56 protein-coding genes are annotated in these 53962 nt (G+C 69.3%); 28 read left to right on the plus strand and 28 right to left on the minus strand.

The genetic code is table 11. The features are described 5' to 3' along the window. Window positions 1-179: 179 nt before the first annotated feature. The 3 genes from EAT49_RS18735 to EAT49_RS18745 form a co-directional block, all read right to left on the minus strand. The gene (locus EAT49_RS18735; protein WP_123643841.1) at window positions 180-650 is read right to left on the minus strand and encodes an SRPBCC family protein; all 471 of its coding nucleotides are present in this window, start codon (window positions 648-650) and stop codon (window positions 180-182) included. 66 nt (window positions 651-716) lie between these two features. Further along, window positions 717-2120, minus strand: a complete 1404-nt coding sequence (locus EAT49_RS18740) for a helix-turn-helix domain-containing protein (protein ID WP_123643842.1) — start codon at window positions 2118-2120, stop codon at window positions 717-719. 57 nt (window positions 2121-2177) lie between these two features. After that, a complete protein-coding gene (locus EAT49_RS18745) occupies window positions 2178-3398 on the minus strand; it encodes a multidrug effflux MFS transporter (protein WP_123643843.1) in 1221 nt (406 codons plus the stop codon). A gap of 212 nt (window positions 3399-3610) precedes the next feature. On the opposite strand from EAT49_RS18745, the gene EAT49_RS18750 reads away from it, so the two are divergent. The 8 genes from EAT49_RS18750 (at window position 3611) to EAT49_RS18785 (ending at window position 9972) form a co-directional block, all read left to right on the plus strand. Further along, window positions 3611-5143, plus strand: coding sequence for an acyl-CoA carboxylase subunit beta (locus tag EAT49_RS18750; protein ID WP_123643844.1), 1533 nt, complete (start codon window positions 3611-3613; stop codon window positions 5141-5143). Between the two features lie 75 nt (window positions 5144-5218). Further along, complete coding sequence (locus EAT49_RS18755) at window positions 5219-5578, plus strand: hypothetical protein (protein WP_246003909.1); 360 nt, start codon at window positions 5219-5221, stop codon at window positions 5576-5578. Next, entirely contained in the window at window positions 5575-5973 is a 399-nt protein-coding gene (locus EAT49_RS18760; protein WP_221181480.1) for a RidA family protein, read from the plus strand. The genes EAT49_RS18755 and EAT49_RS18760 overlap by 4 nt, the downstream gene beginning before the upstream one ends. Beyond that, window positions 5970-6359 carry a DUF6497 family protein gene (locus EAT49_RS18765; protein ID WP_123643845.1) on the plus strand — a complete coding sequence of 130 codons (390 nt, stop codon included), beginning with the start codon at window positions 5970-5972 and terminating at the stop codon, window positions 6357-6359. Before EAT49_RS18760 ends, EAT49_RS18765 begins: the two co-directional genes overlap by 4 nt. Further along, window positions 6359-6721: a hypothetical protein gene (locus tag EAT49_RS18770; protein ID WP_123643846.1), complete on the plus strand. Its 363-nt coding sequence runs from the start codon at window positions 6359-6361 to the stop codon at window positions 6719-6721. Before EAT49_RS18765 ends, EAT49_RS18770 begins: the two co-directional genes overlap by 1 nt. 322 nt (window positions 6722-7043) lie before the next feature. Next, window positions 7044-7271, plus strand: a complete 228-nt coding sequence (locus EAT49_RS18775; RefSeq protein WP_123643847.1) for a hypothetical protein — start codon at window positions 7044-7046, stop codon at window positions 7269-7271. Window positions 7272-7400: 129 nt separating this feature from the next. After that, window positions 7401-9401: an acetyl-CoA carboxylase biotin carboxylase subunit gene (locus tag EAT49_RS18780; RefSeq protein ID WP_123643848.1), complete on the plus strand. Its 2001-nt coding sequence runs from the start codon at window positions 7401-7403 to the stop codon at window positions 9399-9401. 79 nt (window positions 9402-9480) lie between these two features. Beyond that, on the plus strand, window positions 9481-9972 hold the full coding sequence (locus tag EAT49_RS18785) for a hypothetical protein (RefSeq protein ID WP_123643849.1): 492 nt from the start codon (window positions 9481-9483) through the stop codon (window positions 9970-9972). 16 nt (window positions 9973-9988) lie between these two features. Here EAT49_RS18785 and EAT49_RS18790 read toward each other — a convergent pair whose 3' ends face one another. Beyond that, entirely contained in the window at window positions 9989-10495 is a 507-nt protein-coding gene (locus tag EAT49_RS18790) for a DUF4174 domain-containing protein (protein ID WP_246003910.1), read from the minus strand. A gap of 149 nt (window positions 10496-10644) precedes the next feature. Here EAT49_RS18790 and scpA point away from each other — a divergent pair, with 149 nt between their 5' ends. The 5 genes from scpA to EAT49_RS18815 all read left to right on the plus strand — a co-directional run bounded on the left by scpA (window position 10645) and on the right by EAT49_RS18815 (window position 15741). After that, window positions 10645-12780, plus strand: coding sequence for a methylmalonyl-CoA mutase (gene scpA, locus EAT49_RS18795; RefSeq protein WP_281274747.1), 2136 nt, complete (start codon window positions 10645-10647; stop codon window positions 12778-12780). Between the two features lie 157 nt (window positions 12781-12937). Continuing rightward, window positions 12938-13528, plus strand: a complete 591-nt coding sequence (locus EAT49_RS18800) for a VOC family protein (RefSeq protein ID WP_123643850.1) — start codon at window positions 12938-12940, stop codon at window positions 13526-13528. 90 nt (window positions 13529-13618) lie between these two features. Next, window positions 13619-14299, plus strand: a complete 681-nt coding sequence (locus EAT49_RS18805) for a molecular chaperone DjiA (protein WP_123643851.1) — start codon at window positions 13619-13621, stop codon at window positions 14297-14299. 7 nt (window positions 14300-14306) lie between these two features. Next, window positions 14307-15308 (plus strand): endonuclease/exonuclease/phosphatase family protein, encoded by a 1002-nt coding sequence (locus EAT49_RS18810; protein WP_123643852.1) that lies wholly within the window; start codon window positions 14307-14309, stop codon window positions 15306-15308. Window positions 15309-15348: 40 nt separating this feature from the next. After that, window positions 15349-15741 carry a hypothetical protein gene (locus EAT49_RS18815; RefSeq protein WP_123643853.1) on the plus strand — a complete coding sequence of 131 codons (393 nt, stop codon included), beginning with the start codon at window positions 15349-15351 and terminating at the stop codon, window positions 15739-15741. Between the two features lie 28 nt (window positions 15742-15769). On the opposite strand, the gene EAT49_RS18820 is transcribed toward EAT49_RS18815, so the two are convergent. From EAT49_RS18820 to EAT49_RS18845, 6 genes are all read right to left on the minus strand, one after another. Continuing rightward, entirely contained in the window at window positions 15770-17317 is a 1548-nt protein-coding gene (locus tag EAT49_RS18820; protein ID WP_123643854.1) for a Ppx/GppA family phosphatase, read from the minus strand. Window positions 17318-17606: 289 nt separating this feature from the next. Continuing rightward, window positions 17607-19775 (minus strand): RNA degradosome polyphosphate kinase, encoded by a 2169-nt coding sequence (locus tag EAT49_RS18825; RefSeq protein WP_123643960.1) that lies wholly within the window; start codon window positions 19773-19775, stop codon window positions 17607-17609. 42 nt (window positions 19776-19817) lie between these two features. After that, complete coding sequence (locus tag EAT49_RS18830; RefSeq protein ID WP_123643855.1) at window positions 19818-20489, minus strand: P-loop NTPase family protein; 672 nt, start codon at window positions 20487-20489, stop codon at window positions 19818-19820. Then, window positions 20486-21601, minus strand: coding sequence for an AI-2E family transporter (locus EAT49_RS18835; RefSeq protein ID WP_123643856.1), 1116 nt, complete (start codon window positions 21599-21601; stop codon window positions 20486-20488). Before EAT49_RS18835 ends, EAT49_RS18830 begins: the two co-directional genes overlap by 4 nt. Window positions 21602-21701: 100 nt before the next feature. Continuing rightward, window positions 21702-22214: a fasciclin domain-containing protein gene (locus tag EAT49_RS18840; protein ID WP_123643857.1), complete on the minus strand. Its 513-nt coding sequence runs from the start codon at window positions 22212-22214 to the stop codon at window positions 21702-21704. Between the two features lie 241 nt (window positions 22215-22455). Beyond that, window positions 22456-22818: a hypothetical protein gene (locus tag EAT49_RS18845; RefSeq protein WP_123643858.1), complete on the minus strand. Its 363-nt coding sequence runs from the start codon at window positions 22816-22818 to the stop codon at window positions 22456-22458. A 145-nt stretch (window positions 22819-22963) separates the two neighbouring features. Here EAT49_RS18845 and proS point away from each other — a divergent pair, with 145 nt between their 5' ends. After that, window positions 22964-24364, plus strand: coding sequence for a proline--tRNA ligase (gene proS, locus EAT49_RS18850; RefSeq protein ID WP_123643859.1), 1401 nt, complete (start codon window positions 22964-22966; stop codon window positions 24362-24364). Between the two features lie 137 nt (window positions 24365-24501). Further along, on the plus strand, window positions 24502-25035 hold the full coding sequence (locus EAT49_RS18855) for a DUF2937 family protein (RefSeq protein WP_123643860.1): 534 nt from the start codon (window positions 24502-24504) through the stop codon (window positions 25033-25035). Window positions 25036-25078: 43 nt separating this feature from the next. On the opposite strand, the gene EAT49_RS18860 is transcribed toward EAT49_RS18855, so the two are convergent. Both EAT49_RS18860 and EAT49_RS18865 read right to left on the minus strand, forming a co-directional pair. Beyond that, a complete protein-coding gene (locus tag EAT49_RS18860; protein ID WP_123643861.1) occupies window positions 25079-26446 on the minus strand; it encodes a hypothetical protein in 1368 nt (455 codons plus the stop codon). Window positions 26447-26617: 171 nt separating this feature from the next. Then, a complete protein-coding gene (locus EAT49_RS18865) occupies window positions 26618-28222 on the minus strand; it encodes an ABC transporter substrate-binding protein (protein WP_123643862.1) in 1605 nt (534 codons plus the stop codon). A 302-nt stretch (window positions 28223-28524) separates the two neighbouring features. On the opposite strand from EAT49_RS18865, the gene EAT49_RS18870 reads away from it, so the two are divergent. The 5 genes from EAT49_RS18870 (at window position 28525) to EAT49_RS18890 (ending at window position 32102) form a co-directional block, all read left to right on the plus strand. Beyond that, on the plus strand, window positions 28525-29850 hold the full coding sequence (locus EAT49_RS18870) for an ABC transporter permease (protein WP_123643863.1): 1326 nt from the start codon (window positions 28525-28527) through the stop codon (window positions 29848-29850). Beyond that, on the plus strand, window positions 29843-30517 hold the full coding sequence (locus EAT49_RS18875) for an ABC transporter ATP-binding protein (RefSeq protein WP_123643864.1): 675 nt from the start codon (window positions 29843-29845) through the stop codon (window positions 30515-30517). Before EAT49_RS18870 ends, EAT49_RS18875 begins: the two co-directional genes overlap by 8 nt. Before the next feature lie 71 nt (window positions 30518-30588). Further along, window positions 30589-31191 (plus strand): MliC family protein, encoded by a 603-nt coding sequence (locus tag EAT49_RS18880; RefSeq protein WP_123643865.1) that lies wholly within the window; start codon window positions 30589-30591, stop codon window positions 31189-31191. Between the two features lie 94 nt (window positions 31192-31285). Next, a complete protein-coding gene (locus EAT49_RS18885; RefSeq protein WP_123643866.1) occupies window positions 31286-31693 on the plus strand; it encodes a c-type cytochrome in 408 nt (135 codons plus the stop codon). A 16-nt stretch (window positions 31694-31709) separates the two neighbouring features. Next, window positions 31710-32102: a c-type cytochrome gene (locus tag EAT49_RS18890; RefSeq protein ID WP_123643867.1), complete on the plus strand. Its 393-nt coding sequence runs from the start codon at window positions 31710-31712 to the stop codon at window positions 32100-32102. Here EAT49_RS18890 and EAT49_RS18895 read toward each other — a convergent pair. The 5 genes from EAT49_RS18895 to parE all read right to left on the minus strand — a co-directional run bounded on the left by EAT49_RS18895 (window position 32071) and on the right by parE (window position 36696). Beyond that, entirely contained in the window at window positions 32071-32769 is a 699-nt protein-coding gene (locus EAT49_RS18895) for a DUF1194 domain-containing protein (protein WP_123643868.1), read from the minus strand. The genes EAT49_RS18890 and EAT49_RS18895 overlap by 32 nt on opposite strands. Window positions 32770-32793: 24 nt before the next feature. Beyond that, window positions 32794-33465: a hypothetical protein gene (locus tag EAT49_RS18900; protein ID WP_123643869.1), complete on the minus strand. Its 672-nt coding sequence runs from the start codon at window positions 33463-33465 to the stop codon at window positions 32794-32796. A gap of 189 nt (window positions 33466-33654) precedes the next feature. Further along, complete coding sequence (locus tag EAT49_RS18905) at window positions 33655-33942, minus strand: putative quinol monooxygenase (RefSeq protein WP_123643870.1); 288 nt, start codon at window positions 33940-33942, stop codon at window positions 33655-33657. A 144-nt stretch (window positions 33943-34086) separates the two neighbouring features. Further along, window positions 34087-34731, minus strand: a complete 645-nt coding sequence (locus tag EAT49_RS18910) for a HEPN domain-containing protein (RefSeq protein ID WP_123643871.1) — start codon at window positions 34729-34731, stop codon at window positions 34087-34089. Between the two features lie 9 nt (window positions 34732-34740). Beyond that, on the minus strand, window positions 34741-36696 hold the full coding sequence (gene parE / locus EAT49_RS18915) for a DNA topoisomerase IV subunit B (RefSeq protein WP_123643872.1): 1956 nt from the start codon (window positions 36694-36696) through the stop codon (window positions 34741-34743). Window positions 36697-36839: 143 nt separating this feature from the next. On the opposite strand from parE, the gene EAT49_RS18920 reads away from it, so the two are divergent. The 3 genes from EAT49_RS18920 (at window position 36840) to EAT49_RS18930 (ending at window position 39679) form a co-directional block, all read left to right on the plus strand. Further along, window positions 36840-37766, plus strand: a complete 927-nt coding sequence (locus EAT49_RS18920) for an isopenicillin N synthase family dioxygenase (RefSeq protein ID WP_123643873.1) — start codon at window positions 36840-36842, stop codon at window positions 37764-37766. Between the two features lie 205 nt (window positions 37767-37971). Continuing rightward, window positions 37972-38673, plus strand: a complete 702-nt coding sequence (locus EAT49_RS18925) for a redoxin domain-containing protein (protein ID WP_123643874.1) — start codon at window positions 37972-37974, stop codon at window positions 38671-38673. Between the two features lie 106 nt (window positions 38674-38779). After that, window positions 38780-39679 (plus strand): NAD-dependent epimerase/dehydratase family protein, encoded by a 900-nt coding sequence (locus tag EAT49_RS18930; protein ID WP_123643875.1) that lies wholly within the window; start codon window positions 38780-38782, stop codon window positions 39677-39679. A gap of 187 nt (window positions 39680-39866) precedes the next feature. Here EAT49_RS18930 and EAT49_RS18935 read toward each other — a convergent pair whose 3' ends face one another. Further along, entirely contained in the window at window positions 39867-41129 is a 1263-nt protein-coding gene (locus EAT49_RS18935; RefSeq protein WP_123643876.1) for a lytic murein transglycosylase, read from the minus strand. 171 nt (window positions 41130-41300) lie between these two features. Here EAT49_RS18935 and EAT49_RS18940 point away from each other — a divergent pair, with 171 nt between their 5' ends. Beyond that, window positions 41301-42683 (plus strand): MATE family efflux transporter, encoded by a 1383-nt coding sequence (locus EAT49_RS18940; protein WP_123643877.1) that lies wholly within the window; start codon window positions 41301-41303, stop codon window positions 42681-42683. A 37-nt stretch (window positions 42684-42720) separates the two neighbouring features. Here EAT49_RS18940 and EAT49_RS18945 read toward each other — a convergent pair whose 3' ends face one another. After that, window positions 42721-43416, minus strand: coding sequence for a fused DSP-PTPase phosphatase/NAD kinase-like protein (locus EAT49_RS18945; protein WP_123643878.1), 696 nt, complete (start codon window positions 43414-43416; stop codon window positions 42721-42723). Between the two features lie 160 nt (window positions 43417-43576). Here EAT49_RS18945 and EAT49_RS18950 point away from each other — a divergent pair, with 160 nt between their 5' ends. Continuing rightward, window positions 43577-43819 (plus strand): hypothetical protein, encoded by a 243-nt coding sequence (locus tag EAT49_RS18950; protein ID WP_123643879.1) that lies wholly within the window; start codon window positions 43577-43579, stop codon window positions 43817-43819. 119 nt (window positions 43820-43938) lie between these two features. On the opposite strand, the gene EAT49_RS18955 is transcribed toward EAT49_RS18950, so the two are convergent. Together EAT49_RS18955 and EAT49_RS18960 are read right to left on the minus strand one after the other, a co-directional pair. Then, window positions 43939-44352: a hypothetical protein gene (locus EAT49_RS18955; protein WP_123643880.1), complete on the minus strand. Its 414-nt coding sequence runs from the start codon at window positions 44350-44352 to the stop codon at window positions 43939-43941. 24 nt (window positions 44353-44376) lie between these two features. Then, a complete protein-coding gene (locus EAT49_RS18960; RefSeq protein WP_123643881.1) occupies window positions 44377-45576 on the minus strand; it encodes a pyridoxal phosphate-dependent aminotransferase in 1200 nt (399 codons plus the stop codon). Window positions 45577-45659: 83 nt separating this feature from the next. Here EAT49_RS18960 and EAT49_RS18965 point away from each other — a divergent pair, with 83 nt between their 5' ends. The 3 genes from EAT49_RS18965 to EAT49_RS18975 all read left to right on the plus strand — a co-directional run bounded on the left by EAT49_RS18965 (window position 45660) and on the right by EAT49_RS18975 (window position 47266). Further along, on the plus strand, window positions 45660-46055 hold the full coding sequence (locus EAT49_RS18965) for a helix-turn-helix domain-containing protein (RefSeq protein WP_123643882.1): 396 nt from the start codon (window positions 45660-45662) through the stop codon (window positions 46053-46055). Then, window positions 46052-46312 carry an FAD assembly factor SdhE gene (locus EAT49_RS18970; protein WP_123643883.1) on the plus strand — a complete coding sequence of 87 codons (261 nt, stop codon included), beginning with the start codon at window positions 46052-46054 and terminating at the stop codon, window positions 46310-46312. The genes EAT49_RS18965 and EAT49_RS18970 overlap by 4 nt, the downstream gene beginning before the upstream one ends. 165 nt (window positions 46313-46477) lie before the next feature. Then, window positions 46478-47266 carry an SH3 domain-containing protein gene (locus EAT49_RS18975; RefSeq protein ID WP_123643884.1) on the plus strand — a complete coding sequence of 263 codons (789 nt, stop codon included), beginning with the start codon at window positions 46478-46480 and terminating at the stop codon, window positions 47264-47266. 8 nt (window positions 47267-47274) lie between these two features. Here EAT49_RS18975 and EAT49_RS18980 read toward each other — a convergent pair whose 3' ends face one another. From EAT49_RS18980 to EAT49_RS19010, 7 genes are all read right to left on the minus strand, one after another. Next, window positions 47275-47589: an L-rhamnose mutarotase gene (locus tag EAT49_RS18980; protein ID WP_123643885.1), complete on the minus strand. Its 315-nt coding sequence runs from the start codon at window positions 47587-47589 to the stop codon at window positions 47275-47277. Next, entirely contained in the window at window positions 47589-48407 is an 819-nt protein-coding gene (locus EAT49_RS18985) for a sugar phosphate isomerase/epimerase family protein (RefSeq protein ID WP_123643886.1), read from the minus strand. The genes EAT49_RS18980 and EAT49_RS18985 overlap by 1 nt, the downstream gene beginning before the upstream one ends. After that, complete coding sequence (locus tag EAT49_RS18990) at window positions 48404-49444, minus strand: Gfo/Idh/MocA family protein (RefSeq protein ID WP_185020842.1); 1041 nt, start codon at window positions 49442-49444, stop codon at window positions 48404-48406. The genes EAT49_RS18985 and EAT49_RS18990 overlap by 4 nt, the downstream gene beginning before the upstream one ends. 73 nt (window positions 49445-49517) lie before the next feature. After that, on the minus strand, window positions 49518-50231 hold the full coding sequence (locus tag EAT49_RS18995; protein WP_123643888.1) for a FadR/GntR family transcriptional regulator: 714 nt from the start codon (window positions 50229-50231) through the stop codon (window positions 49518-49520). Beyond that, window positions 50228-51190, minus strand: a complete 963-nt coding sequence (locus EAT49_RS19000) for an ABC transporter permease (protein WP_123643889.1) — start codon at window positions 51188-51190, stop codon at window positions 50228-50230. The genes EAT49_RS18995 and EAT49_RS19000 overlap by 4 nt, the downstream gene beginning before the upstream one ends. Further along, complete coding sequence (locus tag EAT49_RS19005; protein WP_123643890.1) at window positions 51187-52359, minus strand: ABC transporter permease; 1173 nt, start codon at window positions 52357-52359, stop codon at window positions 51187-51189. The genes EAT49_RS19000 and EAT49_RS19005 overlap by 4 nt, the downstream gene beginning before the upstream one ends. Window position 52360: 1 nt before the next feature. After that, the gene (locus tag EAT49_RS19010) at window positions 52361-53869 is read right to left on the minus strand and encodes a sugar ABC transporter ATP-binding protein (protein WP_123643891.1); all 1509 of its coding nucleotides are present in this window, start codon (window positions 53867-53869) and stop codon (window positions 52361-52363) included. Window positions 53870-53962 lie beyond the last annotated feature (93 nt).

The raw sequence follows: 53962 nt of genomic DNA on the forward strand, positions 1-53962 counted from the left end.
GGGGCTGCGCCCGGCGACCCGCCGGGGGGCTGAGCCCCCCGGACCCCCCGCGTCTTGCCTGGCCGGGCGCGCGGGGAGAGGGGGCTCCCGAAGGGAGTATTTCCGGCCAGATGAGTGGGGGTGTGCGGTCCCGGCGGCCTGGGGTCGCGCCCGAGTGGCGGACAGAGGCGGCGCGCCGGTCAGGCTTCGGCGCTGTCGGGCGAGGCGGCGGGGCCTTCGACCTCGGCCTGGAAGCGTTCGAAGAACTCGTCCGCCATCTTTCGGGCGAAGCCGCCGACGATGCGGTTGCCGAGCTGGGCGAGCTTGCCGCCGACCTGAGCCTCCACGTCGTAGACGAGTTCGGTGCCCTCGGGCACCTCGTTGAGCTGCACCGCGGCCGCGCCCTTGGCGAAGCCCGCGACGCCGCCCTTGCCCTCGCCCACGAGGCGGTAGCTGTGCGGCGGGTTCGCGTCCTCGATCCGGACTCCGCCCTTGAAGGTGGCCTTCACCGGGCCGACCTTCTGTTTCACCACCGCCTCGAAACCGTCCTCGGCCGAGCCCGTGAGCTCCTCGCAGCCGGGCACGCAGGCCTTCAGCGTTTCGGGATCGTTGAGCTTCTCCCAGACCGTCTGGCGGTCGGCGGCGATGATGCGCGAGCCCTGCAGTTCCATGTCCGTCCTCCTGTGCGGAGCGCACATTCGCCCAAGGCCGGGGCGGGGGCAATGGCCCGCGGGCGGTTATTCCACGCGGTAGGGCAGGACGTCCCGTCGGTCGGGGTCCACGGTCAGGCGCCGCTCGAGGGGCGGAACCGAGCGCTGGGCGCAGCCGCGACGCTCGCAGATGCGGCAGGAGATGCCGATGGGCTCGAACCCGCCCGCGCGGGCGGTGTCGAGATCGTCGGCATAGACGAGGTCCCCCGCGTGGCGCACCTCGCATCCGAGGCCGATGGCGTAGCGCTGCACCGGCGCGCCCCAGGCGCCGCCGGTCTTGGTGATCGCGCGGGCGAGCAGCATATAGCGCGCGCCGTCGGGGGTTTCCGCCAGTTGCCTGAGCCAGCGGCCCGGCGTCTCGAAGGCGCGGTGCACGCACCAGAGCGGGCAGGCGCCGCCGAAGCGGGCGAACTGCAAGGATGTGGCGGAATGGCGCTTGGTGATCGTGCCGGCCTGGTCGACGCGCACGAAGAAGACCGGCAGGCCCTTGGCGCCGGGGCGCTGGAGCGTGGAGAGCCGGTGCGCCACCTGTTCCAGAGAGGCGCCGAAGCGGGCGGCAAGGCGTTCGAGGTCGTGGCGCGTCTCGCGGGCGGCCTCGAGAAAGCGGGTATAGGGCATGAGCGCCGCGCCGGCGAAGTAGTTGGCAAGGCCCACCCGGGCGATGGCGCGGCTTTCGGGGGTCTGGAAGCGGCCGAGGTCGAGCGTGGCCTCGATGAGATCGGCCTGGGTCAGGAGCGCGAGCTGCACGAGGAGCTGGAAGGACCGGGTGGCCTGGGGGCTGAGCCGCGACAGGGTCAGCGTGCGGGTCTCGGCGTCGTAGACGCGGGTCGGGCCCTCGGCGGTCAGGCTCACGCGGATGCCGCGGTCGGCGAGGGCGGCCATGGCGGCCTCGGCGGGCGTGAGGCCCGCGGCCTCGGCGAGGGCGGCCGCCCGCTCGGCGGCGCGGTCCACCGCGTCGAGGTAATTGTCGCAATAGTGAAAGAAGTCGCGGACCTCCTCCCAGGGGGAGGGCTGCAGGCGGCCTTCCTCCCGGCCCAGGGCCGCATCCAGAGAGGCAAGGCGTTCGTGGCTCTGGCGATAGGCGCGGTGCAGGTCGAGGAAGGCGCGGGCCAGGCTCGGGGCGTTCGAGGCGGCAAGTCGCAAATCCGCAAGCGGAGGTTCGGGGCCGGTGAACACGGGATCGGCCAGCGCCTCGCGCATGTCGGAGACCAGACGCGCCTCGTCACCGCCTGTCAGTTCGGTCACGTCGAAGGCGAATTCCGCGGCCAGAGCCAGCACGACGCCCGTGGAGACCGGGCGGTTGTTGTTCTCCATCTGGTTCAGGTAGGGCAGCGAGACGCCCAGCTTCGCGGCGAAGGCCTTTTGCGTCAGGCCGAGGCGGCCGCGCAATTCGCGCAGCTTGGTGCCGGCGTAGAGTTTCTGGACGGCCATGCCAGCCCTGCCTTCGCAGATTTGCGACCCTGAATTAGCGGCGGCAAAGGCGGGGGGTCAAGCGGGGATGCCGAGCTGGCGCTCGCGCCGGATGACATAGGCGATCGCCACCCCCGAGAAGAGGGTGGAGACCAGCATGATCGCCTGGAGCGGCCAGGACCCGCTCTCGACCGAGAGCACCGCGCCCGCGAGCGCCGAGAGCGCCGCGCCGCCGCCGATCATCATCGCCCCGCCAAGCCCGCTAGCCGTGCCGGCGAGGTGGGGGCGCACGCCCAAGAGGCCCGCCGTGGCGTTGGGCAGGGTCATGCCGTTGCCGAGCCCCATGAAGGTGACGAGGAGAAAGAAGGTCCAGGCGTTGCCGAGCCCGGTCACGGTCAGCAGCAGCGACAGGCCGAGCCCGAAGGTGGTGGCGAGCACGCCGAGGAGGATCATGCGGTTCATGCCGACGGCGACCGAGAAGCGGCCCGACAGGAAATTGCCCGTCGCATAGCCCACCGCAGGCGCGCCAAGCGCCACGCCCGTCCAGAACGCGTTCAGCCCGTAGATGTCCTGCGCGACGAAGGAGGCCCCGCCGAGGAAGGCGAAGAAGGCGCCCGAGGCGAAGGCGGTGCAGATCGTGTAGCCCCAGAAGCGCGGCGAGCGGAGAAGTTCGGGCCAGGTGCGGACCTGCTCGCGGAACCCCATGCCGCCCGAGGCCAGCGTCTCGCCCTGATCCGCGAGCGACAGGAGCAGCACGCCGGCGCCGCAGAGCGCGAGGAAGCCGAAGACCGCCTGCCAGCCGAAGGCCTGGTCGAGCGCTCCGCCGATCATCGGGCCGACCATGGGCACCAGCGCCATGCCCATGGTGACGTAGCCGATCTTGGAGGCCGCCTGCTCCTGCGGGACCATGTCACGCACGATGGCGCGGCTGAGGACGATTCCGGTGACGACGGCGCCCTGGAACATGCGGAAGAAGAGAAACACCGCCGCCGTGGGCGCCAGCATCGCGCCCAGCGTGGCGGCGATGAAGATCCCGAGGGCCGCGAGGGTCACGGGGCGGCGGCCGTAGCGGTCGGAGACCGGGCCGATGACGACCTGCAGCACCGCGGTGGTGGCAAGATAGCCCGATACGGCAAGCTGCATCACCGCGTAATCCACGCCGAAGTAGACGGCCATGCCCGAGAGCGAGGGCAGGAAGATCGACATGGTGAGCGCCGAGACACCGGCGAGCAGGATCAGCGTGACGATGTGGGGCGGGGTGGTCCGATCGAGGAACCGGACGGCGGGAGCGGTGGTCATCCAGGTGAGTTAGGCCGGGCGCGGGGCGGTGTCCATGGGCGGGGTGAGGGGGTGCGCCGGGCTGACGCCCGGCCCGAGAGGAGGAGACGGGGCGGGTTCGCAGGATTGCAATTCGGACGGATTGCACTGCGTACGATTTGCAAATTTTCCGATTCGTCCTTTCCGCCCCGGGGGCTGCGCGGCTAGGGTGGCGCAAATCGACGGGGGGCGACATGAAGGACATCCTGCACGAACTCGAGACGCGGCGCGGCGCCGCGCGCCTCGGCGGCGGCGAGCGCCGGATCGAGGCGCAGCACGGCAAGGGCAAGCTGACCGCGCGGGAGCGGATCGAGCTTCTGCTCGACGAGGGGTCCTTCGAAGAGTTCGACATGTTCGTCGCCCACCGCTGCACCGAGTTCGGGATGGAGAAGAATCGTCCAGCTGGCGATGGCGTGGTCACCGGCTGGGGCACGATCAACGGGCGGATGGTCTATGTCTTCAGCCAGGACTTCACCGTGCTGGGCGGGTCCGTGTCGGAGACGCACGCGCAGAAGATCTGCAAGATCATGGACATGGCCGTGCAGAACGGCGCGCCCGTCATCGGGATCAACGATTCGGGCGGCGCGCGCATCCAGGAGGGCGTGGACAGCCTCGCCGCCTATGGCGAGGTCTTCATGCGCAACATCCGCGCCTCCGGCGTGGTGCCGCAGATCAGCCTCATCATGGGCCCCTGCGCGGGGGGCGCGGTCTATTCGCCGGCGATGACCGACTTCATCTTCATGGTGAAGGACAGCTCCAACATGTTCGTCACCGGCCCCGACGTGGTGAAGACGGTCACCAACGAGCAGGTCACGGCCGAGGAGCTGGGCGGCGCGCTGACCCATACGCGCAAGTCCTCGGTGGCGGACGGGGCCTTCGAGAACGACGTGGAGGCGCTGGCCGAAGTGCGCCGGCTCGTGGATTTCCTGCCCGCCTCGAACCGGGAAAAGCCGCCCGTCCGGCCCTTCTTCGACGATCCCGAGCGGATCGAGCCCAGCCTCGACACGCTGGTGCCCGACAACCCCAACATGCCCTACGACATGAAGGAGCTGATCCTGAAGGTCGCGGACGAGGGCGATTTCTACGAGATCCAGGCCGAGTTCGCGAAGAACATCATCACCGGCTTCATCCGTCTCGAGGGGCAGAGCGTTGGCGTGGTGGCGAACCAGCCGATGGTGCTGGCGGGCTGTCTCGACATCGACAGCTCGCGCAAGGCCGCGCGCTTCGTGCGGTTCTGCGACGCCTTCGAAATCCCGATCCTGACCTTCGTCGATGTGCCGGGCTTCCTTCCGGGCACGGGGCAGGAGCTGGGCGGCGTGATCAAGCACGGCGCCAAGCTGCTCTATGCCTATGGTGAGGCGACGGTGCCCATGGTCACGGTGATCACCCGCAAGGCCTATGGCGGGGCCTATGTGGTGATGGCCTCGAAGCACCTCCGCGGCGATTTCAACTATGCCTGGCCCACATCCGAGATCGCGGTGATGGGCTCGAAGGGCGCGGTGGAGATCCTGCATCGGGCGGACCTGGGCGATCCCGAGAAGATCAAGAGGCATACGGAGGAATACGAGGACCGCTTCGCCAATCCCTTCGTTGCGGCGGAGCGGGGGTTCATCGACGAGGTGATCCAGCCGCGCTCGACCCGGCGGCGGGTCAGCCGGGCCTTTGCCGCGCTGCGCACGAAGCGGGTGGAGCTGCCCTGGAAGAAGCACGACAACATTCCGCTGTGAGAGACGAGAGGGGCGCTGCCCCTTCTGGGCCCGATGGGCCCAATTCACCCCGGGATAGTTCAGGCCAGAAAAGACATGGGCCGGAAAGACATGGGACGGACCCGCTGGATGCTGCGCGAGGAGGAGGGTGAGCTGGTGCTGAGCCGGCCCGGTCGGGACAGGCTCGACGTCTGCGCGGCGACGGCGCTGCCGGATGCGGCGCGCGCCCGGGTGGCGCAGCAGGTGCGGCAGGATCTGTGGCGCGCCTTGCGGCGGGTCCGGGGCTTTTCGCCCGTGGTTCGGGTGCGGCGGGAGGCGGGCGGTCTGAGCCTCGTGGCGGGCGGTCAGGTGGATGGCGCCGTGCCGCGGGGGCTTGCCGCGCGGATCGCCCTCGTGCTGGAGGACGGGGGCAACAGGGCGCGCTGGGTCGCCCGTGCGCGGAGGACAAGACGATGAGCGAGCCGCTGTTTCACATGATCGCGGGCGGGCCGAGGCCGGTGGCCCCCTTCTCCCATGCCGTCGAGGCCGACGGCTGGGTGATGCTGACCGGACAGATGCCCACGGACCCTCAGGCACCCGACGCGGCGCTGCCGGAGGGGATCGCCGCGCAGACGGCGCGGGTCATGGAGAACCTAAAGCTGATCCTGAAGGGTCTGGGGTTGGACCTCGGTCATGTCGTGCAGTGCCGCTGCTACCTGACGGAGTTCGAGCGCGACTATGCCGAGTTCAACGCGGCCTACCAGGAGTATTTCCCCGAGGATCGCCGGCCCGCGCGCACCACCGTGGGGGTGACCGCCCTGGCGGTGGGGGCGCTGGTGGAGATCGACTGTCTCGCCCGGAGGCCGCAATGACGCGTGCCCTGACGATGGCGCTGGCGGCGCTGGGCGGGGCGGCCGCGGCACAGGCGGTGCTGGAGGTGCCTTCGGGTCAAGGCGTCACGCTCTACCAGGTGGTTCTGGAGCAGGAGGCGGAGCGGGCCCGGTTCCTGTTTCTCGCCCCGGGCATCGCGCTCGAGGACGGCGCGGGCCTGGGTTTCGAGGCCGTGGTGGGGGATTTCCCCTGGCTGTGCGACAGGGTGATCCTGCCCGCCCTCGCGGAGAATGGCTGGGCCGCGCGTCAGGTGGTGATCGCCATGTCGGACCGCGAGATCGCCTTTGGGGAGCGCGACGCGGAGGCGGTCCAGTTCTTCGAGGCCTTCGCGGTCGAGGACGGCGCCTGCGTGCTGGAGGTGTTCTGATGGAGAAGCACCGCGGGTTTCCGGGGCGGCTGCCGGGCACGGATTTCCAGTTCACCATCCGGAGAGGCGCCAAGGACGGCCGGGCGACGAAGCTGATCGCGCGCGAGCGCTATGCGGACCGGCGCGCGCCGGACCGGCGCGCGGACGAGGCCTTTCTCTGGGCGCTGGTCCAGCATTTCGGTGAGGAGCCCTTCGTGCGGGGCAATCTCGATGCCGGGCGGCTGTCGTGGCTCTTCGGGCGGGAGGTCGTGGCCGCCGAGGACCCCTTCGACCCCGAAAGCTATGATTCGCTTCTCCGGGTGGACATGGCCCGGGCCGAGGCTGCCTTTCCCCAGATATTCGACCCGGATTGGGCCCCATGACCCGTGCGGCGCGCGGTTCCATCGGCCGGAATGTGCCGATTGGCGCGTGGCGTCGGCAAAGTCCGGCGCATCGGCGGCAGGCCGCGAAAGCGTCGCGCCGCGATGGAGCCGGCCTGTGGCATGCTTCCCATGCGGGCCGGGCCATCCATATGGACCGGCCCGCGACACGGTCCACGTGTCATCCTGTCCCCGGGGGGTGGTCCATCTTTCCCCAAGGCGGATCACCCCGTCCCCTTGCCTTTTGTGAAACAATACGCCCTTGCCTAGACCGCGGCATCGGGGCACCGTTTGCCGGCAAACGCCAAACCTATGGAGCGCACCCATGCACACCCGTCTTTCCGCCCGCCTTGTTTCCGTCGCCGCCGTCGCCGCCGTGCTCGGCCTGTCCGCCTGCGCCCCGAACCCGCAGGACGCGGACCGCGCCGCGACCGGCGCCGCCATCGCCGCGGGCACCACGCTGCTTACCGGCGGTGACCGGCGCGATGTCGCCGGCGCGGCCCTTCTGGGCGGCGCGGCGGGCGCCCTCTGCGACGACGTCGGCGTCTGCTGAGGCACGTCTGATCGCCGCGCGGGAGCGCGCGGCACCGAACTTTGCAAGGCCGCCGGAGCAGATGCTCCCGGCGGCCTTGTCGCGTTCTGGGAACGCGCCTTAGAGGGACAGGACAGGGACCATTCGCACATGTTCAAGAAACTGCTGATCGCCAACCGGGGCGAGATCGCCTGCCGGGTGATCAAAACCGCGCGGAAGATGGGGATCGCCACGGTGGCGGTGCATTCCGACGCCGACCGCCATGCGCTGCATGTGGAGATGGCCGACGAGCGGGTCCATATCGGCCCGTCCCCCGCCAACCAGTCCTACATCGTGATCGAAAGGATCATGGAGGCGATCCGGCAGACCGGCGCCGAGGCGGTGCATCCGGGCTACGGCTTTCTGAGCGAGAACCCGAAGTTCGCCGCCGCGCTCGAGGCCGAGGGCGTGGCCTTCGTCGGCCCGCCCGTGGGCGCGATCGAGGCGATGGGGGACAAGATCACCTCCAAGAAGATCGCCGCCGAGGCGGGGGTGTCGACCGTGCCGGGATACATGGGTCTGATCGCGGATGCCGAGGAGGCGGTGAAGATCGCCGGAGAGATCGGCTATCCGGTGATGATCAAGGCCAGCGCGGGCGGCGGCGGCAAGGGCATGCGGATCGCCTGGACCGATGCCGAGACGCGCGAGGGCTTCCAGTCCTCGAAGAACGAGGCGGCCGCGAGTTTCGGGGACGACCGCATCTTCATCGAGAAGTTCGTGACCCAGCCGCGGCATATCGAGATCCAGGTGCTCGCGGACAGCCACGGCAACGCGATCTACCTGCACGAGCGGGAATGCTCGATCCAGCGGCGGAACCAGAAGGTGATCGAGGAGGCGCCCTCGCCGTTCCTCGACGCGGAGACGCGCAAGCGGATGGGGGAGCAGGCGGTCGCGCTCGCCAAGGCCGTGGGCTATGCCAGCGCGGGCACCGTGGAATTCATCGTCGACGGCGAGAAGAACTTCTACTTTCTCGAGATGAACACGCGCCTGCAGGTGGAGCATCCGGTGACGGAGCTGATCACCGGCATCGACCTTGTCGAGCAGATGATCCGCGTGGCGAACGGCGAGGCGCTGTCGATCCGGCAGGAGGACGTTCAACTCAACGGCTGGGCCATGGAAAGCCGGCTTTATGCCGAGGACCCCTTTCGCGGCTTCCTGCCCTCGATCGGGCGGCTGACGCGCTATCGCCCGCCCGAGGAAGTGGCGGAGGCGACGCGGGCCGTGCGCAACGACACGGGCGTCTTCGAGGGCGGCGAGATCTCCATGTACTACGACCCGATGATCGCCAAGCTCTGCACCTGGGCGCCGACGCGGGAGGCCGCCATCGAGGAGATGCGGGTCGCCCTCGACGGGTTCGAGCTGGAGGGGATCGGGCACAACCTGCCTTTCCTCTCGGCGGTGATGGACCATCCCAAGTTCGTGGCGGGCGACATGACCACCGCCTTCATCGCCGAGGAATGGCCTGAGGGATTCCAGGGCGTGACCCTGCCGGAGCCGGCGCTGAGGCGCATCGCAGCCACGGCGGCGGCGATGAACCGGGTGGCGGAGATCCGGCGCACGCGCGTCTCAGGCCGCCTTGGTAACCATGAGCGGCGCGTGGGCGAGGACTGGGTCGTCGGGCTGCAGGGCGAGAGCTGGCCAGTGACGGTGAAGGCCGACAGGGGCGGCGCGACGGTGCGGTTCGCCGATGGTGCGGCGCACCGGATCGAGAGCGACTGGACACCGGGCCAATCGCTGGCGCGGGCAACGGTGGACGGGGCGCCGCTCGTGCTGAAGGTCGACAAGATCACCGGCGGCTTTCGCCTGCGGACGCGGGGCGCGGAGCTGAAGGTGCATGTGCGCACGCCGCGGCAGGCGGAGCTTGCGGCGCTGATGCCGGAGAAGCAGCCGCCCGACACCTCGAAACTGCTGCTCTGCCCGATGCCGGGCCTTGTGGTGAAGATCGACGTGGCCGAGGGCGACGAGGTGCAGGAGGGCCAGACCCTCTGCACCGTCGAGGCGATGAAGATGGAGAACATCCTGCGTGCCGAGCGCAAGGGCGTGGTGGCAAGGATCAACGCGGGCCCCGGAGACAGCCTCGCCGTGGACGACGTGATCATGGAGTTCGAATAGGCCATGGGCGGGTGCACGGTAACCGGATGGCAACGGGCGGGGGGTATGGACCTTCCCCAAGCCCTTGCCGGAGGCTGCCGTGCGTCTGGTGTTCCTTGCCGCGTTCCTGGTCCTTGCCGCCTGCCGGCCCGAGTCGGGGGAGGAGGCGCGGGAAGCGGTGGCGCGCTGGCTCTACCCGGGGGAAGAACTGGCCTTCGGATCGGGGAGGCGGTGCACGGCGGCTGCGTTCCGGCTGAACCAGCCGTTCCTGCGGGCCGAGGCGATCCAGGTCAGCGATGCGGACCAGGCCGTCTGGCATATCGCGCAGGGCGAGGCCGTGGCGATGAGGGACGCGCGGCTGTCGCCCGACGGCCTGTCCCGGGTGCTGGTGGCGGCCGATCTGGCGGCGGGCGCGGCGCTGATCTCTGCGGTCACGGCCCCGAGGCCCTGCATGGGGGAGGCGATGACGCAGGGCGCGGGCGACCTGATGACCACGCCCGGCGCGGTGCTGATCTACGACGGCCGCGCACGGGTCGTGGTGATCGCGGACCTCGGCCGGGGCGTCGCGCTCTATCTGCGCTCGCGGGACTGAGAAGGCGCACTTGGCCTCAGCGACGGTCGCGAATCTCCTGCTGGCGCAGCGGCATCTTGTCGATGGAGCGGCTGAGCTCCCTGACCGACCAGGGCAGGGGCTTGCGCAGGGCGACCGTGCCGTCCTTTCCGACCAGGGCCAGCATGAAGCCGCGCGGGCGCAGCCTCTCGCGGATCGCGCTCTCGGCCGCGGGATCGGTATCGACCACAACGAGCACGTCGCGTTCCACGAGGTCGGCTATGTCCGACTGCAGGAGCGACACCTGTTCCTGCACGTTGGGATCGAACGGGCTGTCGCCGAACACGACGAGCAACCGAGCCTGCCACATGAAGTCCTGCGGGTCGATGTCGGACCCTTCGAAGAAGGTGCCGGGCTCTGCCTGCCAGCGCTCCAGTGCGGTCATCGGCGTCTCCGGATCGGCATCGGTGGCCTGCAGGCCCGACATCGCCGTGTCCTGCGCCATGACGGGCAGGGGCATCGCGGCGACGGCGAGAAGCAGGGCGGCGAGGAACTGTCTGGTCATGGAACAAGATATAGGGTTGCCCCGCGCCGAGACCCACCCCGAACCAGCCTGCCCCCATCACATTTTCACGCCCCGCGCGTCATGTCGCACCGGGGCCGACCACATCCGGGCCGCGCAGGGCGCGTGCCCCCCATCCGGAGGAGAGTGCCTTGGCCAAGGACAAGTCATGGGCTGAGTGGGAAGAGCTTGCCCGCGCAGAGATGAAGGGCCGCGATCCTGCCAGTCTGACGTGGCAGACGCTCGAGGGGATTGCCGTCAAGCCGCTCTACACCGCCGAGGACACCGAAGGTTTGCCCCACATGGGCGGCTTGCCCGGCGCCGCGCCCTTCACCCGCGGGGTGAAGGCCACGATGTACGCAGGCCGGCCCTGGACGATCCGGCAGTACGCGGGCTTTTCGACGGCGGAGGAGTCGAACGCCTTCTACCGCAAGGCGCTGGCGGCGGGGCAGCAGGGTGTCTCGGTGGCCTTCGATCTGGCCACCCACCGGGGCTATGACAGCGACCATCCGCGCGTCGTGGGCGACGTGGGCAAGGCGGGGGTGGCCATCGATTCGGTCGAGGACATGAAGGTGCTCTTCGACGGTATTCCGCTGGATCGGGTCAGCGTGTCCATGACCATGAACGGCGCGGTGATCCCGATCCTCGCCAGTTTCATCGTCACCGGCGAAGAGCAGGGCGTGGACCGCGCGCAGCTGTCGGGGACGATCCAGAACGACATTCTCAAGGAGTTCATGGTCCGCAACACCTATGTCTATCCGCCCGAACCCTCGATGCGGATCATCGCGGACATCATCGAATACACCGCCGAGGAGATGCCGCGGTTCAACTCGATCTCCATCTCCGGCTACCACATGCAGGAGGCGGGCGCGAACCTGGTGCAGGAACTGGCCTTCACGCTGGCGGACGGGCGCGAATATGTGCGCGCGGCCATCGCGCGCGGCATGGATGTGGACCGCTTTGCCGGGCGGCTGTCGTTCTTCTTCGCGATCGGCATGAATTTCTTCATGGAGGCGGCGAAGCTGCGCGCGGCACGGCTGCTCTGGCACAGGGTGATGAGCGATTTCTCCCCGAAGAACCCCAAGTCGTCGATGCTGCGCACCCATTGCCAGACCTCTGGTGTGTCTCTGCAGGAGCAGGACCCCTACAACAACGTCGTTCGGACGGCCTACGAGGCGATGTCCGCGGTTCTCGGCGGCACCCAGTCGCTGCACACCAACGCGCTGGACGAGGCGATTGCGCTGCCCACGGAATTCTCTGCCCGGATCGCGCGGAACACCCAGCTGATCCTCCAGGAGGAGACGGGAGTGACAAAGGTCGTCGATCCGCTCGCCGGCTCCTACTACGTCGAGGCGCTGACCCATGAGCTGGCCGAAAAGGCCTGGGCGCTGATGGAGGAGGTCGAGGAGATGGGCGGCATGACCAGGGCCGTGGCCTCGGGCATGCCGAAGCTCAGGATCGAGGAGACCGCCGCGCGCCGTCAGGCCCTGATCGACCGGGGCGAGGACGTGATCGTCGGCGTCAACAAGTACCGCAAGGAGACCGAGGACCCGATCGACATCCTCGAGATCGATAACGACAAGGTCCGCGCGGGGCAGGTCGCGGGGCTCGAGCGGCTGCGTGCGGGCCGCGACCAGGCCGCCTGCGACGCCGCTCTGGCGGAACTCGAACGCCGCGCCGCCGAGGGCGGCAACCTTCTCGAGGCCGCCGTCGAGGCCGCCCGTCACCGTGCCAGCGTCGGGGAGATCAGCATGGCCATGGAAAAGGTCTTCGGCCGCCACCGCGCCGAGGTGAAGACGCTCGCCGGTGTCTATGGCGCCGCCTACGAGGGCGACGAGGGCTTCGCCGCGATCCAGAAATCGGTGGAGGCCTTCGCCGAGGAGGAGGGGCGGCGGCCGCGGATGTTGGTCGTCAAGATGGGGCAGGACGGCCATGACCGGGGCGCGAAGGTGATCGCCACGGCCTTTGCCGACATCGGCTTCGACGTCGATGTGGGCCCGCTCTTCCAGACGCCCGAGGAGGCGGCGCAGGACGCGGTGGACAACGACGTGCATGTGGTCGGCATCTCTTCCCAGGCTGCGGGCCACAAGACGCTGGCGCCGAAGCTGATCGAGGCGCTGAAGGCCCAGGGCGCCGAGGACATCATCGTGATCTGCGGCGGGGTGATCCCGCACCAGGATTACGACTTCCTGAAGACGGCAGGGGTGAAGGCGATCTTCGGCCCCGGCACGAACATCCCCACCGCGGCGCAGGACATCCTGCGCCTGATCCGCGAGGCGCGACAGTGAAGGAGGGCGGCCCCGGCTCTCCCACTTCGGGCTGGAAGGACCCTTGGGGGGAGGGCGAAAGCCCCGCTTTCACCCCGGGAGGCAGGCAGTCCCCCGTCCTTGTGTGCGAGGGAATGACCGTCGGGCGCGCGCGCGGCGATCTCCGGGGGCTGTGCTGATGCGGCTCGATCATCTTGCCGTGGCCGCGAGCGACCTTTCCGAGGGCGTGGCCGTCGTGGAGGAGGCGTTGGGCGTGACGCTCGATGCGGGCGGGCAGCATGTGCGGTTCGGCACCCACAACCGGTTGCTGGGCCTGGGCGATATCTACCTCGAGGTGATCGCACCGGAGCCCGGGACCGATCCGGGCCGGCCCCGATGGTTCGGGCTCGATGCCTTCGAGGGGCCCCCGAGGCTGCTGACCTGGCTCTGCGCGGTGGACGATCTCGACACGGCGCTGGACGTGCATCCGACGGGCGCCGAGGCGCTGGCACTGTCGCGGGGCGACCTGTCCTGGCGCTTCGGGGCGCGGCCGGACGGGGCGCTGCCGATGGAGGGGCTGCATCCCACGTTCCTCGAATGGGCACCGGGCACGCGGCATCCCGCGGAGCGGCTGCCGGACCGGGGCTGCCGGCTGGCCCGGCTCGTCGTGCGCCACCCGCAGGCAGCGACCATTCCTCGCCCCGACGATCCGCGCGTCGCGCTGGAGGCGTGCGCGACGGGAATCGAGGCCTGGATCGAGACCCCCCACGGCGTGCGACGGCTGCCCTGATCCGGCCCGCCCGCGCGGGTCGTATCCCTGCGTCACTGCGGATCGAAAACGCCTCTGACATCGCGGGGCGCACAGGTTAGGCTGCGCGCCATGTCGATATGGTCCCGCATCGCCGACGCTCTTGCCGCCCTTCGGGCCGGAGAGGGCCTGTCTGCCGTCTTCGACGCGCTCCGAAGCCCGCCGGAGCGGCGCGCGGCCTTCGCCATTGCCGTGATCGCGCTGGGCGCGAAGATGGCCAAGGCCGACGGGCGCGTGACCCGCGACGAGGTGACCGCCTTTCGCGAAGTGTTCCACATCCCGCGCGAGCAGGAAAAGAACGCGGCGCGGTTGTTCAATCTGGCGCGCGAAGACGTGGCGGGGTTCGAGGAATACGCGGCCCGGATCGCGGCGATGTTCTCGGGTCAGTCGCAGACGCTCTGCGACCTGATGGAGGGTCTCTTTCACATCGCGCTTGCGGACGACACCTACGATCCGCGCGAGGATGCCTTTCTGCGTCGGGTCGCGGAGATCTTCGGCTTCGACGAGGCGCGGTTCCGGCGGCTGCGCGCCCAGTTCGTGCCCGATGCCGAGAGCGATCCCTACGACCTGCTCGGCGTCCCGCCCGGCGCGCCTCTGGAGGAGGTGCGCAGCGCCTGGCGCCAGATGGTGCGCGACAGCCATCCGGACGTGATGATCGCGCGGGGCGTGCCGGAAGAGGCCGTCAAGCTCGCGGAGAAGCGGCTCATCGCGGTGAACCGGGCCTGGGAGGAAATCAGCGCGGCCCGCGCATGAGGCGGACATGAGGATCGCCACCTACAACGTCGAGTGGTTCACACATCTCTTCGACGATGCGGGCCGCTTTCTGCCCTATGACGGCTGGTCGGGCCGGCGCGAGGTGCGGCGCGGCAGTCAGGCGCGGGCGCTGGGGCGGGTGTTCCGGGCAATGGACGCCGACGCTATCATGGTGATCGAGGCGCCCGACGACCACCGGAACCGAGACGCAGCGGCCGCCCTGCGAACCTTCGCCGCGCGGTTCCGGTTGCGGACGCGGGAGGTGCTGCTCGGTTTCGTGAACGATACCCAGCAGGAGATCGCGCTGCTCTACGACCGCGCCAGGCTGGAGGCCTGGCATGCCCCGTCGGAGTTGGGCGCCCCCAGGTTCGACGGGCAGTTCCGCATCGACCTCGACATCGACCGCGCGCCGGAGCGGGTGATCTGGTCGAAACCGCCGCTGGAGGCGGAGATCCTGACGGCGACCGGCACCGCGCTGCGCATGATCGGTGTACATGCCAAATCCAAGGCGCCCCATGGTGCGCGGACCGAGGCGCAGATGATGGCGGTCTCCATCGCCAACCGGCGCAAGCAGCTGGCGCAGTGCATCTGGCTGAGAAAGCGCGTGGAGGCCCATCTGGCGGCGGGCGAGGACCTGATCGTACTGGGGGATTTCAACGACGGCCCCGGGCTCGACGCATACGAGACGCTCTTCGGGCGCTCGGGGGTGGAGATCGTGCTGGGGGACGGCGAGGGCAGGCGGCTTTTCGATCCCCATGCAAAGGCGGCGCTCGGACCGCCCTCTGCCGCTCGGCCGACCACAGCGCGGTTCAGGCTGCCGCCCGACGGGCGTTATCTGACGGCGCTTCTCGATTACGTGATGCTGTCCGAGGGTTTGATGTCGAAACGGCCCGCCTGGCGCATCTGGCATCCTTTCGAGGACCCCGAATGCTATGCCGATCCGGTGCTTCGGAGGGCCCTGCTCGCGGCTTCGGACCATTTTCCGGTCTCGGTGGACCTCGACATATGAGGGTCTTGGGCAGAACCGTGGGCCATCCTATATCGGTCGGATGAGACAGATCGCCCTGATATCCGCCGTCGCCGTCGCCCTCGCGCTGCCCGCCGCAGCACAGGAGGATGCGGCTCCTGAAACGCCGCCCGCCAGCGATGGCGGAACCCTCATGGAGGAGGGCGCGCGGATGATCCTGCGCGGTCTCCTGCAGGAGCTGGAGCCGGCCATCGAGGACCTCGAGAGCCGCAGCGGAGAGCTGCGCGAGGGGTTCGAGGCGCTGGCCTCGGAGATGGGTCCCGCGATCCGCGACATCCTGCGGCTGGTGGACGAAGCGCGTTACTACGAGGCGCCGGAGGTTCTGCCCAACGGCGACATCGTCATCCGCCGCAAGCCCGATGCGCCGCCCTATGTGCCGGACGAGACCGCGGACGACGATGCAGTCGATCTTTGAGAAGCGAAGGGGCGCGTGACTTCGCGCTCTACGCGAAGCTGACCTCGCAGGAGCCGCCGAGGGCGCCTGCCAGCGCCTTGAGCCGGGCCTCGGCCACCTCGCCGAAGAGGGGACGTGCGGCCTCGGAGAGGGTCAGCTTCAGGACCTTCTTCTTGGGATGCCAGGCCAGCTTGCCCGGCCGCTCGTCCGTCGCCATCCAGAGCATCGCGCCGAAGCGCATGGCGCGGCCCAGGACCTCGGCCTCGGCCTGCTCCTCGAGGGAGATCAGGTTGAAGAGCCGGTCATAGACCGTGCCTTCCCGTTTCGAGGAATAGCGGTGCATGAGGGCGAGGCCGAGAAAGATGCGCTCGCCATGCTTCAGGCCGCCGAGGTTCGCGCGGGTGGCGTTGTCGAAGGTCACCTCGGCGCGGTAGTCGGGATGGGCGCGCCAGCTCACGTCATGCAGCAGGCAGGCGGCCTTGATGATCCGCTTCTTCTGCCAGTCGGCCCGGGGAAAGAGCGGCTTGACGAAATCGTAGAGTACCCGGCCGAAGCCGGGCAGGCGGGCGTCCTTGGCCTCGGCGAAGCGGGCGCTTTCGATCAGGGGATCGCGGGCTCGGAGGTCGGGCGACATCGCCTCGTAGAGCATCCCCTCGCGGATGCCGTAGGAGGAGATGGTGATGTCCTTGGGTTTGAAGCGGCGGACGAGCTCGGTCAGCACGACGGAGGCGAGGGGAACGAGGGACATCCGGGCGTCGGAGATTCCGGTGCGGGCGCGGAGCTCGGCGATGTCATGCTTGCGGATATGCTCGGCGGTACGGCCGATGTCGGCGGGCTTCATCCGGTATTCGTGGAGCACATGGAGCGGGTAGTTGGTGCGGTCCATGTCGACGCGGGCGAAGGCGCGCCAGGAGCCGCCGACGAGAAAGAGCCGCTCGCCGGTGGTGGCGCCCATCCGGTGGAAGAGATCGTCGAGGATGCCGCGAACGTGTGTCTCGAGTCCCTTCCGTCCGCCCTTCACGGCGCCGAGCTTCAGCGGCCCGAGAGGCGAGGTGAGTCGGTCGCCGACCTCACCGCCTGAAAGGCGGGCAAGCTCCATGGACGAGCCGCCGATATCGCAGACGAGGCCGTAGGAGCCGGGCCAGCCGAGGAGCACGCCCTGGGCGGAGAGGCGCGCCTCTTCGGCGCCGTCGACGATCATGAGCTTCACGCCGGTTTCGCGCTCGATCAGGTCGGCGAACTCGGGGCCGTCTTCGGCGTCGCGCATGGCGGCCGTCGCGACGGTGGTGAGGGGGGAGATGCCCAGGCGGTCGGCGAGGGCAGTGAAGCGGCGGATCGCGGAGAGCGCCCGGAGGCGGCCCTCGGGGTTGAGGCGGCCGGTCTCGCCGAGGCCGGCGCCGAGGCCGGCCATGACCTTCTCGTTGTAGAAATAGGCGGGGCTTCGGGCGGCGCCGTCGAAGACGACGAGGCGGACGGAGTTGGAACCGACGTCGATCACGCCCACGCGGGAGAGGTTCTGGACGTCGGGATCGTCCAGGAGGGGCCGGCCAAAGCCTTCCCAGTCCTCGCCGGGGGCAGCGCTGCTTTTGTCGTCCATCCTGGGCTCAGGCTTGCCCCAGCGCGGGGGACAGTGCAAGGGAAAGGAGCGGGGGAGAGGGTTGGTCCCACGATGGGACCGCTGGCAAGGCTTTGATTCCGTTCAGATAAAGGGTTAACGTCGGGTCGGTCGGTACGCGCCGGGGGCGTGACGCGAGAAAGCTTCGGCGGGGTCGCCCTGGTGGCGGGGCGGGCGGGTCGGCGTGGGGGTTGATGCGGGGTCGTGGGCTGGAACCCTTCCCTAAGGATGGCTCGACCGGGGCGGAGCATTGCCCGCGTCCGGGTCCTCCCTAGTCCGCCCGGTGGGTCAGCACCGGCACGTCCCCCGCCCCGGCCCGGCCTCGGCCGGAGAGGGAGGGGTTCTCCATGAAGAAGCGGTGGCAGGAGAAGGCCGTCCCGGGGTCCTGGGGCACGGCGCGGAAGAAGCCGCCGTCGGGGCGCATGACCCAGCTTTGCGCGGTGTCGGCCATGTTGGCGGCCATGATCTGTTCGGTGATCTGGGCCTTCACCGTGGGGTTCGTCGCCTCGACCAGCGTTTCCACCCGGCGGTTGAGGTTGCGGCCCATCCAGTCGGCGGAGGAGAAGAACACCCGGGCATGGCGGGACGGCAGGGCGTGGCCGTTCCCGAAGCAGACGATGCGACTGTGTTCGAGAAACCGGCCGATGATCGATTTCACGCGGATCGTCTCCGACAGGCCCGCGACGCCGGGGCGCAGTCCGCAGATGCCGCGGATCACGAGGTCTATGGGCACACCCGCGCGGGAGGCGTCATAGAGCGCGTCGATCACGTCGGTCTCGATCAGCGCGTTCATCTTCGCCCAGATGCCCGACGGATCGCCGCGGCGGGCGGCGTCGGCCTCCCGGCCGATCATGTCGAGCAGGAAGGGCTTCATGGTGGCCGGGCTGATCTTGAGGTTCTCGAGGCCCTGCGGCTCGGCGTAGCCGCCGACGTAATTGAACACCTTCGTCGCATCCCGCCCCAGCGCCGCGTCGCAGGTGAAGAAGCTGAGGTCGGTGTAGATCCGGGCGGTGATCGGGTGATAGTTGCCGGTGCCGAAATGGGTATAGGTCACCAGCCGGTCGCCCTCGCGCCGGACCACGGTCGAGATCTTGGCGTGGGTCTTGTACTGGATGAAGCCGTAGATGACATGGGCGCCCGCCCGTTCGAGACGGCGCGACTGCCGGATGTTGGCGGCCTCGTCGAAGCGGGCCTTGAGTTCGACGAGCGCGGTCACGCTCTTGCCGTCCTCGGCGGCCTCGCAGAGCGCGTCGACGATGGGAGAATTGCGGGAGGTGCGGTAGAGCGTCTGCTTGATCGCCACCACGTCCGGATCGCGGGCCGCCTGCTGCAGGAAACGGACCACCATGTCGAAGGTCTCGTAGGGGTGGTGCAGCAGCATGTCCTTGTGGCGGATCGCGGCGAACATGTCGCCTTCATGGTCCTGCACGCGCTCGGCCACGCGGGGGGTGAAGGGCTTCCACAGAAGGTCGGGACGGGCGTCGATCACCAGTTCCGACAGGGCGCTGATCCCGACGAGGCCGCGCACCTCGATCACCTCGGCCTCGCGGACCGGCAGTTCCTCCATGATGATCCGCTTGAGGTCGGCGGGGGCGCCCGCCGACAGCTTCATCCGCACCACCTCGCCGCGGCGGCGGCGTTTCAGAGCGGTCTCGAATTCGCGGACGAGGTCCTCGGCCTCCTCCTCCACCTCGAGGTCGCTGTCGCGCAGCACCCGGAAGGCACAGTGCCCGTCGAGCGCATAGCCCGGAAACAGGCTGTCGATGTTCAGGAGCAGCAGCTCCTCGAGCGGCAGGAAGCGGTGGCCCTTCTCGGTGGGCAGCGACAGGAAGCGGGCGATCTGGTGCGGCACCGGCAGCAGCGCGCGCAGGGTGCGCCCGTCCTTACGGCGGCGCAGTTGCAGCGCCAGCGCAAAGCCCTCGTTCGGGATGAAGGGGAAGGGATGTGCGGGGTCGATGGCGAGCGGCGTCAGCACCGGGAAGACCTGGTTGAGGAAAACCTCGCGCAGGAAGGGTGCATCGGCCTCGGTCACATCCTCGCGGCCGAGAATGGCCATGCCGGCGGCCTCCATCTCGCATCGCAGGGTCGTCAGCACCTCCTGCTGGCGCAGCATCAGGCGCCGGGCCTCGGCGTCGATCAGGTCGAGCTGTTCGGCGGGCGTGAGGCCGTCGGCTGCGGGGGTGACGTTGCCGACCAGCGCGAGTTCGCGCAGGCCCGCGACGCGGACGGTGTAGAATTCGTCGAGGTTGGTGGCGGAGATCGACAGGAAGCGCAGACGCTCCAGCAGCGGCACGGCGGGGTTCTCGGCCTCTTCGAGCACACGCCAGTTGAAGCCGAGCCAGCTCAGCTCTCGGTTCACATAGCGCGCTGGCCCGTCCATGTCGCCCGAGGGAGGGACGGGCGGCGGCGGGGATGACCGCAGGAAATCGGCCTCGGACATGGGTGCCTCGGAGGTGACGCAAGGGCTCGGGGAGGCCATGGCCTATCCCTCCGCCCGGTCGCTGTCCAGCAGATCCGCGGCCAGGTTTCGCGTCACCGCCGCGCCGCGGTCGAGCGCCGCACGGTCGATCCGGGCCACGATGTCGGCGGCGGCGGCGAAGGAGCGGTCGATGCGGCGGACGAGATAGGTCACGAGCCGTTCGTCCGGTGTGATCATCCGGTCCTCGAAGTGCTTCATCAGCACGGCGGCGAGCAGCGCGTCGTCGGGATCGCGCAGGCGCGCCACCGGGGCGGCCTGAAGCCGGCTGGCGAGGTCGGGCAGGGTCAGGGGCCAGCGTGCGGGCGGGGTCTGGGCGGTCAGGAGCAGCAGACCTTCGGGGCGCAGGCGGTTGTGCAGGTGAAACAGCCATTCCTGGGCCAGGGAGGGCAGGCGGTCGGCGTTCTCGATCACGACGGCGCGGGATTCGGGCAGGGCGCGGCCGGGGCCGAGATCAGGCGCCTCGAGGATCTCGGCGGACTCGGCCGCGGCGAAGAGCCGGGCCAGGTGCGTCTTGCCGGAGGCGGGCGGACCGGTCAGGACGAGCTTGCCCTCGGGCCATGTCGCAGGCGTGGTGACCACGGCATGGGCCTCGCGGTTGGCCTCGGAGACGAAGAAGGAGCCGGCGCCGAGATCGACGCGGGGTGGCCAGTCGAAACCGATCTGCGCCGCGCTCATGCCGCGTCGTCGTCGTGGCCGGTGCCCGGTTCGCCGGCCCGGGTCGATACGCCGAGATAGAGCGGACTTGCGGTATAGGTCTCGGCGGCGAAGCGGACCAGCACGCCGATCACCGCCGCCACGGGCACGGCCACCAGAAGCCCGGTGAAGCCGAAGAGCGCGCCGAAGACCGAGAGCGCGATCAGCAGCCAGACCGGGTGCAGGCCCACTGAGGAGCCGACGAGGAGCGGGGTCAGGAAGTTCCCCTCGATGGTCTGGCCGGAGAAGAAGATCACGGCGACGAGGGCGATCATCCACCACTCGCCCCAGAACTGGAACAGCGCCACCCCGAGCGCGAGGCCGCCGCCGACGAAGGCGCCGACATAGGGGATGAAGGTGATGAGCCCGGCCACCGCACCGATCGCCACGCCGAAGTTGAGGCCGACGAGGGCGAGGGCCACGGAGTAGTAGGTTCCGAGGATCAGGCAGACGGTGCCCTGGCCGCGGATGAAGGAGGCGAGCGTGCGGTCGATCTCCCCGAAGATGCGCCGGATCGTGGGTGCGTGGTCGCGCGGCAGCAGCCGGTCGACCGAGGCCACCATGCGGTCCCAGTCCACGAGGAGGTAGACCGTGGTCACCGGCACGAGGATGAAGAACACGACCACGCCCAGAAGGCTTGCCGCGGAGTTGAGGAGGCCGCTGGCGAGCTGGCCCGAGCGCTCCTCGATGAAGCGGCCGGCCTGGGCGAGGCCGTCGCGGAGGGCCTGCTGGTCGATCTCGAGGCCGGAATTCGCCGAGACCCAGGCGGTGAAGCGCGAGGCGAGCTCTGGCGCGCGCTCTGGCAGGGTGCCCAGGACCACCACGAGGTCCTGCACCTGGCGCACGAAGACCGGCACCACGATCAGCACCAGCAGCGTCACGACGAGGGTCAGCACGAGCGAGATGATGGCGACGGCGAGGCCGCGGCTGAGGCCGCGTTTCTCGAGCCAGTCCGCGATCGGGTCGAGCAGATAGGCGATGGCGCCGGCAAGGATGAAGGGCGTCAGGACATTGCCCACGGCCCAGAGAACGAGGATGAAGGCCGCCGCCGCGATCCCCCAGTACTTCGCCTGTTTATGGACCGGCAGCGCCATGGAGCCTCCATCTGTCTTCCGTTCTGTTTCTTACGGAGAGGCAGACGGCGCAAGGGATTCCCGGAGGGCGGCCGATCCGGGGACCGGCCGCCGGGACGGGTCAGTGACAGCGGTTGTGGCCGGTGGGCACGAGCACCTTGTCGATGGCGTGGATCACGCCGTTGGTGGCGGCGACATCGGCCACGACCACGGTCGCGGCGGAGCCCGACCCGTCACCGAGGGTGATGGAGCCGCCGGCGTTGGTGACGCAGAGCGGGAAATTGTAGAGCGGCACGAGACGGGTGGTTCCCTGGGGAATGGCGGTGGAGGGAATCGCGCCGTCGTCGACGTGATAGAGCAGGACGTTCGTCAGCGTCTGCAGGTTCTCGGGCTGCAGCAGCGTGTCCACCACGCCGGGCGGCAGCGCCGCGAAGGCATCGTCGGTCGGCGCGAAGACGGTGAAGTTGCCCGGCCCGGACAGCGTGTCGGCCAGTCCCGCGGCAGTGACGGCGGCCACCAGCGTGTCGAAGCGGCCGTCGGCGGCCGCGATCTCTGCGATGCTCTGGGCCTGGGCGGCGGTGCCGAGGCCGAGCGCGGCGGTGGCGGCGAGCAGGGTTCTGCGCAGGAAGGTCATGTGTGCTCCTTTTTCGTGTGTGTGTCGTGTCCGTCAGGTCTAGCGCGACAACCGGCGCCATCCGGCCGGATCACCACAGCGTGAGGTCCCGTGATCGGATTCGGCGGGTGGCGCGGGGCATCTCAGGACCGGCGGAACGGCCTCGATGCGGATGGCGGCGGTTCAGGTTGCCTTGTGGAGGGTTGCGATCACGTCGGGCCTCCCGGCGAGGGGGGGGCGGCGATGCTGCCGGGCATGACGGTCAGGCGCCGGGCGCGGAGGGCGCTAGCTCTTCGAAGACGCGCACGGAGTCCACGCGCAGGATGACCTTGCCGCCATCGGACCGGCGCATCAGGGCGAACTGCCGGAGGGGCCAGTCGCCGTCGCCCTCCACCTGCACTATCCCCTCGAAGCGCAGCCCGGCGAGGCGCTGGCCCGAGGCCATCAGGACATCGTAGCGGCTCTCGGCGCCGAAGAGATCCGGCGTGCCGCGGACCCGCGCGCCGGGCTTTTCGGGGCCCATCCGCGGCAGCCACTTGAAGAACAGCGCGAGACCCGCGATCAGCGCCGCGGCCACCGCGGCGACGATAAGCGCCTGTCCGAGAAAGAGTAAAAGCTCCGACATGCCGGCCTCCATGATTACGCTGGGTCATCCTGCGCAGATGTGGGGCGGGAGCCCGCTTTCAAGCCCGGCCCCGCGCCCGCCGGAGGGCTTGTCCCGCCGGGGGGGCTGCCGTATCGGAGCGGGGACCGGAAACCTGGAGGCCAAGATGCGCCTGAGCCGCTATTTCCTGCCCGTTCTGAAGGAGACGCCCGCCGAGGCGCAGATCGTCAGCCACCGGCTGATGCTGCGCGCGGGCATGATCCGGCAGGCCTCGGCCGGCATCTATTCCTGGCTGCCGCTGGGCTATCGCGTGCTGACGCGGATCGCGCGGATCGTGAACGAGGAGCAGGTCCGGGCGGGCCATATCCCGATGCTGATGCCGACGCTGCAATCGGCGGATCTCTGGCGCGAGAGCGGGCGCTACGACGATTACGGCGAGGAGATGCTGCGCATCCGCGACCGGCACGACCGCGACATGCTCTACGGGCCGACGAACGAGGAGCTGATCACTGACATCTTTCGCAGCTATGTGGGCTCCTACCGGCAGTTGCCGCTGACGCTCTATCACATCCAGTGGAAGTTCCGGGACGAGATCCGCCCCCGCTTCGGCGTCATGCGCGGCCGCGAGTTCCTGATGAAGGACGGCTACAATTTCGACCTGACGCGCGAGGACGCGCTCCATGCCTACAACCGGCATCTGGTCAGCTACCTGCGGACCTACGAGCGGATGGGGCTGCAGGCGATCCCGATGCGCGCCGATTCCGGCCCCATCGGCGGCGAAGACACGCACGAGTTCCTCGTGCTCGCCGAGACCGGCGAGTCGGAGGTGTTCTACGATGCCGAGATCACCGACCTGAAGTTCGGCGACCGGGCCATCGACTATGACGACCGCGCCCAGTGCCAGGCGGTGCTGGAGGAGTTTACCTCGCGCTACGCCCGCACCGACGAGACCCATGACGAGGCGGTCTTCGCGCAGGTGCCCGAAGAGCGGCGGCGCAAGGCGCGGGGGATCGAGGTCGGGCAGATCTTCTATTTCGGGACCAAGTATTCGGAACCCATGGGCGCCACGGTGCAGGGGCCGGACGGCAAGCCCGTGCCTGTGCACATGGGGTCCCACGGGATCGGGGTCAGCCGGCTGATGGGCGCGATCATCGAGGCCTCCCATGACGAGAGGGGCATCATCTGGCCCGAGGGCGTCACGCCCTTCCATGTGGGCATCGTGAACCTCAAGCAGGGCGACGGCGAGGCCGATGCGGCCTGCGAGCGTCTCTATGGCGAGCTCAGTGCGCTGGGGCTCGAGCCGCTCTACGACGACCGGGACGAGAGGGCGGGCGCGAAATTCGCCACGATGGACCTGATCGGCCTGCCCTGGCGGATCACCGTCGGGCCGAGGGGGCTCAAGGCCGGAGTGGTCGAGGTCACCGACCGACGCACCGGCGCGAGCGAGGAGATGACGCCGGAGGCGGCGGTGGCGCGGATCGACGAGATCTACCACCCGCACCGGTCGGCGCCGGTTCCCGCTGCGGTGGAGCCGATGGCGAAGCGGACCTTCCACACCTGGATCTGAGCCCGGGGTGGGCGTGGTTGGCCGGGCGCGCTGTCATGCCCGGCCAGGTCGGCCTGCCGGAGGGGTGTCCGTCGGCTTTGCCCGGGGGCTGTCGGGATGGTAGACTGCCTCGACAAGGCACGAGAGAGGCCGGGCAGATGATCCTCAGACTATTGGCGATGACGGGCGGGCTCGCCGGCGCGGCGGGTCTGTCGCAGTATCCCGAGTTTGCGCAGCAGTATACCCAGCGGCTGGCGGGGCAGGTCGATGCGCTGGGCGCGGTCGTGTCGGATTTCGACGCCACGGCGGCGCGGTCGGGCCTGACAAGGGAGGCGGCGCTGGCGCAGATGACCGGCACGGCGTTTCTCGAGGACCGGCAGGCGGACATGGGCCGGGCGATCCGGCGTCATGGCACGCTGAGCGAGGCGCTCGAGCAGCTCGAGGCCGCGAGTCCCATGGAGCGGCTGGTGATGCCGCACCGTATGGCGGACCCGGAGACCTTTGCGGGGACGTGGTCGGCCTATGTGCCCGCCGTCCCGCTCTCGGCGCCGGGCGCGGTGTCGGCGGCGGCGGGCTATGCCGGGGGGTGGGCGATCGCGGGGCTGCTGGGCTGGCTTCTGGCCGCACCGTTCCGGCGGCGGCGACACGTCGGCGGGCCGCGCACCGAGCCTCCGGTGACGCGGACGGGATAGCCGCCGCCCTCCCGGCTGTCGGGCGGCGGCGGCCGGTTCCGTGTCAGAACGCGAAGTCGTAGCGCAGGCTGACCGCGAGGCTCTGGACGTCTTCGGCCACCTCGGAGGAGGCGATGTCGGCGGTGACCCGCCCGGTGCCGGTATCGAAGGTGAAGCCCGCGGCGAGTGCCGGCGTCGTGGCCTCCGTCTCCGTCGTGCCGTCGTCGAAGCGCCACGCGTCCGCGGCGACCGAGATCCAGGGGCGGAAGGCCGTGCCGGTCTCGAAATCCACGCGCGCGCCGGCGCTCACCGTGTCCTGGGCCACGTCGCGCGCCGCAACCGGTCCGCCGGCCTCGATCTCCTCGCGGTAGCCCGACAGGCGGGCGAAGGGCGCCACGGAGACGCTGCCGGTATCGAACCGGGCCGAGACGGTGAGCCCGTAGAGCCGCCGCTGGGCGTCGGTCTCGCCGGCGCCGAAATCGTAGGTCGGGCGGGCGAAGAGCGCGTAGCCGTCGATATCGACCGCGCCGAGCCGGGCGGCGAAATAGGGGCCCACGGCCAAGGCGTCGACCTCGAGGTCGGCCCCGCCGGTGTCGATCTCGAACCGGCCGATATCGGCGAGCAGACCCGCCACGGCGGTTGGGGAGATGCGGTAGTGGCCGCCGACGGTGAGGTTGTTGCCCGAGCCCTCGACATCGCCGTCGAAGCGCTGGCCGCTCAGGCGGAACCACAGGTCCACGGGTGCGGCGTCGTCGCCGATCGAGCGGGTGGACAGGAACATCAGGTCCCGGGTGGCCATGAAGCCCGTGGCGTTGCCGAAATAGGCGGCCACGGCGCTCGATACGGCGGCGTTGACGGCGACCGACTGGGTCCCCGCGCCGATCTGGCTGCCGTAGGTCAGAAGCGTCTCACTCAGCGTCGCGGTGGCGGGGCGCGCCTCGGTCGTCGTCTGGTCGGGCTCGGACGGGGCATCCGGCGGCGCGCCGGTACCGGGCGCGGTGGGTCCGGCACCGGTGCCTCCGCCCGTGCCGGGACCGCTTCCGCCGTCATCCGTCCCGGTGTCGCCATCGCTGCTGCCGCCCCCGGGGGAACAGGAGATGCGCAGCTCGGCGGGTCCCGTCGGCGTGAGGGGGCCGATGGTGATGATGCCGTCGGCCGCAGCGGTGGCGGTGTCGCCGGTCGTGGTGACCAGATCCCCGACATAGAAGATGTTCACGCCCGGAACGGCGACCTGACCGGTCGCGTTCGAGGCCGCGCTCACGGTGATGCGGTCGCCGGGCACGACGCTGAAATTGACGCCGGTGTTGCTCGCATAGGTGCCGGAGGCCTGGGAGAGGGTGGCGCAGGTCAGCGAGTCCGCGGCGGCGACCGCCGGAGCGAAGAGCGCCGAGGCGGCAAGCCCGAGCGACAGGGGTTGAATTTTTGGAATCATGGCGGGCTCCTCTCAAATGTTACGAAAGGGAAGCGCGCATTTTCGTGATTGTGCAACAACCTGGCGACGCAGGGGCAGGCGGCTGTCGCCCGCGTGCCGCACCAGAAGGGGCGCCGACAAGCAATCGGGGCGCCCGAAGGCGCCCCGATCCGCTGGTCCGTGAAAACCGGGTCAGGCCTCGAGGGCCAGCTTGTGGACGTGGATCTCGACGATCGGATGGGCCTCGGCGCCGATGATGCCGGGCCGGCTGTGACGGTAGAGCGAGCGCCAGTAGGGCTGCACCACCGTGCCGTCCTCGATCAGGAAGCGCTGCATGCGCTCCATCACGTCCCGGCGGGCATCGGCGTCGGCGATGGCCGAGGCCTCGTCGAGCATCGCGTCGAACTCCTCGGAGGCGAGGCCGGTCTCGTTCCAGGCCACGCCCGAGCGGTAGGCCAGCGCCATGATCTGCACGCCAAGCGGGCGGTGGCCCCAGTCCGTCGAGGAGAAGGGGAAGTTCGCCCAGTCGTTCCAGAAGGTGGACCCGGGGTAGACCGTGCGGCTGACGGGGATGCCCGCATCGCGCAGCTGCGCCGCCATGGCATCCGAGGTGTTGCGGCGCCAGTCGTCGTCGAGGCTGATCAGCTCGTGCTCGAAATCGGCCATGCCGGCCTCCTCGAGCAGCGCCAGCGCCTGTTCGGGGTCGTAGTCCGGCGGGCCGATGTCGGCATACTCGGGGTGGATCGGGCAGACGTGGTGGTTTTCCGCGAGAGTCCCGAGACCGGCATAGCCGAGGTCGAGGAGCACGTCGTTGCGCACCGCGAGCGCCAGCGCCCGCCGCACCCGCGCGTCCTCGTAGGGGCGCATCCCGTTCACCTCGGCGAGGCGGTTCGTGCGCAGGACGATGGTGTTGGCGGAGACGGATTCGGACTGGACCCAGCCGATGGCCTCGAAGATCTCGACATATTCGCCCACGGTCTCGTAGGTCATGTCGATCTCGCCCGCCTCGGCGGCGGCGAGATGCGCCGCGCCCTCGGTGCCGTAGTCGATGAACTCGATCCGGTCGAGATAGGCGCCCTCGCCCCACCAGGGGTGATCGGGGTCCTTCTCGAGCACGGCGCGCACGCCCACCTCGTATTCCACCAGCCGGTAGGGGCCGGTGCCCACGGGATCGTCCGCCGGATTGCCGGACCAGCCGTCGGGCACGATGGCGGCGGGATACTCGGTCACCGCGGGGATGATCGAGATGTCGGGCCGGGTGAGGTTGAGCCGGACGGTCAGGTCGTCGACGATCTCGATGGCGCCCTCGGCCGGGCCCGAGCCGTCCGCGTTCTGCAGCGCGGCCATGCGCGAGGCCATGGAATTGCCTTCCCAGTTGCCGTCGCACCAGCGGGTGAAGTTCCAGGCGATGTCCTGGGCGGTCAGGGTGCCCCGACCGTCGTTCCAGGTCACGCCGGGACGGATGTTCAGCACATAGACGGTGGCGTCCTCGTTGACCTCCCAGCTTTCGAGAAGCCGCGGCTCGAAGGTGCCGTCGGCGTTGTACTGGACGAGAAACTCCAGATAGCCGCGCACGATGTTGCCGAGCTGGGGCCAGTTGAAGGTCGGCGGATCCAGCATCGCGCGCACGTCCTGCTGGATGCGGATGGTGCCGCCCTGCTGCGGCGTGGCCTGCGCCTTGGCCGGCGAGACGCCGATCAGCGCATAGGCGGCGGCGGCGGATGCACCGAGCGCCGTGGCGCGGGCGAGGAACTCGCGGCGCGAAAGCTTGCCCTCGGCGACTTCGGCGGCGTGCATGTGCACGGCCGGATGCAGACGGTCCCTGTTGAACAACTGAGTCACTTCGGTGACCTCCGTTTTCTGTCGAACGGCCTTGCCCTCCCGGCTCGGCCTCGCATCGTCTAGCTTAAAGTTCAGGTCCCGGGAGGCAACCTCCCCGCGACGTCCTTGTGCGTCCGGCCCTTCTGGGGCCCGATATGCACGGATTTGTGACAGGCGGACTCCGGCGTGGCGCTCCGTCGCGCAACCGTCCGCCATGGCGGCGCTTGACCGCGCGCCCGCCTGCGGCGAGGTATCCCGGCAACCCGGAGGCAGAGCCGATGTCCGACACTCCCCGACCCTTCGCGCGGTTCGAATGGATGATCGCCTGGCGCTACCTGCGCGCCAAGCGCGCCGAGGGCGGCGTGAGCGTGATGACCTGGATCAGCCTCGTGGGCGTGACGCTCGCCGTTTTCGCGCTGGTGGCCACGCTGGCGGTGCGCTCGGGCTTCCGCGCCGATTTCGTCGACACGATCGTGGGCGCGAACGCGCATCTGACGGTGCGCCAGCAGCGGCAGGAGATCATCACGGTCACGCAGGGCGACCAGACCGTCGAGGTGCCGCGCTGGGTCGACACGATTGCCGATTTCGAGACCCTCGCCGCCGATCTCGCCGCGATCCCGGGTGTCGAGCGCGCCGATCCGGTGGTCTATGGCGAGGGGCTGGCGAGCCGGGGCGACGAGGGGACCTTCGTGCAGGTCTTCGGCATCGCGCCCGGGGAATTCGCGGCGATCCCGCTGATCGCGGAACCGCAGGACAGTCTCGGCGACCTTGCCGATTTCGGGCGGGTGCCCGAGGGCGTGGCACTGGGCTCTGGCGTGGCGCAGGCGCTGGGCGTGGGCGTCGGCGATCGTGTGAGCCTGACCACGGCGGGCGGCGTGCAGACCGCCGTGGGACGCTCGCCGCGCCGCGCGTCGTTCGACGTGGTCTACGTCTTCCAGACGGGCCGCTGGATCACGGACTCGACCCGGATCTACATGCCGCTCGACGAGGCGCAGCCCTTCTTCAACCGCGAGGAGCGGGTCGACCAGATCCAGATCTTCGTCGAGGACCCGGACGAGGTCGAGCGCTGGATCGACCCGGTCTACGCGGCGCTGCCCGCGGGCGCGCTGCTCTATTCCTGGAAGGACAACGAGGGGGCCTATCTGCGCGCGCTGACGGTCGAGGACAACGTGATGTTCGTGATCCTGTCCATCCTCGTGCTGATCGCGTCGATGAACATCATCTCGGGCCTGATCATGCTGGTGAAGAACAAGGGCCGCGACATCGGCATCCTGAGGACCATGGGCCTGAGCCAGGGGTCCATCCTGCGGGTGTTCTTCATCTGCGGGGCCTCCATCGGCACGGTTGGCACGGCGGCGGGGGTGCTTCTGGGCTGTCTCTTCGCCATCTACATCGACCCGATCTTCTCGGCGGTGAACTGGGTGTCGGGCGGCGGCGTGTGGGACCCGTCGATCCGGGGCATCTACGCGCTGCCGGCAAAGCTGGAACTGGAGGACGTGCTCTCGGCGGTGGGGCTGTCGCTGTTCCTGTCGTGGGTCGTCACGATCTTCCCGGCCAGGCGCGCCGCGCGGATGAACCCCGTGGAGGCGCTGCGCTATGAATGAGCTGGCGCTGGTCGGTGTGACTAAAGCCTACAATCACGGCCGGCCGAACGAGGTGACCGTGCTTCAGGGCGTGGACCTCTCCGTCGCGGCCGGGGAGGTGGTGGCGCTGGTGGCGCCCTCGGGCGCGGGCAAGTCCACGCTGCTGCATATCGCGGGGCTGCTCGATACGCCGGACGAGGGCACCGTGACGCTGGGCGGGCAGGACATGACCCGGCTCGCGGACCGCCGCAGGACCGAGGCACGGCGCCGGGAGGTGGGGTTCATCTACCAGTTCCACCACCTTCTGCCCGAGTTCTCGGCGCTGGAGAACATCGTCCTGCCGCAGCTGGCGAACGGCGTCACGGCCGCGGAGGCGGACGCGCGGGCGATGTCGCTGCTGGAGACGGTCGGCCTCGGCCCGAGGGCCCAACACCGGCCCGGCGCGCTGTCGGGCGGGGAGCAGCAGCGCGTGGCCTATTGCCGCGCGCTCGCCAACGCGCCGCGCCTGCTGCTGGCGGACGAGCCCACGGGCAACCTCGATCCGGGCACGTCGGACGTGGTGTTCTCCGCGCTCATGGACCTCGTGCGGGGCACCGGGCTCGCGGCGCTGATCGCGACGCACAACCTCGAGCTTGCCGCGCGGATGGACCGGGTCGTGCGGCTCGATGCCGGGCGGATCGCTGCCTGACGTCGGACGAGGCCATTGCCCCGTGAGGGAAAGGGCCGCAGTCTGATGGCGGGCTGTCGAGGAGGTCGCCGATGCTGCGCTGCATGCTGTTCACCACGGGTCTGGTCTTTCTTCCGTGCTTCGCCGCCGCGCAGGACGGTCCGTCCTTCGATTGCGGCACCGCCGAGAGCGATGCCGAGCTTCTGGTCTGCGAGGATGCGGATCTGGCGGCGCTCGACCGGCGGCTGACCGAGACCTTCGCTCAGGCTCTGGCCGTCGCGGAAGGGCTCGATGCCGGCGCCGAGGAGGCCGCGGATGAGCTGCGCGCGATGCAGCGGGGCTGGATCGGCGGGCGCGACGAATGCTGGCAGGCCGAAGACCTGCGGGACTGCGTGGAGGGGGCCTACCTGCGGCGGGAGGCGGAACTCGTGGGCATGTGGATGCTGGCGGAGCCGAGTTCGACGGTCCTCTACACCTGCGAAGACGGCTCCGAGGTCGCCGGGATGTTCTTCGACACGGCGCTGCCGTCGGTCCGGATCGACTACGGCGACAGCGTGGACGTGGGCGTGCTGGTCCCCGCCGCCTCGGGCGCGAGATACGAGGCGAGCTTCGGCAGCTATCTCTGGACGCGGGGCGACGAAGCGATGTTCTCGCTTCGGGGCGCGGAGGCCACGACCTGCACCGCTTCGGGATGAGCGCCTTGATCGGGGTCAAGGCGCGGCGGGGCGGCATCCACGAGGATGGTCGAAACCGGCGGGCACAGCCGGAGCGAGGAGGAGGAGAGCGGGCATGAGAGCGATGATCGGAATGGCGGCCGCGCTGGTGCTTGCGGGCTGCGCGGCGGAGCAGGGCGTGGATCTCGACCGGGACGGCGCGCTGATGTTCCAGCAGAATTGCGCGGCCTGTCACGGTCTGGACGGGCGCGGCGAGGGCAGCTTCGGGCGAAACCTCATCGAGGCGCCGCCGGACCTGTCACGCATCGCGGCGCGGAACGGCGGGGTGTTTCCGCTCGATCAGGTGATGTCGGCGATCGACGGCTATCACCGCGATCCTTCGTTCAGTGCGGCGATGCCCGAATTCGGCGCCGGCGACATGGGCCCCATGGTGACCGTGCCGGGGCCGGACGGGCTGGGCACGCCGGTGCCGCTGCGGCTTCTTGAGCTGGGGCGGTATATCGAGACCATACAGCGGCCCTGAGGCCGGGGAGGCGGACATGAGAGGACGGATCATCGCGCTGGCGCTGGCGGCGCTGCCCGTGGCGGCGGCGGCGCAGGAGGACGCGGCCGAGCTTTACGCACAGCATTGCGCCTATTGCCACGGCGCCGATGCGACGGGAGACGGGCCGCTGGCGCCCGCTCTGATCCTGCAGCCGCCGGACCTGACGCGGCTTTCCGCCCGCAACGAGGGCGTCTTTCCGGTGGAGCGGGTGGTGATGCGGATCGACGGACGGGAGCCGCTCGTCAGCCACGGCAGCCCGATGCCGGTCTACGGACCCTTCTTCGACCGCGGGCGGCAGGCGGCCATCGCAACCGCATCGGGCCAGCCCATCCTCGCCGCCGAGGCGGTGGTGGCGCTTACCGAGTACCTGCGGGAGCTTCAGCAATGACGGTTTCGTCCCGGGGCGTCAGGCCCGATATCTCGAGGATCAGCTTGCGCCTCAGGGCCTCGACGAAGGTTGCGCGGCTGTCGGCGGCGATGGCGAAGCTGTTCGGCCCGCCGATGATCTCCCGCTCGTAGACCTCAAGGAGCCAGGGCCGTTCGGTGAGGATCGGCAGGCCGTTGATCGTGACGCCCGCGTTCAGCACCGTCTCGCGGGCCTCGGCGATGGAGGAGCCGCTGTAGTTGCTGGCGCTGTCGCCGGAGAAGTCTATCACGCGCCGCCAGCCGGAGATGTCGTTGGTCTCGATCGCGGCGAGACCCGCCAGCAGGGCCGCGCCGATGGCGTTCCGGCCGCTGGCGAGGCGGGGCGGGATCATCAGCTCGGCGGCGAAGGCTTCGGCATCCTCGGCGGTGGCGATCACCGTCCAGTCCACCACAACCGCCTGGTTCGCGGCCCATTCGATATAGGTCACCGCGATGGAGCCGTAGGCCGTGTTCTCGATGGCCGAAAGCACCGCGGGATCGGTCAGCGCCTCGGCATAGCCCTGCCGCTGCAGCCGGATTTCCGTGGCGTCGATGGAGCCCGAGGCATCGGCCAGCAGGACCAGTTCGAGATCCGTGTCCTGAGCGAGGGCGGGCGAGGCCAGGGCGAGGAGGAGGGCAAGACAGCGCATGACGCTGAGGTAGGGCGCCGGGCTTCAGCTGCAAATCCCGCCGGTCTCCGCGTCGCGCCAGGGCACGAGGACGGAGGGCGGCGGCGTCCAGTCCTCCAGCGGCAGCACCTCGGCGATGAGCGTCCGCAGTCGCTCGGTGCGGGCGCCTCCGGGGTCGAGGGCGGCGCAGCAGACGTATTCCTCCACGATGCTGGCCTGCTGTTCGTAGCCGTAGTCGAGAAAGGCGCGGCCGTCCGCGTCGTCGAAGAGGTAGGGGTCTTCCTCGGTGCGGTGCTCGGCGGCGACGCGGCCGAGGGTGAAGCCGGTGATCTCGCGGTTCTGCCACTGCCAGACATGGGTCAGCTCGTGGGCGAAGAACATGGCGGCGCCGAGGTTCATCTCCTCGGGCCAGCGCGGGGTGTAGTCCTCGAGATACCAGTCGGGGCTCGCGAAGAAATGGTCGAAGAGCACCACGCCGGCGGTGCGGGCGGTGAACTCGGGTCCCGGGGGCGGCGGGACGATCTTCTCGCGGCAGGTGGTCGCGGGGCGCGTGGGGAAGGTGAAGCTGAAGAGGCCCACGGGCGGGGCGGGGGCGATCTTCGTGGCCTCGAGCGTCTCCTCGGGGAAGAAGTTCCGCGCAAAGGATCTCTCGGGCTCCGTCAGCGGCCGGGCGCAGGCGGAGAGGAGGAGCAGGGGGATGAGGGCGGCGCGGCGCATGGGGGGACTCTAGCCGGATCGGGGGCGGGGGAAAGGGCGGGCGTCCACATGTGGACGCATTCGCAAGCCGTTGGAATGGTTTGATAATCAGTGTGGACGCGCTGCGGCGTTAACGATTAGGGCGCGGCGCTCGCGGGGGTGTGATCGGGATTGCCGGGCCGAGGCCCGGCCTGCGGGTCCGGTCCGGCGTCAGGCGATGCGGGTCATCTCCGAGACGATGGAGCGGGCCACCAGCCGCTCCCGCGCCTCGGCCGCGCCCGCGATATGGGGCGAGGCGATGTGGTCCTGCCAGAGGTCCCGGGTCTCCCAGATCTCGAAGAAGACGAAATGCCCGGGGTCGAGGTCGTCCCGGTGGAGGTCATACTGGATGCAGCCTTGTTCGGCCCGGGTGGGGGCGACGAAGGAGGTGAGAAGCTCCGAGAGGTCGTCCTCGTGGCCGGGATTGGCGTGGATGTCGGCGACGATGGTGAGGGGCATGTTTCGGCGCTCCGGTGGGGTTGGGGGCAGTTTGGGGGGTGGGGCGCGGAGGGGCAAGGTGTGGGGTAGGGTGCGCGTTCATGCGCACCGTTGCGCGGGTGGCGTCGGGGGATGGTGCGCATGAACGCGCACCCGATGACTCGGTCACGCGGACACAGCGTCCTTAATGCCAAATCTGTTGTCTATGATCTGGTCGCAGGATCGAACGAAGGCTTCGGTGGCGTTGATCATTTTCAAAATACGATCTCTGTCAATTGACCTTGGTTGCCCGGAAGTCTTCACGTGGGCCTCGTGTGCAATCGCGTTTCTGATGTCAACAAGGTCCATAATTTTCTTTACGATACCCTTTTTGTTACACTTCTTTTCTGCATTGTTGCAGAGATTTTTTAGCCCCAAATCGAGAAATAAAGCGTCTATAGCGTCGTCACGGTGGGTCGTGTGATTTGACAAGGAGCTCTGCACGATCGTTCGAATTTTTCTAAAGGGCCGAGAGTTCCGATTGTTGACACTGTCAGCAATGAGGCGTAGTGAAACTTCAGTATTGAATCCCGCAACTTCCAGCCGCTTGAATAGGTCATTGCCAATCTTTTCGCCCGATTTTAAGTGTGGGACGAGTACGTCACAGAACTTCGATGTGAAGTATCTGTCAAATCCAGCTACGCATAGAATTACGGCGGCGCGTAACAGGTCCTCCTTCTCGTCTATTTGAGGGTCTGTGTCGAAAAGCTCAACTAATGCTCGTGATCGCTCAACAGTTTTCTCAAAAGTTGAATAGGGTTTATTTGCCATAACGAGCCCTCAAACATCCAACTCCTCAACAAACCGCGCATTCTCCGAGATATACTGGAACCGCAACTCCGGCTTCTTCCCCATCAGCCGTTCCACCAGATCGCCGGTCTCTCCCGGCTCGTCCTCGTCGATCGTCACGCGGATCAGCTTGCGCGTGGCGGGGTCCATGGTGGTGTCCTTGAGGTCCTTGGCGTCCATCTCGCCAAGGCCCTTGAAGCGCTGGACGTCGATCTTGCCGCGGCCGCCGAGGCCCTTTTTCAGCCACTCGTCCTTTTCCGCATCCGAGCCCACGTAGAGCCGTTTCGCCCCCTGCGTCAGGCGGTAGAGCGGCGGGCAGGCGAGGTAGAGATGGCCCGCGTCGATCATCGGGCGCATCTGGGAAAAGAAGAATGTCATCAAAAGCGAGGCAATATGGGCGCCGTCCACGTCGGCATCCGTCATGATGATAACCTTGTCGTAACGAAGATCGTCGATGTTGAACTTCGCGCCCAGTCCCACCCCCAGGGCCTGGGTCAGGTCCGAGATTTCCGCGTTCGACCCCAGTTTGGAGGAGGCAGCCCCGAGAACATTCAGGATTTTCCCCCGCAGCGGCAGCAGCGCCTGGGTGCGCCGGTCCCGCGCCATCTTGGCCGAGCCGCCCGCCGAATCGCCCTCGACGATGAAGATCTCCGTCCCCTCGCGCGCGGTGGCGGAACAGTCGACGAGCTTTCCGGGCAGGCGCAGCTTTTTCGTGGCCGATTTCCGCGCGGTCTCCTTTTCCTCGCGCCGGCGCAGGCGCTCCTCGGCGCGCAGGACGAGGAAATCGAGGATCGCGCCCGCCGATTTCGGGTCCGACCCGAGCCAGGTGTCGAAATGGTCGCGCACCGCGCCCTCGACCAGCCGCTGCGCCTCCATGGTGGCGAGGCGGTCCTTTGTCTGGCCCACGAATTCGGGCTCGCGGATGAAGCAGGAGACCATGGCGCAGGCGCCCGAGATCAGGTCGTCGCGGGTGATCTGGCTGGCCTTGCGCACCTTGGCGACCTCGCCATAGGCGCGCAGGCCCTTGACGATGGCGGCCCAGAAGCCGGCCTCGTGCGTGCCGCCCTCGGGCGTGGGAACGGTGTTGCAGTAGCTCTGCAGGAAGCCGTCGCGGGAGGGCGTCCAGTTGATCGCCCATTCGACCTTTCCCGGCACGCCGAACCGCGCCTGGAAATCCACCGAGCCGGCGAAGGGCCGGTCGGCATAGGTGGAGGCGCCCTGAAGCTGTTCGCCGAGATAGTCGGCGAGCCCGCCGGGAAAGTGGAAGACGGCCTCGACGGGCGTGGTCCCGTCGTCGATCTCGGAGCTCCAGCGGATCTCCACGCCGGAGAAGAGATAGGCCTTGGACCGGGCCATGGCGATGAGCCGCGCGGGCTTCAGCCGGTGGGTGCCGAAGATCTCGGCATCGGGGTGAAAGGTGACCTCGGTGCCCCGGCGGTTGGGGGCGGCGCCGATCTCCTGCAGCGGCCCGAGGGGGAGGCCGCGGGAGAAGCGCTGCTCGTGGAGCCTGCGGTCGCGGGCGACGCGGACGACGAGGCTGTCGGACAGGGCGTTGACCACCGAGGCGCCGACGCCGTGCAGGCCGCCCGAAGTCTGGTAGGCGTCGCCGCCGAACTTGCCGCCGGCGTGGAGCGTGCAGAGGATCACCTCGAGCGCGGACTTGCCCGGGAACTTCGGATGCGGGTCGATGGGGATGCCGCGGCCGTTGTCGCGGATGGTGACGGAGTGGTCGGCATGGAGCGTGACCTCGATGCGCGTGGCGTGGCCCGCCACGGCCTCGTCCATGGAGTTGTCGAGCACCTCGGCCACGAGGTGATGCAGCGCGCGGTCGTCGGTGCCGCCGATATACATGCCCGGCCGCTTGCGCACGGGCTCGAGGCCCTCGAGCACCTCGATGGAGGAGGCGTCATAGGAGGGATGGGCCCCGGAAAGGAGATCGTCTGCCATGGCTGCTCTTTCTCAATGCTTGGCAGATAGTGTGGCAGGCCGGGGCGGTGCGGGCAACGGGTTGTGGAGGCTTGTCCACAGGTGAGGGCTTGCGGGCCGGTCCGGCCCGGGGGAGGCTGCGACGTCGGACGAAGGAGGCAAGGATGGCGGTTGCGGTGGTGGATCTCGGGGCGTTCGAGGCGGGGGACCTCGCGGTGGCGGCGGAGGTGGACCGCGCCTGCCGGGAGACCGGCTTTCTCGTGCTGGCGGGGCATGGCGTGCCGGCGGAGGAGATCGCGGCGATCCGGGCCGCGGTCGCGGCGTTCTTCGGCGCGGAGCCCGGCGTCAAGGAGGCGGTGCGCGCGGGCCCGGGCAAGCCCTACGGCTATCTCGGCATGGGGGCGGAGGCGCTGGCCCGCTCGAAGGGTGAGCAGACGCCCCCGGACCTGAAGGAGAGCTTCAACGGAGGGCCGCTCTCGGTGCCCGCGGCGGAGACCGATCCCGATGCGCTGGCCTTCTGCTACGCGCCGACGCCCTGGCCCGAGGTGGCGGGGTTCCGGGAGGCGTGGGAGGCCTATTACCGGCGGATGGAGGGGCTCGCCGCGCGGGTCATGGCGCTCTTCGCGGTCGCGCTGGGCCGCGACAGGGATGTCTTCGCCCCGGCCATCGATGCGCCGATCTCGGCGCTGCGGGCGCTGAACTACCCGGCGACGGACCGGCCGGCGGAGGCGGGGCAGCAGCGGGCGGGGGCCCATACGGACTACGGCTCGCTGACGATCCTCCTGCCGGACGACGGCAGCCGCGGGCTCGAGATCCGCGCGCCCTCGGGGGAGTGGGTGGCGGTCGATCCGGTTCCGGGCGCCTTCGTCGTCAATATCGGCGACCTGATGGAGCTCTGGACCGGCGGGCGCTGGCGATCCACCTTGCACCGTGTGGTTGTGCCCGGGGAACTGGCCGGACGGAGGCGGATGAGCCTTGCCTTCTTTCACCAGCCCAACTGGCACGCCGAGGTGCGCCCCATGGAGGGCGGGGGCGAGAGCGTGATATCGGGGCCTTACCTGATGGGAAAGTTCGCCTCGGCCACCTCGTGACGTCGCGTCCAGATCTCGAGATAACGTTGCGTAATGCAACCATAGGGGGAAATCTGCCCAAATTTCGCCACAGCTGGTATGAAGGTTGAGCTCGTTACCGCCGCTGCACCCCGAGCCGGGACGGTCCCGCCGGGGGGGAGCAGGGGTCGACACGACAGGCGCACTGGGATCGTGGCGCCAGAGAAGACCGGGTGAGGCCGATTTGATGAAACGGGCACTGTTCTCCAGAAAGAAGCGAACCACCGTGGCCGACGTCCCCACATCCTATCGCACGACTGTGCGTTGGCTTCCGAAGATCGGCGACTACGTGCCGAACTTCCGGGCCGAAACGACGATGGGGCCGTTGACCTTCCATCCCTGGGCCGAGGGGCTCTGGACGGTGCTGTTTTCCCATCCGAAGGCGTTTACGCCGGTCTGCACCACCGAAGTCGCGGCGATGGCGGCCATGCATGACGAGTTCCGCCGGCGCGGCGTGCAGATCCTCGGCCTCTGCGCCAGCAGCCTCGAGGAGCAGCTGACCTGGCATCACGAGATCGCGCAGCTCTTCGGTCACCGGGTGCGGTTTCCGATGATCTCCGACGTCGACGGCGAGCTGGCCCGGCTGATCGGCATGGTCCACGGCAAGGAGCACGAGGACTGGCCGATCCGCAAGACGCTGATCATCGATCCGAGCCTGAAGGTCCGCGCGATCACGGAATATCCCATGGTCGTGGGCCGGTCGAGCGAGGAGACGCTGCGCCTGATCGATGCGCTGCAGCGGGTCACGGCGTTCCGGGTCGTGACCGGCGCCGACTGGGAAAAGGGCGACAGGGTGATGCTCCATCCCGGGGTGGACGCGCCGCCGACCCTCTTCGCCCGGCAGGTCCGGCCCTACCTCGTCGCCTGCGACGATCCGATGGCGTCGTGATCCTCTCCCGGCATTGCGGCGGGCGGCCCGTCCGCTAGGTTGCCGCGAACGGGGCCGGCGCGACGGCGCGCGCCGGCCCCGGCGAGGCAGAAGAGGAGCGGAGCGGATGCGGATTTTCCTGACGGGCGGAAGCGGCAAGGCGGGACGGCACGTCGTGCCCTACCTGCTGGACCGGGGTCACCGGGTGACGAATGCCGATCTGGTGCCGCTCGACCATCCCGGGGTCGACAACCTGATCGTGGACCTGACCGATGCGGGACAGGTCTTCTCGGCGCTTCATGCCTGGGCGGGCTTCGACGAGATGGAGGCGCCCGAGGGCACGCCGGTGCCGCGCTACGACGCCATCGTCCATCTCGCCGCGATCCCGCGCATCCTGCTGGTCCCCGATACCGAGACCTACCGGGTCAACACGCTGTCGACCTTCAACATCCTCGAGGCGGCGGCGAAAATGGGGATCGGCAAGGTGATCTATGCCTCCTCGGAGACGACCTATGGCGTCTGTTTCGTGCAGGGGGAGGTCAGGCCCGAGTACCTGCCGGTGGACGAGGAGCACCCGACCCGGCCGCGCGACGCCTATGCCGCCTCGAAGGTGGCGAACGAGGTCACGGCCCAGGCCTTCCAGCGGCGCACGGGGGCGGACATCTACGGGCTGAGGATCAACAACGTGATCGAGCCCCATGAATATGAGCAGAATTTCGCGGCCTACATGGAGGACCCAAGCCTCCGGCGACGCAACATCTTCGCCTATATCGACGCGCGGGATCTGGGGCAGATGATCGACCGCTGCCTGAAGACGGACGGGCTCGGCTACCAGGTCTTCAACGTGGCGAATGCCGAGCACTCGGTCGGCGAGACGACGGAGGAGATCCGGGCGCGGTTCTACGCGGACGTGCCGCTGCGGCGGGAGATGGGCGAGCGGGAGACCTTCTACGACATCTCGAAGGCGAAGCGGCTTCTGGGGTTCGAGCCGGTCCATTCGTGGCGCGCGGAACTGGGCCGGGGCTGAGGCAGCGGAGCGGCCTCCGGCCGCGCCGGATCAGCCGTCCGCCGCCTGTGGCGGCGGCCGGCGGGCGGGGGGCGCTGCCCCCCGTGGCGAAAGCCGGGGGCTTTCGCCGCCCCCCGGGATATTTCCGGCCAGAAAAGCGGGGGGCGGGGGCGCCGGGGGGAGCGGGCGCGCCCTCGGCCCGGGCGGGTCAGCGCAGGGCGTCGAGGAGCGCGCGGGAGGGCTGGCCGGTGACCGGCAGGCCGTTCGCGCGCTGATACGCCTCGATCGCGGCGGTGGTGCCCGAGCCGATGATGCCGTCGGGGTTCCCCGCGTCGAAGCCCGCCCGCGTGAGCCCGCGCTGGAGCGCCTGCCGGTCGGCGAGGGTAAGGCCCGCGCTGTCGGGCGGGAAGCTGCCCCGGAGCGGGCCGCCCCCGGCGAGCCGGTCGGACAGGTGTCCCACGCCGATCACGTAGTTCACCGCGTTGTTGTAGCGGGCGATCACCTCGAAGTTGCGGAACGCGAGGAAGCCGGGCCCCCCCGCCTGGGGCACGATCAGCGAGGCCGAGCCCGCGGGCAGCGCGCCGCCGCCGGAGCGGGTCACGCCACGGGCGGCCCAGTCGGAAGTGGGGCGGTTCTTGCGCCGGCCGAGGAGGCCCGGGTCGATGCCCGCGGGCACCGCGACCTCGAGGCCCCAGGGCTCGCCGGTGCGCCAGCCCGCGCGGGCAAGGTAGTTGGCGGTGGAGGCGAGGCTGTCGGTCGGATCGTCGGCCCAGATGTCGCGGCGGCCGTCGCCGGTGAAATCCACCGCGTTCTCGAGATAGGAGGTCGGGATGAACTGGGTGTGGCCCATGGCCCCGGCCCAGCTTCCGACCATGCGGTCGGTGGTGGTGTCGCCCGCCTGCAGGATGCGGAGGGCGGCGAGGAGCTGGCTTTCGAAGAACTCGCCGCGGCGTCCGTCATAGGCGAGCGTCGAGGTCGAGGAGATCACGGGGATCAGGCCGCGGCGGGTGCCGTAGCGGCTTTCGACGCCCCAGACCGCGGCGACCACGTTGCCCGGCACGCCGAAGCGCGCGGCGATCGCGTCGAGCGTGGCGCGCTGCTGAGCGTAGGCGGCGCGGCCTTGGGCCACGCGCTCCTCCGAGGCGGCGATCTGGAGGTAATCCTCCGTGGTGCGGGTGAACTCGGTCTGGTTGCGGTCGCGGGTGATCACGCCGGGCAGGTAGCCCTGGCCGGCGAAGGCGCGGCTCAGCGTGGCGGGGGAGATGCCGCGGGCCTCGGCCCGGGGGCGGAAGGCCGCGACCCAGGCGCTCCAGCCGTCGTTGGGCTGGGGCAGCAGGTCGGGGGTGAGGGTCTCGGCGCCCGAAGGCCCCGAGGGACCCGCGGCCCCGGCGAGGCGGGGGGCGCCGCCGCAGGCCGCGAGGGTCGCGGCGGCGGCGGAGAGGAGGAGCGTGCGGCGGTCGAGCGGGGTCATGGGCGGCCTCGGGGTTCGTCTCATGTCCTGCCAAGGTGTGCGGTGGCGGGGTGCCGGGGCGCAAGCGCTTTTTCCGTGACCCGGCGGAGGCTCGCGGACCCGGGCGCGGGTTTCCACCAGGAATGGCGGCAGGCTCTGGACCGGGGCGGGGCGGAGGGATAAGGCCGGGCCATGGGAGACATCACCGGTCCAGTCGGCGCGCCCGGGTTCGGCGCGAAAGGCCACATGCGGGCGCTGATGGTCCTCGGGCTGCCGCTGATCGGGTCGAACCTCGCGCAGAACCTGATCCAGTTCGTCGATGTGCTGATGCTGGGCTGGTACGACGTGACCGCGCTGGCCGCGGTGTCGATCGCCACGCCCTACTGGTTCACGCTGTTCCTTCTGGGCGCGGGCTTCGCCTGGGCGGTGGCGCCGCTGGTGGCGGCGGCGGTGGAGGCGGGGGACGGCGTCGCGGCGCGGCGGATCACGCGGATGGGGCTCTGGCTGTCGGTGGCGGCGGGCTGCATCTTCGTGCCGGCCTTCTGGTGGTCGGCGCCGGTGCTGCTCTGGCTGGGGCAGACCGAGGAGATCGCGGGGCTGGCCCAGGACTACCTGAGGATTGCGGGCTGGGGGCTGTTCCCGGCGCTCTTCGCGATCACGCTGCGGTCGTTTCTCTCGGCGCTGGAGCTGGCGGGGATCATCCTCTGGGTGTCGCTGGCGGCGGCGGTGCTGAACGTGGGGCTGAACTGGGTGCTGATCTTCGGCAATCTCGGTTTTCCGGAGATGGGGATCGAGGGGGCGGCGCTGGCCTCGGTGTCGCTGCATGTCGCCTCGGGGCTGGGGCTGGCGGTCTACGCGGCGAAGCGGTGCGCGGAGTACGATCTTTTCACCCGGTTCTGGCGGTTCGACGGGCAGATCGCGGCGCAGGTGGCGAAGCTGGGCCTGCCCATGGGGATCACGACCGTGGCGGAGACGCTGCTCTTTTCGGCCTCGGCGGTGATGATGGGCTGGATCGGGGAGGTCTGGCTGGCGGCGCACGGGATCGCGCTGCAGCTCGCCTCGCTGACCTTCATGGTGCATCTGGGCCTGAGCCAGGCGGTGACGGTGCGGGCGGGCCGCGCCTACGGCCGGCGGGACGAGGCGGGGCTGCGGCTGGGGGGCCTTGTGGCGCTGGCCCTGTCGGGGGCCATGGTGGCGCTGACCATGGCGCTGTTTCTCGGCGTGCCGGGAGCGCTGATGTCGGTCTTCGTCGATCCTGCGGACCCGCTGCGGGATGCGATCATCGCGGCGGGAGTGACGCTTCTGGCCATCGCGGCGCTGTTCCAGCTGGTCGACGCGGCGCAGGTGATGACGATCGGGCTTCTGAGGGGCGTGCAGGACACCACCGTTCCGCTGGTCATCGCCATCGTCAGCTACTGGGTGCTGGGGATCCCGGCGAGCTGGCTGCTGGCATTTCCGGCCGGCATGGGCGCGCCGGGGATCTGGCTCGGGATGGTCGTGGGGCTGGGGGCCGCGGCGGTGGCGCTGTCGGTGCGGTTCTGGTGGGGGACAGGGCGGCTCGGGACGGTGCTTTAGGGGCGTTCGGCGGACGTGGCGCGCAAGGCCGCGCACCTCACGTTGGGGGCGACTTCCCGCGGCGGGCGAGGTGGGCGGAGGTGGCGGCCTCGCGGTCGTATTCGGTGCGGATCCACCGGTCGATCGGAATGGGTGTCCGGGCGTTGCGGGCGGCGTAGAGGTCGAGGATGTCGTCGATCACCCCCGCCGCCGAATTGCGGATGTGCAGGTAGCGGAACGACAGGTGGCGGCGGGCCTGCTCGAGGCTCTCGCCCTCCTTGAGCATCATCCACAGGACGGCGGCGAGGCCGGTGCGGTCGGAGCCGGACTTGCAGTGGATCAGGACCGGTTTCTCGACCGCGTCGAAGGCCTCGATCAGGTTCACCAGCCGGTCCCGGGTCGGGGCCTTGGTGGCGTTCAGCTTCACGTTCACGAGGGTGAGGCCGAGGGCCTCGCAGGCTTCGCGCAGGAAGAGGTAATGGGCGAAGACATCCTCTCCGCGCAGGTTCAGCACGGTTTTCAGCCCGTGCCGGTCACGCAGGCGTCTGAGGCGGCGCAGGGTGGGCTGGTTGGAGCGCCAGACGCCGGGGGCGATCTGGTACTGGTTGGAGAAGAGCCTGCGGATGTGGGCGTGGTCGAGCCAGTTGTAATGCCATTGCGCCTGCCGGCGGGCGGCGGGCGTGGAGATGTCCGTGCCGAAGGAGCGGCGCCAGCGGCGCTCGGCCCGGGCGAGGCGTTCGGAAAGGCTCGGCATGGCGGGGATGTGGCCGATCGGGCGGGATTGCGCAAGATGGCGCGGTCGCGCGCGGCCCGAAGGCGCGGCGGCGCGCGGAAAATTCCGGGCAGGGCCATGGCGCCGGTGATCCGCTCCCCGGTTTCCCGCGTAGGCACAGGGGAAACGGTGGGAGAGGGGAATGGACATCAGGTCCGTCGAGATCAGCAGGTCATTTCTTGAGCGACTGCGCGAGCTTGGGGAGGAGGCTCTCGAGAGCCTTCCGGATCGCGTTCGATTTGAGATCGCCGAAGGTCCCCTGGGAGACGCCGCAGGTGCGGCACCGGACGATGGACGCGTCGGTGTGATGATCATCAACGGTGAGGACGGTCCCGCCGCAGTCTTTACACTCAAAATGGACCCTGAAGAGATCTCCCATGGCTGACCTTATCGTTCGTTCGCGGCCGAGAAGGAATGACAGAATGTCCTGTCAATTCAGCCTGACGGGCCGCGTCGGTCAAGCCATCCGACAATCCGGCGCGGTCTGACAGATATCCCGTGGCGTCAGCCTTCGCCGCCGGTCTTGAGGAGTCGGTCGGCCTTCTTGCGCACGAGGACGGAGCGCAGGTCGTGCATGGCGAGGAGGAGCGCGTCGGTCACCTCTTCGAGCTGGTCGTCGGTGGCGTTCGACTGGACCCACTGGGTGGTGGTGTTGAGGTAGTCCACCGCGCGCAGGATGTCGTCGATGTTGCGGCGCTCCAGCAACTCGATGCGGCGGGTCATCCAGGCCTCGATCTCGGCGATGTCCTCCGCGCTGAGGGTGCGGTCGCCATGGGGCTTGATCTCGCGCTTCTTGACGTTGACCACGGCAATCTGGTCCATCTCGATGCGACGCTGGCGGTTCTCGGTCTCCACGCGGAACACGGCTGCGCCGTTCTCCCGGATGCGGAAGTAGTAGTCGGGAAGCTCCGCGCTCATCGCCCCGTCATCGCTCCTGCCCCGTCAGGAAAGGTCGTTGCAGAACCGCTCGATCCGGTCGCAGGCCTCTCTCAGCGTGTCGTCCGACAAAGCGTAGCTGACGCGGAAGGCCGGCGAAAGTCCGAAGGCCGCGCCATGGACCACGGCGACGCCGGCCTCCTCGAGAAGGGCCATGGCGAAGTCCTCGTCGGTGGCGATGCGGCGGCCCGCGGAGGCGGTTTTTCCGATCAGGCCCGCGATCCCGGGGTAGACGTAGAAGGCGCCGTCGGGTCGGGGGCAGTCGATGCCCGGGATGGTGCCAAGGCGGTCCGCCACGAGGTCGCGGCGGCGCGCGAAGGTGGCGCGCCAGTCCGCGAGAAAGTCCTGCGGTCCGGTGAGGGCGGCGAGGGCCGCGTGCTGGGAGATGGAGCAGGGGTTCGAGGTGGATTGCGACTGGACCTTGCGCATGGCGGCGATGAGCGGCGCGGGCCCGCCCGCGTAGCCGATGCGCCAGCCGGTCATGGCATAGGCCTTGCTGACCCCGTTCATGGTCAGCGTCCGGTCCGCGAGATCGGGCGCGATCTCGGCCATGGTGGCGAAGGTCACGCCGTAGGTCAGGTGCTCGTAGATGTCGTCGGCGAGGATCCAGACCCGCTCCGCCCCGCGCAGGACGTCGGCGAGCGCGGCGATCTCCTCGGGCGTGTAGACGGCGCCGGTGGGATTGGAGGGAGAGTTGAAGATCAGCCACTTGGTGCGGGGCGTGATCGCCGCCTCGAGCTGGGCCGGCGTGATCTTGAAGCCTTGGTCCGCGGACGCGGGCAGGATCACGGGCGTGGCTCCGGCAAGGCGCACCATGTCGGGATAGGAGACCCAGTAGGGCGCGGGGATCAGCACCTCGTCCCCCGGATCGAGCGTCGCCATCAGCGCGTTGTAGAGCACCTGCTTGCCGCCCGAGGAGACGGTGATCTGCTCGCGCGTGTAGCTGAGCCCGTTTTCCCGGGCGAACTTCGCGGCGATCGCGTCCTTCAGCTCGGGGATGCCGTCCACGGGGGTGTAGCGGGTATGCCCCGCCTCGATGGCGGCGATGCCCGCCGCGCGGATATGGGCTGGCGTGTCGAAATCGGGCTCTCCGGCGGCGAGGCCGATGACGTCATGCCCCTCGGCCTTGAGGGCGAGGGCGCGGCCCGCCATGGCGACGGTCGGCGAGGGAGCGACGCGGGAGAGTGTCGCGGCGAGCGGATACATGGTCGGTGTCCGGTGGATTGCTGGGCTGTCGTGTCTTAAGAGGGGGCGATCCGGGAGACAAGCGACGCATGGGGGGCTTGGGCATGACGGCGGAGACTGTGGAAGGCTGGTACAGCGAGGAGGCCGCGACCTTCGGCGACCGGCTGGCGGCGGCCCGGGAGGCCGCGGGGATGACCCAGAAGGAACTCGCCAAGCGGGTGGGGGTGAAGGTGACGACGCTGGCGCGCTGGGAGGACGATCAGGCCGAGCCGCGGGCGAACCGGCTGCAGATGCTCTCGGGGATGCTCGGCGTGTCCCTGCGCTGGCTGCTCACCGGCACCGGCGAGGGGGTGGAGCCCCCGGGCGCCGAGACGATGCCGGCAGAGGCGAGCGCGGTCCTCGCGGAGCTGCGGGCGCTGCGGACCCAGGCCGAGAGGACGGCGGAGCGCATGGGGCTTCTGGAGAAGCGGCTGCGCGCCGTGCTGAAGGCGCAGGCATGAGCGTGGGCGAGGAGGCCCGGGACGTCCGGCTGAAGCGGATGCGGATGCGCGCGGGTCGGCGCGGCATCAGGGAGATGGACCTCATTCTCGCGGCCTTCGCCGACCGCGAGATGGCGGGGATGTCCGGCGCCGAGCTCGACGCCTTCGAGCGGCTGATGGAGCAGAACGACCAGGATCTGTATTCCTGGGTGTCGGGCCAGACGACGGCGCCGGAGGCCCATGCGGAGCTGGTGGCCCGGATCCGGGCCGGGCTGTAGGGCGAAAGGGGTCAGAGAATCCTTGAAACCCGGGGGTCGGGCTGCAAGCCTGCGGTCCTCGGGACAGGGGTCCGGGGGATGCGCCGCATTCCGCGCGGGGCGGCAGGTCCCGTCCTGTGCCTCCGCTCCGCCCGGGTCGTGACCGCAAGACCGGAGGATGACGCCATGCACCCTTTTGCCCCCCTTCTCCGCACCGCGATGGCCGGTGTGTCGGCCCTGTTGCTGCTGCCCGGCCCGGCAGAGGCGCAGATGGGCGGACATGGCCCGGATGCCTGGCGGGTGACCGGCGTGACGTCCGACGACGTGCTGAACCTGCGCATGGGGCCGGGCACCCGCTATCCGATCATCGGCTCCTTCGCCCATGACGCGGCCGGTCTGACGATGACGACATGCGTGCCGTTCATGACGGAGGCGCAGGGCATGACGATGACCCCGGAGGAGCGCGAGCGCCTGAACCTGCCGCCGCGCTGGTGCCTGATGAGCGACGCCCAGGCCCGCAGCCAGGGCTGGGTCGCCGCGCGGTTCCTCGAGGAGGACACCGGCGGACCTGCGTCCGATCAGGACGGCGACCGGATGATCGAGGATGCTGTGTCGCTGGTCTCGCGGCTCTACACGCGGCACGAGCAGGCCATGCGCGGCGAGGCGCTGAGCCCGTTCAGCCACGGACGGGCCGCGGATTTCTTCTTTGCCGGCGACGTGTCGGCCGTGGCCGACAGCCAGTGGCAGGCGGACCCGCTCTATGATGCGCAGGATTTCGACATCACCAACCTTCGGGTCTATGCGGACCCCGAGATGCCGATGTTCCGCGGCATGATCACCGTCTGGGTGGAGTTCGAGAACTTCGGCCAGCCCCAGCGGGTCGAGGTCAACCTGCGTCCCGACCCGGACCAGCCGGGCAGGCCCGCGCCGGTGCGGATCATCCGGATCGACCACGGGGAGTGGCAGTTTCCCTGAGGGGGTGGTCACTCCATGTGGAACTGCTTCGGCAGAAGGAACGGGAAGCTGGTGGCGGAATCGACCTCCACCTTCATGATCGGGCCCATCCACTCGCCCCATCTGGCGTTCACCGGGTCATCGGCGAGGATCTCCTGCGTGCGCTTGAGGTCGTCCGTCTCGAAATAGCCGAAGAGCGTCAGGCCGTGGCGGAAGATGTTGTAGTTGCGGATGCCCGCGGCGCGCAGGGCCTCCAGCATCTCGGGCCAGATCTCGTCGTGGCGGCGCTTGTATTCCTCCTCGTGCCCCGGGCGGACTTCGAGGACCCAGGCGTATCCGGGCATCAGGCGGTTCCTCCGTTCCAGTCGTGAAAGCAGTCGCGCAGGGCGACGATCTCGGTCAGCACGTCGTCATACCAGGTGTTCATGTAGTCCTGGTGCACCGGCTCGATGGCGAGCCAGCCGTCATAGCCCGCGTCGCGCAGGGTGGCGAACATGGCGGGGAAATTGAGCGTGCCTTGCGCGAATTTCGCCTGCAGGTCGCCCATCTTCGCCTGCCTCAAGTGGACGTGGACGGCATGGGCGGCGAGGGGGTCGATCTCCTCCTGGCGGTAGCCCAGACAGGCGAAATGTGAATAGTCGAGCGCGATGCCGACGCCACTGTCGTCGACGAGGCGGCGCACGATATCGGGGCTCTCGGCGAAGGACTGGACGTGGGGCTCGAAGCAGAGCTGCGCCCGGTGGTCCTGCGCGATGGCCTGCATCTCGCGCAGGGCCGTGGCGGATGCGTGGAGCGCGTCCATCCGGGACTGGCCGGTGTTCACGATGCCTGGCAGCACGAAGACCGAAGCGATGTCCGCGGCATCCGCGAAGGCCATCACCTGTTTGAAATCCCTCAGGTTTTCATCAAGTGAGGCGGTGTCGGCGAGGTTGCGGCCGGTCAGCCCCTCACCGAAGAGGTGGTAGTAGTTCGGGACCGGCATCTCGAGCGCGCGGATTTCTGCGGCGGCGGCGTCCGGATCGGACAGGATCAACCCCTTGTTCAGACCCGAGCGGTAGAAGAGCGACACTTCGATCGCCCCGATGCCCAGCGCGCGGGACACGGCGGCGGCCTCCGTCAGGGTCAGGGAGGGCATGGACCATGAGGTGAGAGAGAGTTTCATTCGACCTCCTCGGGCTGGCCGCTCGCGGCAGAGCGGTAGAGGGCGTGGATCGCGGCGGTGACTTCCGCCCCGCATTCGGCGTCCGAGGCGTTGGTGACGGGTTCCCCGGCGCAGAGACGGGCGAAGACGCGGGTGGGCAGGCCGCCGTCATAGACGGGGCGGTCGGCGATGGTGGCGGCCTCGTCCTGGCCGTCCATCCGCCAGAGCTCGACGCGCATCCGCTCATTGTCGAAGACGACGACGCCCTCGGTCCCGAAGATGCGCACATCCGTGTGCATCCCCTTGTGTTTCGGCACGGTGGAGGCGCCCGAGAGCACCACCGTCGCCCCGTTCGTCGCCCGCGCGGTGGCGGCATCGTAGAAATCGACCCCGGTCTTCGACTGGCCGGCGGCGCAGTAGACGGACCGAAGGCGGAGGCCCGACACATGGATCATCCAGGCCAGCGAATGGCTCATCTGCCCCCAGGCATAGCCGCCCGCGCGCGCCGGATCGGCCCAGGTCGAGGGCGGAGGGCGGAAGAGGTGGTCCGCCGTCTCCTCCATCGGCTCGCCGGCGAAGAGATCGTGGAGGGGGGAGCCCATCTGGCAGACGACGTGGCGCACCTCGCCGATGCGACCCTCCTCGACCCACCTGCGGGCCGTGGCGGTATAGTCCTCGAAGTTGAGTCCCGTCGGCACCAGGACCTCGCGGCCGGCCTTCGCGGCGGCGGCGGCGATGGCGCGCCCGTCGGCCGCAGAGGTAGCCATGGGTTTCTCCACGAGGACATGGCAGCCCGCCTCCAGCCCCGCGATGGCCGGCGCGGTATGGGCGACATGGGGCGTCGAGACGACGAGACCGTCGAGGGCCTCGGCCGCGAGCATCGCCGCGAGATCGGTGTAGCGCGCGGCGATGCCGAATTCCTCCCCGGCGACCTTCAGCCTGTCGTCGTCGAGGTCGCAGAGGGCGACCACCTCTGCGACACCCGATGAGGCGATGACGGGGATGTGGTTGAACGTGGCCCACCAGCCGATGCCGACGATGCCGATGCGGGCGGTCATGGCGCTGCTCCTTCTTGCGGGATGGATCGGGGGGCGCCTCGCGCGGGCCTGCGCGCGGCGCGGAACGGGGCGGTCATGGCTCGCCCCCCTGCGCGATGGTCGAGCGGTAGACGTTCGACATGTGGGCGGAGGCCGCGCGGGCGGCGGCCTCGGCGTCGCGGGCGCGCAGGGCGTCCAGAAGCGCGGCATGGTCCTTCAGGCTCTGCTCGAGCACGCCATGGGTCTCCGACGCGCGGCGGCGGAAATCGAGGCCGATGACGTTGAGGCTCTCGCCGATGCGCTTCAGGAAGGCGTTCCGCGCCCCGGTCCAGAGCGCCATGTGAAAGGCGAAATCCGAGGCGCGAAAGGCGTCGGGATCGCCCAGCGTGTCGCGCTGGGCCTCGAGGATGCGGGCGAGGGCGTCGATCTCCGGATCGGTCATGTGCTCGGCGGCGCGGCGCGCGACGTCGCTCTCGATCAGCATCCGCGCATCATAGAGCTCGGCCACGTTCATGTCCTCGAGGGAGAGGTAGAACTGGATCGGACCCAGCAGCGCCTCTGCGTCGAGGGGGGAGATATAGGCCCCGCCGCCCTGCCGGGTCTGCACGACGCCGAGGATCGAGAGACCCCGGATCGCCTCGCGCACCGATGGCCGCGAGACGTTGAGCGATTGCGCGAGATCGCGCTCGGCGGGCAGCTGGTCGCCGGGCTTCAGCTCGCCGCGCCGCACGAGGTCGAGGATGCGGCCCGCGACGAGCTCGGCCACGCTTTCGCGCTTGATCGGCGCGTCGAGCGAGGGGCGCATCATGGCGCCGCCTCCTGCCGCCGACGCCGGAGGCTGAGGCGCGGGACGATGACCGAGGCGATCAGCAGCACGCCGATCACCCCGGTCTGGATGTGGCCGGTGATGTTCATGAGCGCCATGCCGTTCCGGAGGTTCAGGACGAGCAGGATCGAGAGCGCGGTTCCGATCATCGTGCCAACCCCGCCGAAGATCGACACCCCGCCCAGAAGGACGATGGTGATGATGTCGAGCTCGAACCCGAAGGCGACATCGCCCCGCACGGCGCCCACGCGCGCGGCATACAGGAGCCCCGCGAGGGCGGCGATGGTGCCCGACGCCACGAAGAGGATCTGCTTGTGCCGCGCGGTGTCGATGCCCGCGTACTCGGCCACCTCGCGGTTCGTGCCGATGACATATGTCCTGCGACCGAAGCCCGTATGGGCGAGAAGGACATGGCCCGCCACGATCAGCAGCGCGAAAACGATCAGCGAGAGCGGGAAGGGCCCGATCAGTCCCTGCTGTCCGAGCCGGTCGAACCAGTCGGGGAAATCGGTGATGCCGCGGTCCTCGACGAGAACGCGGGCGAGCCCGCGGAAGCCGATCAGAGTGGCCAGCGTCACGACGAGGGAGGGCAGTCCCACGCGGGTGATGAAATACGCGTTGAAGGCCCCGCCCGCGGCGCCGATCAGCAGCACCAGAGGGATCGCCGCGCCTGCCGGCACGCCCTGCTGGACGAGCCAGCCGAAGGCGCAGGCGGCCAGCCCCATCATCGAGCCCACCGAAAGATCGATCTCGGCGTTGACGATGACGAAGGTCATGGCCACGGCGACGATGACCTTCTCGATCGACAGCTGGAAAAGGTTGATCTGGTTGCCCATCGTCATGAACTGCGGGGTGAGCGCCGTGTTGTAGAGGATCACGAAGATCACGACGCAGGTCAGGAAGCCTTCCCAGCTCTGCAGGCGGGCGAGCATGGCCCTCATCTCTGCCCCTCCTGTCGATCGGAGCCCTTGTTGGCGGACCCGCTTCGGGCCGATCCTGTGGCGCCGGGGGACGCGGAAGAGCCGTGTGCGCCGTGGGGCGCGGATGACCCCCCGAGGGCGGGCGCGGATGCGCCCGGGGCGGGACGCGCGGATGCGCCCGGGGTGGCGCTGCGCCCGGCGCGGCGCAGGCGGGTGAGGCGGCGCATGACGACCTGGTCCACCGCGACCGAAGTGAGGATCAGCGCGCCGAGGACGGCCTCGCGCCAGAACTCGGTGACGAGCTGCCAGCGCACGAGGGAGGTGTCGATCACGTTGACGAGGACCGCGCCGAGGAAGGCGCCGAGCACGAGGCCCGAGCCGCCGAAGATGTTGACCCCGCCGACCACGGCGGCGGCGACCGATTGCAGCTCGAAGCCGAGGCCCGCGACCACGGTGATGTTGCCGAAGCGCGCGAGGAACATGAAGCCCGCAAGGCCGGTCAGCGCCCCGGCGAGGACGAAGGCCCAGAACACGGTGGCGCGGGTGTTGATGCCGGCCATCTCGGCCGCCTCGGGGTTGGAGCCCACGGCATAGAGCTTTCGCGCGGGCCGCAGGCGGGCGAGGGCGACATGGGCGACGACGACCACTGCGAGGGCGGTGACGAAGCCCGCGCGGAACTGCAGATCGCCAAGGACGAAAAGCTGCTGGTTGGGGAAGTTCACCAGCCACGTCGGAAGCATGGAGGTGTTGATCGAGCTGCCGTCGGCGAGTTCCACCAGCATGGAGCGGAAGATCGCCATGGTGCCCAGAGTGACGATGATCGCGGGCACCCGGGCATAGGCCACGAGCACGCCGTTGACCGCGCCGAAGGCGCCGCCGAGCAGCATGGAGAAGGCGACGAGGAGGAGGGGGTGCATGTCCGGAAACTGGTGGATCATCATGCCGGTGGCATAGGCAACGAAACCCACGATGGAGCCCACGGAGAGGTCGATGTTGCGCGTCAGGATGACCAGCGTCTGGCCGCAGGCGATGAGCGCCATGATCGCGACCGCCGAAGAGATGCGGTTGAAGAGGCGCCCGTTCAGGTAGTTCGGGATCTGCGTGGCGAAAAAGCCCAGGACCAGCGCCAGAACGATCAGCAGTGCGAGAAGGCGCAGCGTCTGGGGGCCCATGCGGTCGATCAGGCGCATGTCAGGAGGCCTCCTGCATGGGGGCCTGGCCAGTGGCGAGGGCGATGACCCGCTCCTGCGTGGCCTCGGCGTTGTCGAGGATGTCCATGAGCCGGCCCTCGCGCATGACGGCGATGCGGTCGCCCATGGCCATCACCTCGGGCAGGTCGGAGGAGATGACGAGAGCGGCACCGCCGTCTGCCACGAAATCCCGGATGAGCTGGTGGACCTCCGCCTTGGCGCCCACGTCGATTCCGCGGGTGGGCTCGTCGAAGATCAGGAGGTCCGGCTTCACGGTGAGCCACTTGGCGAGCATCACCTTCTGCTGGTTGCCGCCCGAGAGATTCTCCACCGCGGTCTCCACGTCGGCGGCGCGGATGTTGAGCCGCTCGCGGAAGGCGCGGGCGATCTCGATCTCCCGGCGGCGGCGCAGGAAGCCGGAGGGGGAGAGGACGTCCGACAGCTTGGCCAGCGTGATGTTGGCGCGGATCGACATGGGCATGGCGAGGCCCAGCTTGCGGCGGTCCTCGGAGACATAGGCGATGCCGGCGGCGATGGCCGCCCGGGGGCTTGGGGGAGAAAAGGGGGAACCCTTGTAGCGGATGCTGCCGGAGGTGGCGGGAGCGATGCCGAAGAGGGCGAGGGCCACGTCGGTGCGGCGCGCGCCGATGAGGCCGGCCATGCAGAGGATCTCGCCCGCGTGAAGGTCGAAGGAGATGTCCTCGAAAACGCCCTCGCGGGCGAGGCCGCGAACCTCGAGCACGGTTTCGGCGCGGGCCTTCGAGGGGACGTGTTCGAAGAAGTGGTCGACCTCGCGGCCCACCATTTCGGCGATCATGGTCTCGGAGGTGACGTCCGCGATGGGGCGGGTGGAGATGTGCTGGCCGTCGCGGATCACGGTGACGCGGTCGGCGATCTCGAAAATCTCCTCGAGCCGGTGGGAAATGTAGACGACGGCGACGCCCTGCCGGGCGAGGCGGACGGCGACGGCGCGGAGCTGCTCGGCCTCGTGGGCGGAAAGGGCTGCCGTGGGCTCGTCCATGATCAGGACGCGGACGTCCTGGCTCAGGGCGCGGGCGATCTCCACGGCCTGCTGTTCGGCGAGGGTGAGCTGGCTTGCGAGACGGTCGAGGTCGAGGCGCATCCCGATGCGGGCGGTCAGGTCCGCCGCGCGGCGGCGCAGGTCGGCGGGGCGCTGGAGGAGGCCCTCGTCGGTCTTCGAGATGAAGATGTTCTCGGCCACGTCGAGGTCGGGAAAGACCATCGGCTCCTGGTACATGGCGGTCACGCCGAGGTCGCGGGCGTCGTGGGGGCCGGTCAGGGTGACGGGGTCGCCGTCGATTTCCACCATGCCCGACGTGGGGCGGTGGATGCCGGTCATCGTCTTGATCATGGTCGACTTGCCGGCGCCGTTCTCGCCCACGATGGCGTGAACCTCGCCCGGGAAGAGGTCGAGCGACATGGCGTCGAGCGCGAGGGTCGCGCCGAAGCGTTTCGTGACCGATCTGAGCGACAGGACGGGCGCGGACATGGGGACTCCGGGCGGGTGGCGGGCGGGCCGGGCTGAAGCCCGGCCTACCCTTTTGCAATGCGGTCGGTGCTGGGCGTAGGCCGGGCTTCAGCC

Origin of the sequence: Histidinibacterium lentulum (assembly GCF_003789055.1) — a bacterium.
Lineage (GTDB): Bacteria > Pseudomonadota > Alphaproteobacteria > Rhodobacterales > Rhodobacteraceae > Oceanicola > Oceanicola lentulus.

What these genes read in the sequence shown, in the direction of transcription:
- EAT49_RS18735 (WP_123643841.1), bottom strand. Translation starts at nt 650, where the DNA reads ATGGAACTGCAGGGCTCGCGCATCATCGCCGCCGACCGCCAGACGGTC.
- EAT49_RS18740 (WP_123643842.1), bottom strand. Translation starts at nt 2,120, where the DNA reads ATGGCCGTCCAGAAACTCTACGCCGGCACCAAGCTGCGCGAATTGCGC.
- EAT49_RS18745 (WP_123643843.1), bottom strand. Translation starts at nt 3,398, where the DNA reads ATGACCACCGCTCCCGCCGTCCGGTTCCTCGATCGGACCACCCCGCCC.
- EAT49_RS18750 (WP_123643844.1), top strand. Translation starts at nt 3,611, where the DNA reads ATGAAGGACATCCTGCACGAACTCGAGACGCGGCGCGGCGCCGCGCGC.
- EAT49_RS18755 (WP_246003909.1), top strand. Translation starts at nt 5,219, where the DNA reads ATGGGCCGGAAAGACATGGGACGGACCCGCTGGATGCTGCGCGAGGAG.
- EAT49_RS18760 (WP_221181480.1), top strand. Translation starts at nt 5,575, where the DNA reads ATGAGCGAGCCGCTGTTTCACATGATCGCGGGCGGGCCGAGGCCGGTG.
- EAT49_RS18765 (WP_123643845.1), top strand. Translation starts at nt 5,970, where the DNA reads ATGACGCGTGCCCTGACGATGGCGCTGGCGGCGCTGGGCGGGGCGGCC.
- EAT49_RS18770 (WP_123643846.1), top strand. Translation starts at nt 6,359, where the DNA reads ATGGAGAAGCACCGCGGGTTTCCGGGGCGGCTGCCGGGCACGGATTTC.
- EAT49_RS18775 (WP_123643847.1), top strand. Translation starts at nt 7,044, where the DNA reads ATGCACACCCGTCTTTCCGCCCGCCTTGTTTCCGTCGCCGCCGTCGCC.
- EAT49_RS18780 (WP_123643848.1), top strand. Translation starts at nt 7,401, where the DNA reads ATGTTCAAGAAACTGCTGATCGCCAACCGGGGCGAGATCGCCTGCCGG.
- EAT49_RS18790 (WP_246003910.1), bottom strand. Translation starts at nt 10,495, where the DNA reads ATGACCAGACAGTTCCTCGCCGCCCTGCTTCTCGCCGTCGCCGCGATG.
- EAT49_RS18800 (WP_123643850.1), top strand. Translation starts at nt 12,938, where the DNA reads ATGCGGCTCGATCATCTTGCCGTGGCCGCGAGCGACCTTTCCGAGGGC.
- EAT49_RS18805 (WP_123643851.1), top strand. Translation starts at nt 13,619, where the DNA reads ATGTCGATATGGTCCCGCATCGCCGACGCTCTTGCCGCCCTTCGGGCC.
- EAT49_RS18810 (WP_123643852.1), top strand. Translation starts at nt 14,307, where the DNA reads ATGAGGATCGCCACCTACAACGTCGAGTGGTTCACACATCTCTTCGAC.
- EAT49_RS18815 (WP_123643853.1), top strand. Translation starts at nt 15,349, where the DNA reads ATGAGACAGATCGCCCTGATATCCGCCGTCGCCGTCGCCCTCGCGCTG.
- EAT49_RS18820 (WP_123643854.1), bottom strand. Translation starts at nt 17,317, where the DNA reads ATGGACGACAAAAGCAGCGCTGCCCCCGGCGAGGACTGGGAAGGCTTT.
- EAT49_RS18825 (WP_123643960.1), bottom strand. Translation starts at nt 19,775, where the DNA reads ATGTCCGAGGCCGATTTCCTGCGGTCATCCCCGCCGCCGCCCGTCCCT.
- EAT49_RS18830 (WP_123643855.1), bottom strand. Translation starts at nt 20,489, where the DNA reads ATGAGCGCGGCGCAGATCGGTTTCGACTGGCCACCCCGCGTCGATCTC.
- EAT49_RS18835 (WP_123643856.1), bottom strand. Translation starts at nt 21,601, where the DNA reads ATGGCGCTGCCGGTCCATAAACAGGCGAAGTACTGGGGGATCGCGGCG.
- EAT49_RS18840 (WP_123643857.1), bottom strand. Translation starts at nt 22,214, where the DNA reads ATGACCTTCCTGCGCAGAACCCTGCTCGCCGCCACCGCCGCGCTCGGC.
- EAT49_RS18845 (WP_123643858.1), bottom strand. Translation starts at nt 22,818, where the DNA reads ATGTCGGAGCTTTTACTCTTTCTCGGACAGGCGCTTATCGTCGCCGCG.
- proS (WP_123643859.1), top strand. Translation starts at nt 22,964, where the DNA reads ATGCGCCTGAGCCGCTATTTCCTGCCCGTTCTGAAGGAGACGCCCGCC.
- EAT49_RS18855 (WP_123643860.1), top strand. Translation starts at nt 24,502, where the DNA reads ATGATCCTCAGACTATTGGCGATGACGGGCGGGCTCGCCGGCGCGGCG.
- EAT49_RS18860 (WP_123643861.1), bottom strand. Translation starts at nt 26,446, where the DNA reads ATGATTCCAAAAATTCAACCCCTGTCGCTCGGGCTTGCCGCCTCGGCG.
- EAT49_RS18865 (WP_123643862.1), bottom strand. Translation starts at nt 28,222, where the DNA reads ATGCACGCCGCCGAAGTCGCCGAGGGCAAGCTTTCGCGCCGCGAGTTC.
- EAT49_RS18870 (WP_123643863.1), top strand. Translation starts at nt 28,525, where the DNA reads ATGTCCGACACTCCCCGACCCTTCGCGCGGTTCGAATGGATGATCGCC.
- EAT49_RS18875 (WP_123643864.1), top strand. Translation starts at nt 29,843, where the DNA reads ATGAATGAGCTGGCGCTGGTCGGTGTGACTAAAGCCTACAATCACGGC.
- EAT49_RS18880 (WP_123643865.1), top strand. Translation starts at nt 30,589, where the DNA reads ATGCTGCGCTGCATGCTGTTCACCACGGGTCTGGTCTTTCTTCCGTGC.
- EAT49_RS18885 (WP_123643866.1), top strand. Translation starts at nt 31,286, where the DNA reads ATGAGAGCGATGATCGGAATGGCGGCCGCGCTGGTGCTTGCGGGCTGC.
- EAT49_RS18890 (WP_123643867.1), top strand. Translation starts at nt 31,710, where the DNA reads ATGAGAGGACGGATCATCGCGCTGGCGCTGGCGGCGCTGCCCGTGGCG.
- EAT49_RS18895 (WP_123643868.1), bottom strand. Translation starts at nt 32,769, where the DNA reads ATGCGCTGTCTTGCCCTCCTCCTCGCCCTGGCCTCGCCCGCCCTCGCT.
- EAT49_RS18900 (WP_123643869.1), bottom strand. Translation starts at nt 33,465, where the DNA reads ATGCGCCGCGCCGCCCTCATCCCCCTGCTCCTCCTCTCCGCCTGCGCC.
- EAT49_RS18905 (WP_123643870.1), bottom strand. Translation starts at nt 33,942, where the DNA reads ATGCCCCTCACCATCGTCGCCGACATCCACGCCAATCCCGGCCACGAG.
- EAT49_RS18910 (WP_123643871.1), bottom strand. Translation starts at nt 34,731, where the DNA reads ATGGCAAATAAACCCTATTCAACTTTTGAGAAAACTGTTGAGCGATCA.
- parE (WP_123643872.1), bottom strand. Translation starts at nt 36,696, where the DNA reads ATGGCAGACGATCTCCTTTCCGGGGCCCATCCCTCCTATGACGCCTCC.
- EAT49_RS18920 (WP_123643873.1), top strand. Translation starts at nt 36,840, where the DNA reads ATGGCGGTTGCGGTGGTGGATCTCGGGGCGTTCGAGGCGGGGGACCTC.
- EAT49_RS18925 (WP_123643874.1), top strand. Translation starts at nt 37,972, where the DNA reads ATGAAACGGGCACTGTTCTCCAGAAAGAAGCGAACCACCGTGGCCGAC.
- EAT49_RS18930 (WP_123643875.1), top strand. Translation starts at nt 38,780, where the DNA reads ATGCGGATTTTCCTGACGGGCGGAAGCGGCAAGGCGGGACGGCACGTC.
- EAT49_RS18935 (WP_123643876.1), bottom strand. Translation starts at nt 41,129, where the DNA reads ATGACCCCGCTCGACCGCCGCACGCTCCTCCTCTCCGCCGCCGCCGCG.
- EAT49_RS18940 (WP_123643877.1), top strand. Translation starts at nt 41,301, where the DNA reads ATGGGAGACATCACCGGTCCAGTCGGCGCGCCCGGGTTCGGCGCGAAA.
- EAT49_RS18945 (WP_123643878.1), bottom strand. Translation starts at nt 43,416, where the DNA reads ATGCCGAGCCTTTCCGAACGCCTCGCCCGGGCCGAGCGCCGCTGGCGC.
- EAT49_RS18950 (WP_123643879.1), top strand. Translation starts at nt 43,577, where the DNA reads ATGGACATCAGGTCCGTCGAGATCAGCAGGTCATTTCTTGAGCGACTG.
- EAT49_RS18955 (WP_123643880.1), bottom strand. Translation starts at nt 44,352, where the DNA reads ATGAGCGCGGAGCTTCCCGACTACTACTTCCGCATCCGGGAGAACGGC.
- EAT49_RS18960 (WP_123643881.1), bottom strand. Translation starts at nt 45,576, where the DNA reads ATGTATCCGCTCGCCGCGACACTCTCCCGCGTCGCTCCCTCGCCGACC.
- EAT49_RS18965 (WP_123643882.1), top strand. Translation starts at nt 45,660, where the DNA reads ATGACGGCGGAGACTGTGGAAGGCTGGTACAGCGAGGAGGCCGCGACC.
- EAT49_RS18970 (WP_123643883.1), top strand. Translation starts at nt 46,052, where the DNA reads ATGAGCGTGGGCGAGGAGGCCCGGGACGTCCGGCTGAAGCGGATGCGG.
- EAT49_RS18975 (WP_123643884.1), top strand. Translation starts at nt 46,478, where the DNA reads ATGCACCCTTTTGCCCCCCTTCTCCGCACCGCGATGGCCGGTGTGTCG.
- EAT49_RS18980 (WP_123643885.1), bottom strand. Translation starts at nt 47,589, where the DNA reads ATGCCCGGATACGCCTGGGTCCTCGAAGTCCGCCCGGGGCACGAGGAG.
- EAT49_RS18985 (WP_123643886.1), bottom strand. Translation starts at nt 48,407, where the DNA reads ATGAAACTCTCTCTCACCTCATGGTCCATGCCCTCCCTGACCCTGACG.
- EAT49_RS18990 (WP_185020842.1), bottom strand. Translation starts at nt 49,444, where the DNA reads ATGACCGCCCGCATCGGCATCGTCGGCATCGGCTGGTGGGCCACGTTC.
- EAT49_RS18995 (WP_123643888.1), bottom strand. Translation starts at nt 50,231, where the DNA reads ATGATGCGCCCCTCGCTCGACGCGCCGATCAAGCGCGAAAGCGTGGCC.
- EAT49_RS19000 (WP_123643889.1), bottom strand. Translation starts at nt 51,190, where the DNA reads ATGAGGGCCATGCTCGCCCGCCTGCAGAGCTGGGAAGGCTTCCTGACC.
- EAT49_RS19005 (WP_123643890.1), bottom strand. Translation starts at nt 52,359, where the DNA reads ATGCGCCTGATCGACCGCATGGGCCCCCAGACGCTGCGCCTTCTCGCA.
- EAT49_RS19010 (WP_123643891.1), bottom strand. Translation starts at nt 53,869, where the DNA reads ATGTCCGCGCCCGTCCTGTCGCTCAGATCGGTCACGAAACGCTTCGGC.